This is a genomic window from Okeania hirsuta (assembly GCF_003838195.1).
Lineage (GTDB): Bacteria > Cyanobacteriota > Cyanobacteriia > Cyanobacteriales > Microcoleaceae > Okeania > Okeania hirsuta.
In genome coordinates this window covers 1-53,514 of sequence record NZ_RCBY01000025.1, presented here as the reverse complement: position 1 = coordinate 53,514, position 53,514 = coordinate 1, and the positions used below count along the sequence as shown (strand labels likewise).

Annotated in this window: 37 protein-coding genes and 3 pseudogenes; 18 read left to right on the top strand and 22 right to left on the bottom strand. The window is 36.4% G+C overall.

All coding sequences use genetic code 11. From position 1 onward, the window contains the following. On the bottom strand, positions 1-1,906 hold a 1,906-nt coding region (locus D5R40_RS06795), incomplete at its 3' end, for an NACHT domain-containing protein (protein WP_124154411.1). A 27-nt stretch (positions 1,907-1,933) separates the two neighbouring features. Further along, positions 1,934-2,404 (bottom strand): hypothetical protein, encoded by a 471-nt coding sequence (locus D5R40_RS06790; protein ID WP_124154410.1) that lies wholly within the window; start codon positions 2,402-2,404, stop codon positions 1,934-1,936. Between the two features lie 606 nt (positions 2,405-3,010). Here D5R40_RS06790 and D5R40_RS06785 point away from each other — a divergent pair. After that, a complete protein-coding gene (locus tag D5R40_RS06785; RefSeq protein WP_124142631.1) occupies positions 3,011-4,189 on the top strand; it encodes an LptF/LptG family permease in 1,179 nt (392 codons plus the stop codon). A gap of 379 nt (positions 4,190-4,568) precedes the next feature. On the opposite strand, the gene D5R40_RS06780 is transcribed toward D5R40_RS06785, so the two are convergent. Further along, on the bottom strand, positions 4,569-5,078 hold the full coding sequence (locus tag D5R40_RS06780; protein ID WP_124154409.1) for a hypothetical protein: 510 nt from the start codon (positions 5,076-5,078) through the stop codon (positions 4,569-4,571). 258 nt (positions 5,079-5,336) lie between these two features. Between D5R40_RS06780 and D5R40_RS06775 the strand changes: the two genes are divergently transcribed. Further along, a complete protein-coding gene (locus D5R40_RS06775) occupies positions 5,337-7,055 on the top strand; it encodes a hypothetical protein (protein WP_240041556.1) in 1,719 nt (572 codons plus the stop codon). Positions 7,056-8,122: 1,067 nt separating this feature from the next. Here D5R40_RS06775 and D5R40_RS06770 read toward each other — a convergent pair. After that, the gene (locus tag D5R40_RS06770; protein WP_124154407.1) at positions 8,123-9,259 is read right to left on the bottom strand and encodes a hypothetical protein; all 1,137 of its coding nucleotides are present in this window, start codon (positions 9,257-9,259) and stop codon (positions 8,123-8,125) included. 590 nt (positions 9,260-9,849) lie between these two features. Between D5R40_RS06770 and pgl the strand changes: the two genes are divergently transcribed. The 6 genes and pseudogenes from pgl (at position 9,850) to D5R40_RS06745 (ending at position 15,791) form a co-directional block, all read left to right on the top strand. Next, the gene (gene pgl, locus D5R40_RS06765; protein WP_124154406.1) at positions 9,850-10,647 is read left to right on the top strand and encodes a 6-phosphogluconolactonase; all 798 of its coding nucleotides are present in this window, start codon (positions 9,850-9,852) and stop codon (positions 10,645-10,647) included. Positions 10,648-11,214: 567 nt separating this feature from the next. Next, complete coding sequence (locus D5R40_RS06760) at positions 11,215-12,021, top strand: double zinc ribbon and FHA domain-containing protein (protein WP_124142636.1); 807 nt, start codon at positions 11,215-11,217, stop codon at positions 12,019-12,021. 500 nt (positions 12,022-12,521) lie between these two features. Further along, a complete protein-coding gene (locus D5R40_RS40825) occupies positions 12,522-12,650 on the top strand; it encodes a hypothetical protein (RefSeq protein WP_275670248.1) in 129 nt (42 codons plus the stop codon). 747 nt (positions 12,651-13,397) lie between these two features. Next, entirely contained in the window at positions 13,398-14,294 is an 897-nt protein-coding gene (locus D5R40_RS06755) for a PRC-barrel domain-containing protein (protein WP_124142637.1), read from the top strand. Positions 14,295-14,429: 135 nt separating this feature from the next. Continuing rightward, a pseudogene (locus tag D5R40_RS06750) lies at positions 14,430-15,396 on the top strand (IS5 family transposase). Between the two features lie 65 nt (positions 15,397-15,461). Further along, on the top strand, positions 15,462-15,791 hold the full coding sequence (locus tag D5R40_RS06745) for an FHA domain-containing protein (protein ID WP_124142638.1): 330 nt from the start codon (positions 15,462-15,464) through the stop codon (positions 15,789-15,791). 386 nt (positions 15,792-16,177) lie between these two features. Here D5R40_RS06745 and D5R40_RS06740 read toward each other — a convergent pair whose 3' ends face one another. Together D5R40_RS06740 and D5R40_RS06735 are read right to left on the bottom strand one after the other, a co-directional pair. After that, complete coding sequence (locus tag D5R40_RS06740) at positions 16,178-17,452, bottom strand: DNA cytosine methyltransferase (protein WP_124142639.1); 1,275 nt, start codon at positions 17,450-17,452, stop codon at positions 16,178-16,180. Positions 17,453-17,977: 525 nt separating this feature from the next. Next, positions 17,978-18,457 (bottom strand): hypothetical protein, encoded by a 480-nt coding sequence (locus D5R40_RS06735; protein ID WP_124142640.1) that lies wholly within the window; start codon positions 18,455-18,457, stop codon positions 17,978-17,980. Between D5R40_RS06735 and D5R40_RS06730 the strand changes: the two genes are divergently transcribed. Together D5R40_RS06730 and D5R40_RS34740 are read left to right on the top strand one after the other, a co-directional pair. After that, positions 18,452-18,559, top strand: coding sequence for a HEAT repeat domain-containing protein (locus D5R40_RS06730; protein WP_240038716.1), 108 nt, complete (start codon positions 18,452-18,454; stop codon positions 18,557-18,559). The genes D5R40_RS06735 and D5R40_RS06730 overlap by 6 nt on opposite strands. A 3-nt stretch (positions 18,560-18,562) precedes the next feature. Next, the gene (locus D5R40_RS34740; protein ID WP_161564282.1) at positions 18,563-18,730 is read left to right on the top strand and encodes a hypothetical protein; all 168 of its coding nucleotides are present in this window, start codon (positions 18,563-18,565) and stop codon (positions 18,728-18,730) included. A gap of 631 nt (positions 18,731-19,361) precedes the next feature. On the opposite strand, the gene D5R40_RS06725 is transcribed toward D5R40_RS34740, so the two are convergent. Beyond that, entirely contained in the window at positions 19,362-19,934 is a 573-nt protein-coding gene (locus D5R40_RS06725; protein WP_124142642.1) for a sugar O-acetyltransferase, read from the bottom strand. 461 nt (positions 19,935-20,395) lie between these two features. Between D5R40_RS06725 and D5R40_RS06720 the strand changes: the two genes are divergently transcribed. Then, on the top strand, positions 20,396-21,214 hold the full coding sequence (locus tag D5R40_RS06720; RefSeq protein ID WP_124142643.1) for an alpha/beta fold hydrolase: 819 nt from the start codon (positions 20,396-20,398) through the stop codon (positions 21,212-21,214). 458 nt (positions 21,215-21,672) lie between these two features. Here D5R40_RS06720 and D5R40_RS06715 read toward each other — a convergent pair whose 3' ends face one another. The 5 genes from D5R40_RS06715 to carA form a co-directional block, all read right to left on the bottom strand. Beyond that, a complete protein-coding gene (locus D5R40_RS06715; RefSeq protein ID WP_124142644.1) occupies positions 21,673-21,957 on the bottom strand; it encodes a DUF1816 domain-containing protein in 285 nt (94 codons plus the stop codon). 300 nt (positions 21,958-22,257) lie between these two features. Beyond that, the gene (gene rlmB / locus D5R40_RS06710; protein WP_124142645.1) at positions 22,258-23,121 is read right to left on the bottom strand and encodes a 23S rRNA (guanosine(2251)-2'-O)-methyltransferase RlmB; all 864 of its coding nucleotides are present in this window, start codon (positions 23,119-23,121) and stop codon (positions 22,258-22,260) included. A gap of 1,053 nt (positions 23,122-24,174) precedes the next feature. Next, positions 24,175-24,567, bottom strand: coding sequence for a Mini-ribonuclease 3 (locus tag D5R40_RS06705; RefSeq protein ID WP_192901016.1), 393 nt, complete (start codon positions 24,565-24,567; stop codon positions 24,175-24,177). Positions 24,568-24,826: 259 nt separating this feature from the next. Then, entirely contained in the window at positions 24,827-25,168 is a 342-nt protein-coding gene (locus D5R40_RS06700; protein ID WP_339379453.1) for an STAS domain-containing protein, read from the bottom strand. 195 nt (positions 25,169-25,363) lie between these two features. Then, a complete protein-coding gene (gene carA / locus D5R40_RS06695) occupies positions 25,364-26,524 on the bottom strand; it encodes a glutamine-hydrolyzing carbamoyl-phosphate synthase small subunit (protein ID WP_124142648.1) in 1,161 nt (386 codons plus the stop codon). A gap of 292 nt (positions 26,525-26,816) precedes the next feature. Between carA and D5R40_RS06690 the strand changes: the two genes are divergently transcribed. Continuing rightward, on the top strand, positions 26,817-27,458 hold the full coding sequence (locus D5R40_RS06690; protein ID WP_124142649.1) for a retropepsin-like aspartic protease family protein: 642 nt from the start codon (positions 26,817-26,819) through the stop codon (positions 27,456-27,458). 252 nt (positions 27,459-27,710) lie between these two features. Here the strand turns inward: D5R40_RS06690 and trpD are convergent, their stop codons facing one another. Next, positions 27,711-28,772, bottom strand: a complete 1,062-nt coding sequence (trpD, locus tag D5R40_RS06685; protein WP_124142660.1) for an anthranilate phosphoribosyltransferase — start codon at positions 28,770-28,772, stop codon at positions 27,711-27,713. A 348-nt stretch (positions 28,773-29,120) separates the two neighbouring features. Here trpD and D5R40_RS06680 point away from each other — a divergent pair, with 348 nt between their 5' ends. Then, the gene (locus D5R40_RS06680; protein WP_124154405.1) at positions 29,121-32,114 is read left to right on the top strand and encodes a PAS domain S-box protein; all 2,994 of its coding nucleotides are present in this window, start codon (positions 29,121-29,123) and stop codon (positions 32,112-32,114) included. A 556-nt stretch (positions 32,115-32,670) separates the two neighbouring features. Here the strand turns inward: D5R40_RS06680 and D5R40_RS39205 are convergent. The 6 genes and pseudogenes from D5R40_RS39205 to grpE all read right to left on the bottom strand — a co-directional run. After that, a pseudogene (locus tag D5R40_RS39205) lies at positions 32,671-32,848 on the bottom strand (IS1/IS1595 family N-terminal zinc-binding domain-containing protein); the annotation flags it as partial. A gap of 273 nt (positions 32,849-33,121) precedes the next feature. Further along, positions 33,122-34,243, bottom strand: a complete 1,122-nt coding sequence (gene rsgA / locus D5R40_RS06670) for a small ribosomal subunit biogenesis GTPase RsgA (RefSeq protein WP_124142651.1) — start codon at positions 34,241-34,243, stop codon at positions 33,122-33,124. Beyond that, a complete protein-coding gene (locus tag D5R40_RS06665) occupies positions 34,240-34,509 on the bottom strand; it encodes a sulfurtransferase TusA family protein (RefSeq protein WP_124142652.1) in 270 nt (89 codons plus the stop codon). The genes rsgA and D5R40_RS06665 overlap by 4 nt, the downstream gene beginning before the upstream one ends. Before the next feature lie 386 nt (positions 34,510-34,895). Then, positions 34,896-36,023 carry a molecular chaperone DnaJ gene (gene dnaJ / locus D5R40_RS06660; protein ID WP_124142653.1) on the bottom strand — a complete coding sequence of 376 codons (1,128 nt, stop codon included), beginning with the start codon at positions 36,021-36,023 and terminating at the stop codon, positions 34,896-34,898. A 927-nt stretch (positions 36,024-36,950) separates the two neighbouring features. Next, positions 36,951-38,969: a molecular chaperone DnaK gene (gene dnaK, locus D5R40_RS06655; RefSeq protein ID WP_124142654.1), complete on the bottom strand. Its 2,019-nt coding sequence runs from the start codon at positions 38,967-38,969 to the stop codon at positions 36,951-36,953. A 628-nt stretch (positions 38,970-39,597) separates the two neighbouring features. Continuing rightward, positions 39,598-40,314: a nucleotide exchange factor GrpE gene (gene grpE / locus D5R40_RS06650; RefSeq protein WP_124142655.1), complete on the bottom strand. Its 717-nt coding sequence runs from the start codon at positions 40,312-40,314 to the stop codon at positions 39,598-39,600. Between the two features lie 952 nt (positions 40,315-41,266). Here grpE and D5R40_RS06645 point away from each other — a divergent pair. The 5 genes from D5R40_RS06645 to D5R40_RS06625 all read left to right on the top strand — a co-directional run bounded on the left by D5R40_RS06645 (position 41,267) and on the right by D5R40_RS06625 (position 47,793). Then, on the top strand, positions 41,267-43,438 hold the full coding sequence (locus D5R40_RS06645) for a GspE/PulE family protein (protein WP_124142656.1): 2,172 nt from the start codon (positions 41,267-41,269) through the stop codon (positions 43,436-43,438). A gap of 60 nt (positions 43,439-43,498) precedes the next feature. Then, the gene (locus D5R40_RS06640) at positions 43,499-44,602 is read left to right on the top strand and encodes a type IV pilus twitching motility protein PilT (RefSeq protein ID WP_124142657.1); all 1,104 of its coding nucleotides are present in this window, start codon (positions 43,499-43,501) and stop codon (positions 44,600-44,602) included. Positions 44,603-45,021: 419 nt separating this feature from the next. Continuing rightward, entirely contained in the window at positions 45,022-46,155 is a 1,134-nt protein-coding gene (locus tag D5R40_RS06635; protein ID WP_124142658.1) for a type II secretion system F family protein, read from the top strand. A gap of 456 nt (positions 46,156-46,611) precedes the next feature. Beyond that, on the top strand, positions 46,612-47,202 hold the full coding sequence (locus D5R40_RS06630) for a hypothetical protein (protein ID WP_124142659.1): 591 nt from the start codon (positions 46,612-46,614) through the stop codon (positions 47,200-47,202). A 192-nt stretch (positions 47,203-47,394) separates the two neighbouring features. After that, positions 47,395-47,793: a catalase family protein gene (locus D5R40_RS06625; RefSeq protein ID WP_124147026.1), complete on the top strand. Its 399-nt coding sequence runs from the start codon at positions 47,395-47,397 to the stop codon at positions 47,791-47,793. Positions 47,794-47,875: 82 nt separating this feature from the next. Here D5R40_RS06625 and D5R40_RS06620 read toward each other — a convergent pair whose 3' ends face one another. From D5R40_RS06620 to D5R40_RS06610, 3 genes and pseudogenes are all read right to left on the bottom strand, one after another. Beyond that, positions 47,876-49,105: a bifunctional sterol desaturase/short chain dehydrogenase gene (locus tag D5R40_RS06620; protein WP_124147025.1), complete on the bottom strand. Its 1,230-nt coding sequence runs from the start codon at positions 49,103-49,105 to the stop codon at positions 47,876-47,878. A gap of 425 nt (positions 49,106-49,530) precedes the next feature. Further along, complete coding sequence (locus D5R40_RS06615; RefSeq protein WP_124154404.1) at positions 49,531-51,450, bottom strand: penicillin-binding protein 2; 1,920 nt, start codon at positions 51,448-51,450, stop codon at positions 49,531-49,533. 660 nt (positions 51,451-52,110) lie between these two features. Further along, positions 52,111-53,114 (bottom strand): annotated as a pseudogene (locus tag D5R40_RS06610) (IS5 family transposase). Between the last annotated feature and the right edge of the window lie 400 nt (positions 53,115-53,514).

Here is a 53,514-nt window from a genome sequence, read left to right as displayed (position 1 = left end):
ACAAATCCACCAAAGCATCAATGGCTTTCTGATTGCCCGTGCCAATTTTCCCTAAGCTTTCTGCTGCTTGCCCGCGAGTATCATCATCAACAGTAGACTCCAACAAATTCACCAAACCATTGATAGTATTTTTCCTTGGAGTCTCTAGTAAAACATTTCTAGATGCTACACCTATTTCATTGAAACGGTTATTACAATGCCAGTCAATTATTTTTTCAACTACTTCATTTGTTTGAGTGCAGTTGCTAAATTCACCAATTCCAGCAGCAGCAAGAAAATAAGCTTGATATTCATAAAAACCCCTAATTCTTATAAGTGGTCTTGGAATTTCACCAAATTTTTTGAAGGGGTTGATTTTTATTATTATGATAAATATTATGGTAAATATGTTTATTATCGTTATTAAAAAGTAGAGGCACCCATCCTTAAACTTAGTTAAAGCCTTAATAAACTCCTCTTTCTCTTCCTCCTTCACATCCTCTCGCCCTAACCACAACAAAATTACCTGCTTCCACTGCGGCTCAAAAATTCGATAACGTCTCCCCTTCACTGGCTTATTCTTGTGTTTGCGAGGCAAGAAAAAATCCCAATCGGCGATCGCCAAAGCAGCAAAATATTCCTCAAACGTGGCATGAAAAAAAGCATAAACCTTTTTCGTCGGTGACTCTGCCGCCACCCCCACATTATTCAGCCATCCAATTTGCAACGCCAGATAAAACAGAGAATTTTCATCATCAATATCCCCCAACCTCTCAACAATAAAATCCTCACGCAACCGAAAACGACTCCCACTAGAGTCAATATCATCCTTCGCCAACCTACCCAAAGCCAGATTTAACTCCCGTCGCTTACTTTCCTTCATTGGAAAAAGAACACACTTCCACCGATAAAACTGCTCCACAAACTGACCATACAATTCCGCTTTCGTCTCCGGCAAACTTCCTTCATATAACTGCCAATTCTGACACAACAGCGCCAACCGCAGAGGATTTTGCACCAAATCTCGCACCCGCACTTTTTCCTCCTTCCCCAATTCCACCTTTAAGCGATCGCCCTTACTATTCTCCCCCCTTACAAAGTCTTGCTCTTGCTCTTGCTCCCCCCTTTCAAAGGGGGGTTGGGGGGGATTAAAACGGGGTTGAGGGGAATTAAACCAATTATCAATAAACTGCTCTACCTGCTGAGGATAATCAAAATCCAACAACCGAAAAGTCTCAAATTCAGACAAATGATTCACATCTGCTTGCCAAACATTCAGACGACAAGTCAACACCACCCGCGCTTTACCCACCCACCCCAAAAGTTGACGAGAAATATTTTGCAAAGTCTGACTGCCAGAAGTAGCAATTTCATCCACCCCATCCAACAACAACCACACTCGCCCCCGCTCAAATTGTTCGGTAAAATTATTCCACACCTTCTCACCAGAGAAAGAAACAGCAGCAGACAGCCAAGAATTGAGCAAATAATCCTCAAAACTCCTCAAATTCCCACCTTGAGTCAAATCTGCCAAAGAAACCCACACAGGCAAACCCAATTCTTGCTCCAATATCCAATTCGCAATAGTTTGTAGCAGAGTAGTTTTTCCCGCCCCCGGTTCCCCAATTAAAGAAATTCTTTGACCTTGACTTTTACCTTGTTTTTGCTGTAAAATCTCTTTTAAGAAAGTATTGTGGGTAAATCTTTGCTTTTCCTCATATTGGGGTTCATAAAGTTTCGTTCCCTGTTCGGGAGATAACCCATCTTGTTCTCGTTTCTCAGGTTTTTTCCGTTCCACCAGTGCCAGGGGAACATAAATTTGTTCTCGGTGTTTTTTTGCCTCCTCATCATCGTGAAATAGGGAATTACTGGTTAGTTTATTATTCAGCATTTCCCGACAAATATCTTGCCATTCCTTGAGACTCAATTCTCTACCCTGTTCGGGCGAAGTCAGTCAATAAGTTGGACTATGAATAGTTACACTGCCACCTTGTTCAAAAATTATCCCACCTCTTTGAGCTATTTTTTCAGCAACCATTTCTGCATTAATTACTTTTGCTACTATGTTGGCATTCTTTTCATCTTCGGACTCCAGAGACTTTAACACTTCTCTAATTTCTTCCATAACCTCAGTCAACTTTGGATGAGGATTTTCTTCTACTGCCGCTGCCAACTCCTGTATTGTCCGAGCAACATCAGGATTTTCTGCTGCCTCCTGCATTTCCAAAACTGCCTGACCATAATCCAAAGGTTGCTCCGAAATTTGTTCAATAGCAGTTACAGTATCGGGAGATTCTTGTTTGAGATATTTCATCAACTTAGCACTTTTATCCCAGACCACCTGCCCAATATTTTCTCCTGTTTTTTCCAAAGCTTTTGTCCCCAATACAGCAACTAGCGCCATTACAATAGTAATAGGTTCCATAATTTTCAGCCTCTTAAAATTGGACTCAGATTAAGTTAGTTATTAGATAATATTCTAAGCTATTCTATTTAATCGGGGCAAACTGAAAAAATCAATTTAGAAATAGATGAAAGATATGAGTATTATGTCTTTTCCAAAAATTATAAATTCCATGAAAAAACTCTCATAGAGTTCATCAAAAAAATCTATAGCAACTTATAATAATGTTCTGAAAAATAATAAATAAAAACCATAACTTTAGATAATGCCACAGTACGATTTATATCATAATAAAGTTAAGAATGCCTTGAATATTTTCACCTTCTTAAATAGCATTTTTTCTGAAAATATCTTCTAATGATATTCAAATTATTTTGGTTACGGAAAACCATAGCAGGAACATCTTACTTCTCTGGTAGACTTTGCTTATTCTCCTCTACAATTAATCACAATTAATTTCCTCTTATCAGTTTTCTACTTCCTGAAATTTTGATTCAGATTACGTTAACCTTAAGTAATATTCTGAAAAATTCCCATTTCATTTTGTTTATAAGAATAGGTAATTCTAAATCCTAAATTCTAAATTCTAAATTCTAAATTGTAGACTTGACCTTAAATCTGAAATATATGGAGCGCAGTATCTCAAAGTCTTTATTCTTCCTACAAAGACTGGAACCAAAAATTTCAGTTATGGACCGCTACATCATCATAGAATTAATTGGGCCATTTCTCTTTGGTGTAGGATTATTTTCATCTATCGGGGTAACAGCGGGGGCAATGTTTGAATTGGTCCGGAAAGTAACAGAATCTGGACTACCTATTTCTATTGCCCTTCAAGTATTTTTCTTAAAAGTGCCAGAGTTTATTGGTTGGGCATTCCCTATGGCAATGGTACTATCGACTCTGATGGTTTACAGTCAGATGTCTAGTAATAGTGAGATAGTTGCTCTGCGTAGCTGTGGCATTAGCGTCTATCGAATGCTTATACCTGCGGTAATATTAGGTCTGACCGTAACTGGTTTAACTTTTGCCCTTAATGAAGTAATTGTACCTAATGCCAACTATCAAGCATCTCTGACTTTAGAGAGAACTTTAGACCGAGACGATCCTCCTTTTCGGGAAGAACATATTTTCTATCCAGAATTTGGCAAAGTTGAGCGGCCAGACGGAAGTAAGAAAGATACTTTGACTCGTTTATTCTATGCCGAAAAGTTTGATGGTAAATATATGAGGGGGGTGACTATTGTAGATCGTTCCCAATATGGGGTTGACCAAATTGTGTCTTCTGAGTCAGCAACTTGGAATCCAGCAGAAAATATTTGGGACTTGTTTAATGGGACTATTTATATTGTATCTCCAGATGGTTCTTACCGTAATATTGTTAAGTTTGACCATCAAGAATTAAAACTTTCTACGGCACCTTTAGATTTAGCAGGTAAAAGACGTACTTATCAACAGATGAATATTCCTCAATCTTATGAATATTTGGAGTTAATGCGACTGAGTGGAAATCATCGGAAAATTGTTAAAACTCAAGTCAGAATTCAACAAAAGTTTGCTGTACCTTTTGTTTGTTTGGTTCTGGGTTTAGTAGGGGCAGCTTTAGGAATTAGACCTCAGAGAAATGCGAATAGAGGTACTAGCTTTGGTATTAGTGTGATAATTATTTTTGCTTATTATTTACTTTCTTTTATTACAGGGGCAATGGGGCAAAAAGAGGTTTTGACTCCTTTTTTGGCTGGATGGTTACCCAATTTTATGGGTATTGGAGTGGCAATGTTACTTATAGCAAGAGCTTCACGTTAAGGAATTTAGAAGTCAGAAGTCAGAAGTCAGAAGTTGTTTTTGTAACAGGAATTTCTTAAGTCTGAAGTCATAACTTAGAAGTTCATTTATGACTTTATTTTTATTATTTTGGTCAAACCAGAAAAAATACAAAAGATTTAACTAATAACTGATTAAAAGGCAGGGTTTTAGACCCAATTATTTTGATAGTTCAAAACTAGGGTCTGCAAATCTTGAGTAATTGAAGATTAAGAGTAATTCAAGTAACATTTACCTATCTTATTATTCTTGGGTACGACTTTTGTTCATGTCATTTATTGATAGAAGTAGCACTGAAAGACTCTGCTCTGAAGACTATTATTTATATGAAATAGGTAATCTGAAATATTGTAGCTTTTTGCTAAGACCTGCAAAATATAGGTGGGTCTGGTAATATGTGAAGATTCACTGCCCCTCCCCAAGAATTTAATTTTCCTTTATTACAACCACCTGTTACTCCTTTTGCTTCTAATGCTAAAGTATGGGTTCCTTTTGCAATAAAACCTAGATCCTTTTTTACAGATTTATAATTATCTATCTGATATTCTTCACGTCCTTTAAGTCTGTTATCAACATAGAAATAGATTATAATCGGACCACAATGACCAGGAGGAACGATATATTCAGCGTATAATATTCCATCTTCCTTTACTTCTATTTGTTCTTCGCGACGAGGTGTACAAAGTTGACCATTGCTTGTACATTCTATTCTTTTATTCCCTAATTCCTGAAGCAATTTTATCTCTTTAGTAGCATTTGATTGACTACAGTATTGACCAATTGCTGCTATTAATGCAGCTATTATTACTGCAGTTCCACCAATAATAGCAACAATTATTTGTGTCCGAGGACCATCGTTGTTAGAAGTCATCTAAATTTCAACCTTAGTTGTAATAAGTAATTAAATTTTAGTTAGTTTAGCAAATAAATAAAGCCCAAGCCTAATTATAGCAATACTTTTTATTCAAAATTTACAATTATTCTAATTTTTAGAAGAAACTATTAATGCTAAACAACAATCGCCAATCATATCATTTCTTATAAAATCGCTAATCTATAATCAAATATGTCAAATCTTTTAATATCCAAATTAAAAATTAGTAAATTTTTATCGATTTTACATAAAAATTTGATAAATCGAAGCTGGATATTCTGGTTTGGTTTAAGTTTAGCTATTGTCTTAATTTATGGTTTTGAATCTCTCAAATTTTCCCTCAAAAGTGAATATTTTATTCAAGATGATGCTCGACAACATATATTTTGGATGCGTCGTTTTTTAAATGCAGAATTATTCCCTCAAGATTTCATTGCTGACTATTTTCAATCAGTAGCTCCATGGGGATATAAAACTTTTTATTCACTCATCACATCTTTAGGTATAGACCCCATTTTTTTAGGTAAATTATTACCTATATTTCTCGGATTAATTTCGACAATTTACTGTTTTGGAATAAGTTTACAAATTCTACCTATTCCTGCCGTAGGTTTTTTTAGTTCATTCATTTTAAATCAAACTTTATGGATGGAAGATGACTTAGTTTCTGCTACTCCCAGAGCATTTTTATATCCACTTTTTTTAGCATTCCTATATTACCTACTCCGAAATTCCTTCTTTCCTGTATTAGTAGTGATCGCTCTCCAAGCTATTTTTTATCCTCACACTGTTTTACTATCAGTAACTATCTTAACTATTCGACTATTTTCCTACGATAAAAAACGGTTAAAATTTACTTCAGTCCGATTAAATTATTACCTCTGGTTAGGAGCAATAATAACTGCTGCAATTATACTTCTACCATACAAGTTTTCTGCTACGGAATTCGGGTCAATTATTACTGCTGCGGAAGCTAAATTACAACCAATTTTTAATTATGATGATGGAAACTATGGCAGAGCATTCTTTTTTCACGAAAATCCTTTGATTTTTTGGCTAATAGGACCGAGGAGTGGCATATTATTTTTAGGGTTTTTACCTCCACTAGCGATCGCCTCATTATTCTTACCTTTTGTACTTGGAAAAAGTCAAAAATTTCCTCTGGCAAAACAGGTTTCTTTAAAGGTAGAAATATTAGTTCAAATTTTACTAGCATCTATGGGGTTATTTTTCCTCGCTCATGCTTTTTTGTTTCAGCTTCATTTTCCCAACAGATATATTTATCATAGTATGCGAGTAATGATACCAATAGCTACTGGTATTGCTTTAACAATATGGTTGGATAGTTATTTTAATCAAGTTATTTCTCAGCTAGAAAATGGCTTAACTTTTCCACAACAAATATATCTCGGTTGCACAATTTTATTATTAGCGATATTAAGCATTATTCCTTTTTCTCAAGATCTAACTATAGATAACCAATTCTACGTTAAAGGCAAAGAAATAGAATTATATGAATATTTACTAGCACAACCGAAAGATATATTAATTGCGTCTATATCTAAAGAATCAGATAATATTCCTACTTTTGCCCAACGTTCTACTTTAGTCGCCCAGGAATATAGTTTGCCTTACCATACAGAATATTATGCTCAGTTTAGTCAAAGAGCAAAAGATTTAATTCAGGCTCAATATACTTCTAATCTAGAAGAGGTTAATAATTTTATTCAGAAGTATGGAATAGATTTTTGGTTGCTCGATAAAACAGCTTATAACCCTAGATATGTAGCTGATAAAGAATTAATTCGTCAATATGATTTAGGAGAGACAATTATTTATCAACTAGAGCAAAATATGATTCCTGCTTTATCCGTTACTATTGAACATTGCACTGTTTTAACAAGTAAGAGAATAGTTTTATTGCCAACATCATGTATTCAAAATGAGTTGATGAAATTTACTCAAATTAAGTAAGCAGTCAGCTATCAGCTATCAGCTATCAGCTATTAGTTTATTGTCTGATTAAGGAGAATTCAAAGTTATACCAATTTGATAAATTTTTGCTACAAATAGCTAGGATATTTTTTAGGAGTCAGTCCTCAGGAGTCAGTCCTTAGGAGTCAGAATGAATGGCTTTAATACCAGTTTTTAGGTCTGAATTTATCTTTTTAGTCCAAGAGACATCTCCTATAAAATATTTTAATTGCCCCTATTATTCGTAATATTCTTTTTTCAAATTGGTATTACAGCATATTTCAAGTATATGAAGTACAGATATTAATATTAAATGAATGCAAGTGCGGGCAAGATGCCAGCGAGAGGTGTACCTCACGCTTGGTGGAATCCGCTGTATGTTTGCGCAGCATTCCACAGGAAATGCTGAATGCAAGTGCGGGCAAGATGCCAGCGAGAGGTGTACCTCACGCTTGGTGGAATCCGCTGTATGTTTGCGCAGCATTCCACAGGAAATGCTGAATGCTAATAGCTGAATGCTTACTTTATACCAAGCTTTATATCAACGAAAGTATTATACCAATTCCCATACATTCATACTATACTTTCGATGCGACTTCAGTTATTAAGTAATAATAATGATTCAGTAATGTTTGTAAGGATTATCGGCATTAATCCAAAATATCTTATGCCTTTTAACTCTACTCCCTACTCCCAAGGAGATGTCGTAAAACTTTTGAGAAATGGTGTTAGGTCAAATTTTCTCATCTACAACCCACCATCTATTTCCTCATATTCAAAACCAAATATAAGGGTAGCAATAATAATTATTAAAATCCTCAAACTTGATGATTGTAATTATCCTAAATTACAGCGCTTTTCAAATTGATGAACTATAGCAATGTGCGCTGGCATATTTACAAATTACAGGAACTGTCGAATAGATAAAAGTCTTATATTATCGGTTTTTTCTTCCCTCTGTTGCCTGTTGCCTGCGCACAGCGCTATACCTCTTCACACATCAAACCTTGTAGTTCCATGGAACTTCCCTACTGTGGTCTACCCAAATCAAAACCGCTGTAACCATTTTAATTATTGTTAAAAGGATTATTCCAACGTTCGCCATATCCACGATTAAAACTATTATTACGTCTGGAAAAAGGGTTATTAGAAGGATTTGATGGTAAGTTTTGATTTACCTGATTAGGATTAACTCCATAGTTATATTGCTGTTGCTGATTTTGCGGATATCCTTGATTACTATAATAGTTAGAAACTCTTCCGTTATTAATCCCATTTACTCCATTTTGATTATTAGCTAAACCATTAGGTACTGTTGGTAATGGCGGTAAATTTGGATTAGCAGGTTGCCGTTGAAGAGAATAGTTAGATCCTGGTGAATTGCTGGGGTTATTGTTTTGATTTGCCGTTCCCGATCTATCTGTATAATAAGGTTTTGGTTGATTAATATTTATGGGTGGTAAAGGTGAATTAAAATTATTGTTTTGTGGAGATTGATAACTGTTGGATGTTGAAATTCCAGGAAAAGGAGAAGGTCTAATATCTCTAGGTTTTATCTCAGTAGGATAAAGGTTAAAATTATTTGTTTGAGACTGAGAATTTGAAGATGCTTGGGATTGATTTTTAGAGCGCTGGTAATCATCCAAAGCATTCTGTAATGCATTTGCAGGTTTTTCCTTTTTTTCTTCCCGATCGCTTTCGTCTAATATATTGAGACTACGTAACAGAGGAGATGTTAATAATTGAGAGTTGTCTAATTTATTTTGAGGAGGAAGATTATTGGTTGTTGTTTGAGGTTGAAGGTTCGTTAAATTTTCTTGAAGTTTTTTAGAGTTTTTTGGTGGTTCCGATTCATTTTTGCTTTCTCCTTTTAACCTGTTTAGTAAAATTTTCTCAGGAATTACTGAGGAATTAAATTGAAGATTTTCATAATTTTTTAAATCCTCTACTAAAACTGAAGAACTGTCAATATCACTAATAATAGAAATTTCTTCAGGAGATAAATTGTCAATTATAATATTTCCGCTTGTTACTGAATAATCATCTTCAACAGTTAACCATTCTGGATGGACTGTTAATTCCCAAACAAATAATAGCACTAAAGAAGCTACAGCAATTGGCCCCCAAACTAAAGGTTTTGTCAGATGACGAAATCTGCCTCGGAAGTAGCGTATGGAATTGGGTAATTTTTTGGGATTAGACATAGGTTTTGTTTTTTTATTAATTGTTTTTTCTCTAACATTAATCTGCTTTCTCGTTATAACTAGAAAATTTTATTTTTTGAGACATACACTAAAATTTTTTCAGATATAGCGCTGTGCGCAGGCAACAGGCAACAGGCAACAGGCAACAGCTCATCTGGGGGAATAAATTGCCTATAATATAAGATTTTAGCTATTGGACATCTCCTGCAATTTGTAAATATACCAGCGCTCATTGCTATATTAGGAAATTTTTTAGGCCAGCATAATATTTGTAGCCAATAATAACTTTTGTTTCATTGTTTAGTAATCGAACTCAAAATCTGAAAAAGTTGCATCAGATGAGCAACAATAAACACACATACTATGATTTATAGCTCAAGAACTTTTTTTCAACTGTTAATTACTAAACTGCCTACCACCTAAATTTTCCCATTATAAATACCTTGAGCAAATACTAATATTATTTGAGGTAACGAGATAAACTGACTTCTAAATCAAAATCGCTGTAGCATGAATTTGATGCCCAGATTCATCAAAAAATTTTTATATTTCTGGGTAAGCATATTCTAGCACAACACAAATCAGCTCAAATGAACAAACAGGTTAAATTACTACAAAGTAAAGAAGAGTTAATCGAGCAAGCTTTAGAAATTTGCTTGGCTAAAATGCAAGAGGCCATTTCACAGCGAGGCCAATGTACTATAGCTTTAGCAGGTGGTAATACTCCAAAACCCCTTTATGAGTCCATAGCAACTCAAAATCTACCTTGGGATAAAATTCATGTCTTCTGGGGGGACGAACGCTATGTAGCTCCTGACCACCAAGATAGTAACCAAAAAATGGCTAGGCAAGCTTGGTTAGACCGAGTGCCCATACCACCGACAAATATTCATGCTATGCCTACAGGAGCTGGAGATCCAGAAGTTGATGCCTCCAGCCATGATGCTCATTTGCGAGAATTTTTTCAGGTCTCACCAGGAGATTTTCCTAGTTTTGATTTGATTTTACTGGGAATGGGTGGTGATGCCCATACAGCTTCCTTATTTCCCCATACAGATGCTTTGCAAATTAGCGATCGCCTCATTACGGTAGGGAATATGGGAATGGGTGGTGATGCCCATACAGCTTCCTTATTTCCCCATACAGATGCTTTGCAAATTAGCGATCGCCTCATTACGGTAGGGAATAAAGATGGCCAACCGCGATTAACTTTTACAATTCCACTAATTAATCAAGCTCGTTGTGTAATATTTCTAGTTGCTGGTGCAGATAAACAAGTTGCATTGGATCGAGTATTTGCAGAAAATGGGGATGAAATGAAATATCCTAGTCGCCTGATTCAACCAAAAGGGGAACTACATTGGTTACTAACTGGTGTTAATGTTTAAGCAGTGAAAAGTAATATCATGTCCGGTTGAACAGTGATAAATAAATAACTACGGAGGAGTCAGGAGAGAAGAAAGGAGAAGGAAGAGGAAGAACTGGAGTTGAAGGAGAAAGTTTTTTTATAACTAATTATCCGGACATGATATAAATTCATCCTATCCTAAAATTTCAATCCTTCATTGGTTAAGTGTTAGGTTGAGGCAAGGAAAGTAATAGAATACTTCATATATTTCTACTACAAACCTAACTATCTAAAGCTTAATACTTGTATAGCAGTCGAAGGAAAGGGCGCGGACAAATTAAAAGTTTAAAAGTCAGACAAAGTAAGATTTTTCACTCCTTCGGTCCTTCCAACTTCGGCTCTTACTTCTTTCTTCCCTCCTGACTCCTGAGGAGGTCCTCCTGACTCCTAAGTAATTAAAATTGATATTATACATGCTCTTCACCAACACCCAAATTAGCTATACAATACAATAGAATTAGGATTACTATAGAATCTGAAAGTTAAATATAATTATGATTCTTATGTCGGTGTTTCGATCGTCTGGCCGATAACGAGGAGTAGATCAATGATTGTCTGTCCGAATTGCAATCATCAGAATCCTGATGGAGCAACACAATGTGAAGCTTGCTACACTCCCTTACCTGTAACTACGAATTGTCCTAACTGTGGGGCAACAGTTCAAGTTGATGCTGCCTTTTGTGGTCAATGTGGCTTTGATTTGAAAGCTAGTACTGGTATGGAGGAAGGTCAAGTTTTATCTCAAACCGATCCAGCAGTAATGCCAACTATAGTATCACCAGTATCTGGTACGAATGCAGGTATGCCTTCAGAAGATATACCTGACTTACATCCACCAGATCCATTAGTGACTTTAGAACCTATAGTAGTGTCTGCTACACCAAACTTAGAAAAATCTAGCAACATTAATACTCCAGTTCCTACTGAGGAACCTCCACAAACTATTAATCCTATTAGTAACCCTGTAGTAACTTCTCCATCTCCTACTGGAAAAACACCAATTCCGGCCAAGACTCAGTTACAAAAACAGTCTGCCAAGTTAATTCATATTAGAACAGATACAGATATTGAATTACCAGTTAATTTATCTGTAATTCACATAGGTAAGCCTAACGACCGAGTACCACCAGATATTGATATTTCGGGATTTCCTGACTCTGAGGTGGTTTCTCGTAGTCATGCTGATATTAGAATAGAGGGAGATAGTTATTATATTGAAGATATAGGTAGTTCTAATGGTACTTATGTCAATAATACTTCTTTGACAAGAGGAAATCGACATAAATTGAGGCCAGGAGATCGAATATCTTTGGGCAAAGGAGATTTAGTTTCATTCCTATTTCAAATTTCTTAGCTCAGTTTTTAGATTTTAGGGTCATTAAAATCCTCAGCTCAAGGTCTTCCTCTGGTTAGGAAGACATGAAGCTAAGTAACTTAAAATTGTAATTATCAAAAATTGTTTAAGATGTTGTACTGGTCTGTCAACTTTGAAATCATGTATAGATTTTTGTCAATGTGATTTTTAGGTAATGTTTTTTGGGTAATGTGACCCCTCAAAACTATCTTGACAGACCACTACTAAAATTTCCAATAGCAAAAGTGATTAGGCTAACACTGCTACATCCACTTCAGTATATGCTAGGCTGATTTTGGACTTTGGGAAATATACATATAATTAAAATTGGGCATTATTTCAAATAATAATGTAGTTCTTTATAGTTCCATAGTTTTTCGTTATCATATTTAATTAAGGCATAATCATTATAATGGGGAAATTATTAATTTATTTATCAGTGTGTTATATAGGTTAACTATCAATCGATTCTGAAGGTTATTATAGTAAGTTTATTGATCGTGAATTTTACTGGCTCCAAAGCAAAAATTGATATATCTATTGACAAACAATTAGAAGTATCTAGTATTAAACAAAGGGAAAATTATCGTCAACTAAATGATTTAGACAAACTATATTTATCTCTCTAATGTAAACAAAAAAAAATCTTTGGGGATAAAAAAGATGAATAGTTTGATTAATAAATAATCTTATTTTTGTGATTACTGTTTCTAGATAATTTTACCTGATTTATGATTGATTTGAGTAATAAATTCAGATTAAGTTTGGTGATTGAGTTTTATTGACTAGTTCTAGACAATAAAATTCGGTAACCTTGCTTTTGTTTGATCGTAATAGGTACAAAAATACTTTAAATGTTGCATATAATTTTAATCAAAAGTATAAGTAATTCTCTTTGAATAATACTAAATTTGTTTTACTTATATTAGTTCTAGTTATAGAAGGAAAAAGTAAGAAAAGGTAAGGGAGATTTGCAACAAATGTTTATTCAAATTACATAACTCTATGTTATTAAAAATAATATGGTATGACACTATTAATATATAGCAATTATAAATTATTAATGATAATTTTATTGCTTCGGTGTTTCACATTCCCTATTTCCTGTGCCTTAAAAGTCTAAGATATCTCACAACTCAAATAAGATTACTATAGTAATTAATTTATATTTTTGACCACAAATAATCTCATTTATTTTTTACTTCTAACAGCTCAATTATCCGGGGTAAATCCCTCATAAACAAGCCTTAAATAGCGTAAAATCCTTCCCTAACTGCTAGTCTACTCCCATTTATTGAGGGGTTAAATTTATTTCTTAATTTCCTTCTTAAATTGTTCAATAAATTTATCAAAATTATGTTTTAGGAGTAAAATTTATGAATAAAATACCAGAAGTAATGAAACATAGTCAACTGTTGAAGAGGTTTGTCCTTGACAAAAAAACGGTTGAAGACCAGGGTAGAATAGAACAATTGTGCCTGAATACTCAATCTCATCAAGTCATAGGTTTTATATGTAAGTCTGGTATTTTTGGTAAACAGAAAAAAGTTTTTGCTTGGAAACAAATTGAGACTATTGGCACTGATGCTACTCTAGTTAATGGAGACTCAGCACAAGAGAGTTTAGATAAATTCAATAATACTGTAAATATAATTGGAAATGAAGTATGGACTAATACAGGAGAGAAGGTAGGGTTAATTGTAGAATACCTTCTCAACATTAAAACAGGTGCAGTAGTTAATTATTTGTTTAAATCTAATGGGTGGCGAGGTGTTTTAAATAGTATTTATTTATTACCACCAGAAGCAGTTTCCAGTGCTGGTAATAAACGGGTAATAGTAGTCAATAGTTCTATAGAAAATCCTCAATGTTATACTGAAGGAGTTACTCAAAAAATAGGTCTGGTTCAAGATTTTTTACAAGAAGATTTAGTGAAAACTAGAGAACATATTAATGTAGCAAAACGTGAAGCAAAAAAATTACTTGTAGGTTTTCAAGAAACTGCTAAAGTTGTTAAAGAGCAAGCTCAAGAAAAAGCACAAGTAGTTACAGAGCAAGCTAAACAAAAAGTAGAAGAATTTCAAAGTAAGTCTACAGAAAAAAAGTCCAGAAAAAGTAAGCAAACTTCAAATGATTTTTCTACCAAAATTCAAGAAGTTACAGCAGAAGCTAAGGAAAAAATTGATGGGGTAAAGTCACAATGGAGAAAAAACTCTAATATTTCAAAAGATGATCGAGAAAACATTATAGATGATTTACAAATACATCAATAATTTTAGTATAGTTAAATAAATTAGTATCAGTGATTACCGAAGAATTAATAATTAAATAAGGCTTTGTTGCATAAAGATAGCAAATAGGGTAAAAATATGCAGTGCGTAGCACAACAAACCTAGACCAACATAGAAATGAGTAAGTCCAAGTCCAAGTACCGACTCAGCAACTGGTCTGAATATGATGCTTCCCTAAAACAGAGAGGAAGTCTCACATTTTGGCGCTGATGATGAAGTAATAGAGCAGTGGGTAAACCAACAAAAAAATGGACGTAGGGGAGCATCAAATACCTATAGTGACACAGCCATTGAATTTATGGTGACTATACAATCATTGTTTAGTTTGGCCGGACGACAGACTGAAGGTGTTGTAGAATCTATATTTCAATTGATGAACTTAGATTTACCAGTACCAGACCATAGCACTATATCCCGTCGCTTACAAAAACTGAATGTTCAACTGCCAGTTATACCAACTCATGAAGCTATTCATCTAGTAGTGGATTCTACGGGAGTTAAAGTCTATGGTGAAGGGGAATGGAAAACCAGGATTCATGGTGTAGGTAAACGCAGGACATGGCGTAAATTACATCTAGGAGTAAATGAGGCCACAGGGGAAATTGTCAGCGGGGTAGTGACTACCAATGATGTAAGTGATGATCAAGTATTTTCTGACCTATTAGATAGAGTAAATGTGGAAATAGCCCAAGTATCAGGAGACGGAGCCTATGATAAGTATAAGTGTTACGAGAAAGCTAGGCAACGAGGAGCAAAGACAACGATTCCACCAAGGAAAAATGCGGTAATAGGTCAACATGGCAACTGTAAATGCGCACCTCATCCCAGAGATGAAAACCTCAGAAGAATAAGAATTGTAGGACGCAAGAAATGGAAACGTGAAAGTGGCTACCATCGATGCTCCCTATCAGTTTGCGCAGCATTCCGAAGGAAAACCACGATGTTTAGGCTCAAAGTGATATTTGGAGGGAAGTTGCGGCGACGAAAATTTGATGCTCAGGCAGTGGAGTTATTCATACAATGTGCCATGCTTAACCGTATGATTCAAATAGGTAAACCCAAAAGCTACAAAGTTGAAATCTAGTTTACTCCACTCAGGGGAGTTGTCGCGATCGCCACTTTCATGCAACAAAGCCATTAAATAATTAAATAATTCAGAATGATGTAATAATTTATAGTGCAGTAGTTTCTCGCCATCATGCAGAATTATGGAAAAATTCATCTGGTTGGATGATGGTCAATTTTGGTGCTAATGGTACTTATGTAAATGATGAGCCAATCATTCAGACATCAGTGGTAGACAATATGATTATTCGGCTGGGCATTTCAGGGCCAAAGTTGCAAATTCATACTAAACAATTAGCTTCTAAGTTTGCAAAACAAATGAATAAGTTATCTAGTAAAGAAATAGATATATTTAATGTTTTTGATAATAACGAATTGACAAATGAGGATTTTACACAAACACATATTAATTAATTTGTAGTGATAGAAGTTAATTACACAACTGTGCAAAAAATACTTAAAAATTACCTTCTTTGGTTAGGACAATAAATTTGAGTGAAAAGGGAGCAGAGAGTAGGGGAGTAAGGGATACCTGGAGTGGAAAAAACTGTGAGTAGGAAAGAAACCGAAATATATCCTCTCTCTTGTGTAGATTGGATATGGCGCAGGTCTCCTCGCCATCCCACCCTACGGGAAGCTCCGAAGATCCACCGTTTTTTTTAATTGGAGCTGAGTCGATCGCAGCTAAAATCATTAGATAATTTGTCCCAAGTTTAATCAATACTATTACGGTTACAAGACTGCCGGAATATGAAAATAAATAAATTCTGAGTTTATTTGTTAATTTAATTAATATAATATCAACTAATTATTTTTTTTCTACTTCTTGGCGCAATAGTATGTCGATCTACCTGATATTTTTTAGCGGCCATAGACATATTAAACTCTAAATTTTCCCATTTTTCTAACTTGATTTTTTTTCCTCTAGGTTGAAGTGGTTTAATATTTAAAACATGAATAATTTCTTGAGCTACTGCCTTTGCTAATAGGGGTGGCACTGAATTTCCAACTTGTCTAAAACCATGCCATTTTGTTACATGAAATCTAAACCAATCAGGATATGAATGTAATCTTGCTGCTTCCCTAACTGTGATACATCTGGGTGTAAATGGGTGTATTGGTCTTGGAGAAGTATATGCCCCTTTACTACTTGGTGTTCCAGCTCTGAGTGTGTTACAAATACCATCAGGATTAAGTCTATAAAAGTGGCTTACTGATTCAATTTTTCCTGGTGCTGTAGCATTAAATCTTTCTCTTGATTTTTCTGTATGTCTTGTGCGTAAACTAGAGGTTAATATTGTTTGATCGTATTCACGTTTATAAGAATAGTCATTATTAAAACGTTCAATATTACGCAATTTTATAGCATACTTGCTTGGTTTACCATAATCATTTTCTACTTTTATCCAATCTCTTTCTAATAGTTCTGGATAATTTTCTACTTCTGGCAAATCTCCGATTGCATCCTTAACAGTGATCAAGTTTTCTGATTTTTTATCGGTAGAAATATTTGTAATTGCTAGAGGATAATTTGGTAAGATTAAACCTTTTTTACATCCCATTAAAAATAATCTTTCCCTATTTTGCGGTATACCATAATTGACAGCATTTAAAATTTGGTAAGGTTGCTGAACTTGATAACCATTTTTAGATAATTTGTCAATGACTTCCTCAAGAAAAAAATTTTGCTTTCCTACTGTTAATCCTTTGACATTTTCTATGACAAAATATTTAGGTTTTAACTCTAAAACTAATCGAACAAAATGAGATATAAGTGTATTGCGTGGGTCATCTAAGGTACGTTTTCCCATCAGAGAAAAACCTTGGCAAGGAGGACCACCAAAAATTACATCAATTTCTTTATTTTTAATATCTGATAACTGTCTAATGTCATCTCCAGTAATATCAACTATGCTACGACATAATATTGGCCAAAAAGGAAAATTGAATTGATGAGTGGCACAGTGAATGGGGTCTAATTCTACAGAAACAAGTATATCAAATCCTGCTTGTTCAAAGCCCAGAGTCATACCTCCTGCACCTGCAAATAAATCTATACCTATTGGTCGTTGCATATTACACCTCTACATTTACAGAGTATTTGGTGGTTTATGAAGTACGGTAGGGAGCAGGGAGTCGGTAGTAGGTAGTAGGAAAGAAAGAATATAGTTTTTCCAATCCTGAGTATTTTGTTAAAAATTACTTTCATTATTTGGACTCTAAACTACTTTGCCACATTTACATGGAATCTGCTGTATTTATATATATCTTTAATTTTGAGAGAAGATAATACCAATTTGGAAAAAGAATATTACGAATTAATTTGGGCAATTAAAAGACTTTATAGGAGATATCCATTGGACTAAAAAGATAAATTCCGACCTAATAAATGGTATCAAAGCTATTTATTCTAACTCCTAACTCCTGACTCGGTGACTTCCCCTCCTGGGAGGGGTTAGGGGTGGGTTTACTCCTAAGAAATAACCTATTTATTTGTAGCAAATATTTATCACGCTTGGTATAACAGGTAAAAGTAAAAATGCTTTTAGACTATCAGAGTTCTCATAGAGGTGATACTTAAGAATAAACTACTATATCTTTCAAATACCTAACTTATATTCTCTGAAGTTTTCATAAGGATTGCCATTTACTCTTAAAACAGCTATAGGTTGGTTATTTTCATTTTTAACAATATAGTACCATTGGAATTCTGTGCGGTCATTGATTACTTTTAACAGTTCTGGCTTTCCTTGAAAAGCTGATGGAATCGCTTTTTCGTATTCTTTGGCCACAAATAAACATTCTAATTTTCTTTTGTCTTTTTCATGATAAATTGTCTGTGATGAATACCTCCAAATAATTGTATCATCTGTTTTATCTGACAGATATAAAGTCATCCTATTGACAAATGATAATTTCTGTACATTTTTAATTAAATTATTGAGGGTTTTTGGCACATTATTTTTAGGGGAAGCTATGATTTGACTGATTTGTTGTACAAATTTAGTTTGTAAATTTTGTATTTGTTCAGCAGCTATTCTTTTAAATACTTGAGTAAAGCAACTAATGCTTTGGTGCAATTGCTCGGGTCTACTTCCGATCCTAATATTCGTAGGGAAGCAGCAGAAAGTTTAGGGAAAATTAGCATGGGCAATGAGAAAGTAATTAATGCTTTCCTGTAATTGTTGGAGTCTACTTCTAATCATCATGCTCGTAGGGAAGCAGCAAAACTCTTAGGGAAAATTGACCCTGGCAATAAGAAGGCGATTAATGCTTTGCTACAGTTGTTGGTGTCTACTACAGAAAATTCTACTCCCAGGGAAGCAGTAGAACTCTTAGAGAAAAAGGGATAATTTTTCGGTGGTGGTGCATTTTCATTGGTTGTACATTGTCATTATTTTTGTTACAAGAACAGTGGGAGCATCTTGCTCCCATGCCAGACATCTATTGTTCTTTTAACCATTACGCGACCAAGATTACCCATTCATTTTTCTACCTTTTTCCCCTATTGTATTTCTGAATCTCCGGAGTTATGAGATCAACTCCGGTAGCATCCGTATTGTAAAGGTAAGGAAGAAGGAAGATGGAAAAAGGCTTTATTTATCTAGAACAGAAGACTTAAAAGTCTGAAAAAACTGAAATTTTCTGTAAATATTCACGCTTGGGTTTACATAAATGATACCAGCGGACATGATATGACTCGGTCTTCCTGACTTCAGCAGCTAAAAGCACATACTGCGTGCAAAGATACCAAATGGATTCTATATTATGATGGGTGGAGTAATTCATTAAGTTTTCAGGCATTGCTGAGGGGCGGGATGAATATAAGTGGGGTGGGTATCATGCCTGCGGTGAAAATATCAGGAACGGGCAAGATGCCCATTCCACAAAACTATTAAAATCATCCCGTATTTATGCAACGCCAGTTTTCAAAATAGAGTTAATCACGATAAATACTGTGTATACTTCAAAACTCTTTGTTATTCATTCAATTTCTTTAATTACGCGACAGGGGTTCCCCACTGCAACAACATTTTCAGGAATATCTTTCGTTACCACGCTTCCCGCCCCAATAACTGTATTTTTTCCAACCTTTAAACCAGGAAGAATGATACAACCCCCTCCTATCCAAACATTATCCCCTATTTCAATAGGATAAGCCATTTCTTTACCTGCAATTCTTTCTGTCACATTTATTGGATGAGTAGCAGTATAAATTTGTACATTAGGACTTAACTTTACATTACTACCAATTTTCACAATATTGCAGTCAAGAATAACACAACCAAAGTTGGCATAAAAATTATCTCCAATTTGGATATTATACCCGTAGTCACATTTAAAAGGAGATTCTATCCAACAATCTCGATCGGTTTGGAATAAATCTCTGATAATTTTGACCCTTTCTTCTTGACTGCCATCTGGAATATTATTCAATTTTTGACATAAACTTTTAGCTCTTTGTCTATCTTTTAGTAAGTCTTTATCAAAGCCATTATAATATTGCCCGTTTAGCATCTTTTGCTTTTCTGTAATTTGATTTTGGTTTGACTCCATAACAGAAATTAATACTTAGGATTGAACAAGGAAGATGGAAGATGGAAGATGGAAGATGGAAAAAGTTGATGGGGACTCCAACCCAAACTAATTGTAAACACCGCGAGTGGCGGCGGGGTATTAAACCCAAAAGATAAAAATAAAAAGGGTTTAGTAAATTTTTTATCTGAATTATCGTTATTAGGATCAGGACTTACGCAAATTGACTTTTAAACCACCATTTGTAGGGGCGAATGATATTCACCCTCGCTATATGTAGAGTCTCTGCGTAAGTCCTGAGGATGTAATTTACAGCATATTTCATATTAGTGAGGTACACCAGTCGCGGGCAAGATGCCCGCACTACAAAGACTTTACCATTTATATTTGTACCTCATCTACCTGCAATCTGCTGTAATTATATTAACTAGACTTGAAAGCAAGGTAAGGTATATAAAGAAAATTTTACAGAAAAAAAAATCATGGTCTCATCATTACCACTACATTTTCAACTCAAAGGAGAAGGTTTTCCCATTCTTTGCCTCCACGGACATCCAGGTTCAGGCCAATGTATGTCTGTCTTTACCAACTCCCTCTGCCAAAACTTTCAAACTATTGCTCCTGACTTAAGAGGTTATGGCAAAAGTTATACGAAAAAAGACTTTGAGATTACTCAACATTTAGTAGATTTAGAAATACTGCTAGACCAACTTCAAATCCCCAAATATTTTATATTAGGATGGTCGTTAGGTGGAATTATAGCAATGGAGTTAGCTCTAAAAAACCCAGAGAAAGTTGCAGGTCTGATTTTAATAGGTACCGCAGCACGACCTAGAGGTAATCATCCACCTATTACTTGGCAGGATAATCTTTATACTGGTTTAGCGGGGATCATAAATTGGTTGATGCCTGGATGGCAATGGAATATTGATACTTTTGGCAAGCGATCACTATTTAGATATCTCATTCAACAACACACTCCTGCCAGCTATAAATATTTAGCAAAAGAAGCCGTTTCTGCCTATTTACAAACTTCTAAATTTGCCACTAGAGCATTAAATCAAGCTTTAAGAAGTGACTATAACAGATTGAGCGCTCTGCCACAAATTCAATGTCCTTGCTTAGTATTAGCTGGGGCAAGCGATTGCCATATTACTCCTGAGTCCAGTCAAGAAACAGCTCTACATCTCAATCATGCACATTGGCAATGCTATCCTAACACCGCTCATCTTTTTCCTTGGGAAATTTCTCAGCAAGTGCTAACAGATATTAAAAAATGGATACAGCTTCAGCAAAAATAATCAAAAATATTATACCAAATTCAAAAAAGGTAGTTACATCTTAACTTGTAATTTATTGCTACAATTAAAAATTGTATATATCCATCAAATGTCAAAATCAAGTATCTTTTCCTCTTTTTTATCCAGTTTTTTCCCTGTTGCCTGTTACCAGTGTCGAGACTGTAGCAATATTTTATGAAATTGGTATTAGAAATTCTTGTAAAAGTCAATTAAAAGTCAAAATTAAGAAAAGTTGATAATTTCCTAATTATAATTTATTGGCATTGCTGAAAACAGATATCAAGACTTAAATTAAAGTAAATCAAGAGTAATTAATAAGCTTTACTATTTTTCTATCTAGTATCAAGCAATTAGTAGTTTATTTAGTATCTTTGACTCTTATCGACTACTAACTTCAAAGTTATACTATTACTCAGCAACACCATTTATCTTCAAATTTTATAATTTCCTGAAAAGGATTAAGTTTGGGGACTAAAAGCAGGATTTATTACTGTTTCATTACTACTATTTTCTAATTCATCATAAATAGTTAACTCCACAGGTTTAGACTGCTCAATAAACACCTGAATACCCTGAGCACTTTCGTCTTTTAAATCTTCTATATAGCCAGCTTCAGCAGCTTTTGCTTCTTCAAATGTAAAAAAAGGTCCAAAATAATAAGTGCAACAAGGGTTAGTAGTAAAAATTTTAACCCACCAAGCCAGACCAGAAAAGTTTAATAAGTTTGCCAATGTTTCTTTCATACTATGTTAATAATTTTTGTATTAGTAGTTGCTTTTGAAGTTACTGATTCTCACATCTGCCAATGTTTGCAACTTTATGAGCAAAAATTCTAAACAAACTATCAGGAAAAATTTGAATCGATAACTAAACTATACAAATTACAAAGAGTGTTCATTATAGTCAACCGGGAGTTTCAAAATCTATTTCGCTGGTCAGAGCCATGTAGCTGATAGAAGACTGTTTAACCCATGTTAAGCTATACTTCTCCTCTCTATTTTTGTTATACTACGCAACTTCTATTTTTTCAATTATATTTTTCACTACATACGCAAACTTTTTGACCAGCGTTGTCTATAGATCTCATAAAGGGCTATACCAGTTGCTACTGATACATTGAGACTAGGTGTATTTCCTGACATTGGTATAGATACTAAGGCATCACAATTTTTTTGGATCAGAAGGCTTAAACCCTCTGCTTCACTACCAATAACTAGAACAATAGCTCCTGTAAACTTTACAGTATGAATAAGATCCCCATTGTCAGCTACAGTACCATATATCCAGAATCCCTCTTTTTTCAATTCTTCCAAAGCACGACTCAGATTAATAACTCTGGCTACCGGAAAATTTTCCAAAGCTCCTGCAGCAACTTTTGTTACAGTCGAGGTTATTCCTACTGCTCGTCTTTGTGGAATAACTAAACCTTGTATTCCCAGAGCTTCTGCCGTCCGAATAATAGCTCCTAAATTATGGGGATCGTTGAGACCATCAGCTACTAACAATATAGGTTGCTCGGTTTTAGATTTAGCTTGAGAAATTAGTTCGTCAAGCTCTTTGTACTCGTAAGGGGATATTTGAGCAGCAATACCCTGATGATTTTTTCTATGGGTAATTTGATCTAGGCGTCTATCATCTACTTCATCTATGATCGTACCTCTGGCTTTAGCCTCATTGAGCAATGTATGAAACCTGGGATCGTATCTCAGTGGCGAAATAACCCAGATGCGGTTTAAGGAACGCTCACTTTTGAGGGCTGCTTGTACAGTATGTCGTCCATAGATTAGATCGTCATCTTCCCTTGTGGCCTCTAAATTATCATTGCTTGACTGCCTACTTTTGAGTTTAATTGATTTCTGTTTTTGGGGTTTGTCTTGATAGTTAAATTTTGAAGGTTTTATAGGCATAGCTCATATCAAATCTAATTTTATTCTTAATACAGGCGGCATAGGCCATAAGGCCCCAGGTAATATAAATACCTATGCAAAATTAATTTAACATTTGTAAGTAGATACCAGGGAGTAGGGAGTAATATCATGTGCCCCCTCCGGGGGAGCTACGAATTGCGGATAATTACTTATAATTTCTGATAATTACTTATAGTAAAGTTTTTGTTTGTAGTTTTGTTCTAGCCCTTGCAATACTTATATTATTGCTCAAGCAAAACTACGAGCCTAATTAGGGTTTGCGCTCAAAAGTATTTTAGTAGGGGTAGGAGACAGGAGACAACCCACCCCTCGCCCCTCCCAGGAGGGGAGAAATGGATCGGGAGCGAGGAAGTAGGAGCGGGCGTTTTGTCCCAAGATTGTTCTGCCCAACTATGCGCCTAAAATACGCTCCATGCATGAGCGTGAAGAGCTGAAACAGGCGCACTTTTTTCGTTCCCAAAAAGGCACTTGTCTTTATATGTCAATGCTTTTATATTTAATCAGCAGAGCAATAATTATAAGTGTTCTACCGAACATAATATAAAAACTACTCTAAAGGCTAATTTTAAAAGTAATGGTATTTACAAATTACTTAAGTTTTCGAGCGAAAATCACTATTTGTTGTACATTAACCGGATAGGGAACAGAAAATATATCTTAATACCAAATTTTACGCAAGAGCAGGGAGTAGGGGAGTGGGAGAGATGAGAAGACGGGAAGTGAGAAAGAAACCAAAATACATCCTCTCTCTTGGTCGATTGGATATGTCGAGGAGACCCGCTCTTGACAGAGAGAGTCGCTCCGCTTTACATGTTGCGGAGCAAAACGCCATCCCTCGAACGCTTTCTTTTAATTAGAGCTGAGGTAATAACAGCTGACATCATTAGGTAATTTGTCCTAAGTTCAATCAATACCATTACCGTTGCAGGACTACCAAAATTTGAAAAAGAGTAGGGAAAGAGTATATTTAGGTAGGATTTGGGTTTCTGTTTTTACCCCTTTTAAATTAACCTTTTTAATTCTTTCTATTCTTTAATCTAATTTTATATAGCCTAGTAATTGATTTAATCGTTGAGGATCTGTTAAATATAAGTAACCAATTAAAGCTTCTAAACTGGTAGCCTGTTGATAAACTTCTGGGTCTAATCTTTTTGGTTTCCCAAAAGCAGCGTTGCGTCCTCGCTTGAGAATATCTAACTCTAAACTAGTAAGATGAGGTTTTAAATTATGTAAATGATGAGCTTGACTTTCTGCTCTAACTTGCGCTACCACCAGTTGATGATAAGACCGCGATCTTTTAGCTGGTATTAAGTAGTAGCTCCGAACATACAATTCATAAATAGCATCCCCCAGATATGCCCAAGCTGAGGGTGTAGTTTTTTGAATTTCTGTTGGTGTTAGTGCCACAAGGTTTAATTGTTGCAAACCGATCGTTCTCCTTGTTAGACCAGCTTTTCTACTCGATAAAATATTAATTGTCCTTCTTCTAATATCCCCGTAGAAAAATTTTTGCTTAACTTAAGTTTTAATTTCTATTTAACAAGACAGGCCAAATTTTGTTTTCACAATCTTTCTAGTTTTTTCCATCTCAATCAGGCTTGACCAACTCCCGTCTCGCCCTTTGATTTTTGACGGGAGATAGCATCTATAGCTATATTAAACAGTCGGTCATTGCCTGGCCTTGTCAAGAGATCTTGACATTCTCTATAGCTTCATCTAATGAAGAGCGTAAAGACAAAAATTTCTCTAAACGAACCAATTTAACAGTTTGATTGACACGGGCATTGGAAACTATTTGCAACGTACCTTCTTCATATTGTTTGGTATGCTTTACCAGTTGTACGAGTGCTCCTAACCCAGAGCTATCAACAAAGTCTATTTTGGACAAATCCAAAATAATGTTTTTTGGCCCTTGATCGATTTTTGTCTTCAGCGTTTTGTTAAAAGTACCTTCTGAAAAGGCATCTAGTAACCCTGTTAGGCGGAATAGCTGGTAGTTATTCCTCTCTTCATGAGTGCATCTCAGGCTAACAGTCAGGGCTAATGGCTTAGGCTCAGGAATAACACCCTCCTAGCTTGATTTTGCATAAGTCGAATGTCAATTATACTTTTTTATGTAAAATTTGTCTACTCCTAAAGATAACTTATTTTGAAAGACAAATGATGCAAAAAAAAATTGTACAATTTAAGTAAGGAATACACAAAATTTGCAGGCAAAATCCTACTTTGATTTCGAGGCTTTAGCTCTGCGCTCATCTTGCATTACCTGGACAAAACGTTCAAACAAGTAATCAGCATCGTGGGGACCAGGGCTGGCTTCAGGGTGGTATTGTACTGAGAACAAAGGTAAAGATTTATGTCGTAAACCGGCAACAGTTTGGTCATTCAAGTTAAGATGTGTAATTTCTACCTCAGTAGCTAAAGAATCTGGATGAATCGCAAATCCATGATTTTGACTTGTAATCTCCACTTTTTGCTGTAAACCTGCTGGCTGATTGAGACCACGGTGGCCAAACTTTAATTTAAAAGTGTCGGCTCCTAAAGCAAGACCGAGGACTTGGTGTCCCATACAAATACCAAAAACAGGTTTAGATGATTTAAGTAACTCTTTAGTAGTCTCAATACCTTCGTTAACAGCAGCGGGGTCTCCTGGGCCGTTGGACAGGAAAATACCATCTGGGTTGTGCTTGAGAATTTCTTCTGGTGGCGTATTAGCAGGAACAACTACAACTCGACAACCATAGCTAGCTAAACGTCGTAGGATATTTTTTTTCACTCCAAAGTCAATGGCCACTACTGTATACTTTTCTCCACTGTAACCAGAAACAGAAGGATTAAACTCCCAAGCTGCATTAGTGGGTTCAGACCATTGATAAACTTCTTTAGTTGTTACTCCCTGAACTAAATTCAATCCTGCCATACTAGGGGCAGACTGAACTTTTTGTAGCAATTCAGTTGGGTCTAGAATTTCTGTAGAAATTGCCCCATTCATTGCTCCTAAAGTCCGAATTTTTTTGGTCAAAGCACGGGTATCAATACCATAAATTCCAGGAATTTTATGTTCTTGAAGATACTCTAACAAAGATTGAGTTGAGCGCCAGTTACTAGGACGTGGACAAATATTACGAGCGATCGCACCTTTGATTTGTGGTTGATTGGACTCTTCATCTTCAGGATTAACTCCTGTATTTCCCAATTCTGGGTAGGTAAAAGTAACAATTTGCCCACGATAACTTGGGTCTGTGAGAACTTCCTGATAACCAGTCATTCCTGTGTTAAATACCACTTCTCCAATGGTAGTTCCTGGAGCGCCAAAAGATAAGCCACGGTAAGAAGTTCCATCTGCTAGTACCAGAAGAGCAGGTTGAGGTGAGATTGACATTTTAATTCCTCTCAATTAATTAGTATTTAATTTAACTAGCTATCAGCTTTTAACAGCTTGGGTTAAAATCCCATTCTAAACATTAAAAAAATGATCCTAATGATTCTGCTGACTGCTTCTTTAAATATTAGGTCAGAATATTTACTTAGGTCATTGAGAATATATTAGGTTTACGAAAAATGTAGTAGTCACAAGTACAGATTACATTCATCAATTAAATAAGATAAAATTAGCTTAAAGTTTAAAACTTAACAATAAACAAATAATTGAAATTCTTAAAAAGTAATTAATTATGATGGAAAATTCTTCACTCTACAATTCTACTGATAGAAATCTAATTAAGCACAAACAACAGGTGAAAACGATCTTTTGGCAAATACCATCAATATTAGTGACTACATTAATTTGTACTGCAGCGATCGCTCAAGAATATCCAGGATGTTTTATGCTTGATGAAGCAGGAAATAGGAAGGACTTAACAATATCAGTTTGTCGTCTGTTTCCAGAAGAATTACCAGAGGAGGTATCAACTTCAACTACAACAGCAGGGTTATATGAAATACCAATTGTTAAACGTACAGATGGTGCAGAAGGTATTCCTATTGTTGAAGTTATTTTTAATGGGGATCAGAAATACGAAATGCTTTTAGATACTGGAGCTAGTAAAACCATTATTACTCAGGAAATGGCAGACTCTTTGAAAGTAGTACCTTATGGTCGGGGAACTGTAAAAGTTGCTGATGGTAGAGAAGTAGAAGTACAAGCAGGAATAGTTGGTTCTATTTCTGCGGGAGGTTTAGAGTTCAAACAATTTACTGTTGTTATCGCACCTCCTGAAGCAGAGATACCACTGCTGGGACAAGACTTTTTTGGTAGTTATGATATGACAGTTAAAGAAAAATTAGTAGAGTTACGGGTACGTTCTAGTAGTTAGAAGCATCATATTTATAAAAAATTTTATGTGAAGCTCATAGAATAAGGAGTCAGGATTTAGGAGAAAATCATGGTCGTCAATTAAGAGTCAATAACTAGGAGTAAATAATTAAGTATATCTGGGCGTTGGTGATGGGGGCTATGATTTTTTTTAAGTGTAGAAACCTGGTTTGTGGCTGGTAAATATTAGTATGGTAAGTATTTAAAATCAACCCGGTTTCTACGCTTTTCGGATGGAGAAGTTTTTGCAGATTTATAAGAATTTAACTAACTGCTCTAATTTCAACCAAGCTGCTCCACTCTCGAGAATATCTTTAGCTTTAGCAATACCTTCTGCATGAGCTTCTAGTGGTACAACACCTGCTACCTGTAGTGCCAGAGAACTATTCAAAGCGACTACATCTGTCTGTGCAGAAGTCCCCTTACCTTGGAGAACATTCTGTAAAATTTCAGCATTTTTTTCTACCTCCCCACCCTGTAAGGCACTTATGGGAGCCAAATTTAATCCTAAATCTTGGGGGTTAACGGTTGTCATTCGTACCTCTCCATTAGATAAAATAGCTAAGTCGGTAATATCGCCCAAACCAGCTTCATCTAGTTTTTCTCTACCGTGGAGAACGATCGCCGATTTTAACTCCAATATTCCTAAAGCTTGAGCTATAGTTTCTACTAAGTTAGAATTAAATACTCCGATGACTTGACCTTGAGGACGCAAAGGGTTAACTAAAGGACCTAAAAGATTAAATACAGTTCGTACTTTTAAAGTACGACGTAGAGGAACTACAGATTTCATTGCGGGATGCCAACCTGGTGCAAACAAGAAAGTTACTCCCACCTCAGATACTGCGGATATTACTTTTTCCGTGGGAGCGCTCAAACGTATTCCCAATGCTTCCAATACATCAGCAGAACCAACTTTACCAGAAGCAGAACGGTTTCCATGTTTAGCTACTGGCACTCCGGCCGCAGCTACGACAAAGGCAACCGCAGTAGAAATATTGAATGTTGAAGCTCCGTCTCCACCAGTACCGCAAGTATCAATAACTGGATATTTGGAGTTGGTGATGGGAGTAGAGCGATCGCCATCTTCTTTTGTTAAGGATAAAGACTGTAATACTTTTGCCATACCTGCTAATTCTTCTGCAGATACACCTTTAGCTTGCAGGGCAGCTAAAATTGCTCCTGATAGAACAGGTGGAATTTCTTCTTGCAGCCATCCTTGCATTAAATTCGATGCTTGAGATGAAGATAAAGATTGGCCATCAAGTAACTGCTGTAATAAACTCGGCCATTCATTAGTAGAAGAGTTAATCATTGATATACCTTGTTGGTTTTGAGCAATAGAACCAGTCATATCTAAAAGTAAATATACATTTTTCCACTATCTAATTATCTTATGTTTATCTTGTATATGTATCTTTGAAAAGAATATTTTCCACAATCAAGCATAAGTCTACAAAAAAAAGTCAAAAGTCAAATACATTTATTTCCAACTTTCTCTACAGTAATTTTATTTTTAAGATAATGGTCGCATATTTAAGCCAAAAAGTTATAAATATGTCAAGATATATAATAACTAAAAGGGTACATTAATTCAATAATAAACTTCTTCAGTAGGTAAAAATAGTTACATACAATTATCAATCTGGAACGGGAAATTTGAATGATTAATCTTCAGAAAAGCCAAGAGACATTACAGCAAATGGAAGATAAATATCACAGTATATTTGAGAATAAAGTTGTAGGAATTTACCAAACAACACTTGAAGGAACCTACATTAGTGCTAATGCTACACTAGCTCGCATCTATGGTTATGACTCTTCTACAGAAATGATTGCTGCATTGGCAGATATTAAAAATCAACTTTATGTAGATTCTCAGCGACGTGACGAATTTGTTGATATTTTACGAGAAAAAGGAGAAGTTTCCGAATTTGAATCCCAGATTTATCGCAGAGATGGTACAATAATTTGGATTGCTGAAAATGCCTGGGTAGTTCGTGATCGCCAGAAAAATTTTTTATATTATGAAGGATTTGTTGAAGATATTACCAGACGTAAACAGACAGAAGTTGCTTTGCAAGAAAACGAAGAAAGACAAAGATTATTAATAGAAAGTGTTCAAGATTATGCCTTATTTATGTTGGATGCTGACGGATATATAGTTAGCTGGAATTCTGGAGCAGAGCGTATTTATAAATATCAATCCGAGCAAGTTATTGGTAGACATTTATCGACTTTTTATACTCAAAAAGATATTAAAAATCACCTACCAGAGAAAGAATTAAAAATTGCTCAAGAAAAAGGTAAATTTGTGAGAGAAAATATCTGTTTGAGGCAAGATAAAACGCAATTATGGACTAGTGTAATTACCACAGCTTTGTATGATAATAACGAACAATTACGGGGTTTTTCTCAAGTAACAAGAGATATTACTGAAAGTAAACAAGCTAGAGCTATCCAAACAGGATTAATTGCTACTATACAAGCTTCAGAAAAAAAGTTTCGCGATTTATATGAATCTACTCAAGATGCGGTTTTATTCATAAATGAACTAGGCTTTATTGATTGTAACTCTGCTGCCTTAAAATTATTTTGCTGTAGTAATAAATCAGATTTGTGTGGAAAACTTCCTTGGCAATTCAGCCCTCTAAAACAGCCTGGAAAAGAAAATTCAAGTACGAAATTTCAACGTTATTTAGAAATAGCATTACACAGAGGCATAAGTCGTTTTAATTGGCGATATAAACGTTTAGATGGTTCTGAATTTCCGGCAGAAGTTTTCTTAACTTCTATGAAGTTTGATGGTAGAGATGGTTGGCAAGCAGTAGTTTTAGATATTAGCAATCGGGTGTTAAAAGAAAAAACACTAAAGCAGGCAAATGAGGAGTTAGAAAAGCGGGTAGAAAAACGAACAATTGAACTACAGGAAGTAGTTGAGCGATTACAGAAAGAGATATCTGAACGTCAACAAGTAGAAGCAAAGTTACGATTATCGGAGGAAAAGTTCTCAAAAGCATTTCGTTGTAGTCCCAACCCGATCAGTATTACTACTTTTGAGAATGGGCGGTTTATCGAAGTAAATGATGGTTTTTTGAAGATAATGGGTTATTGCCGTGAAGAAATAATCGGTTTGACTGCACAAGAGTTGAAAATATGGGTATATCCAGAAGCAAGAACTGAATTTATACAGAACTTACAACAGCAAGGAGTTGTGAAAAATCAGGAATACGAGTTCAGAGTTAAATCTGGTGCAATTAGAGTATGGTTGTTGTCTGCAGAGATTATTGATATTGGTAATGAACTTTGTTTGTTAACAGTTATTACAGATATTACTGAACGCAAACATGCAGAAAAAGCTTTATATGAAAGTCAAAGAAAATTAGCTACTTTAGTGAGTAATTTGCCAGGCATGGCCTATCGTTTTTGCAACGATCTACATCGAAGTGTGGAATTTGTAAGTGAAGGTTGCTATTCATTAACTGGTTACCGAGTCAAAGATTTTTTTGGTTCACAGAAAATATTTTTATCACAATTAATTCATCGAGAAGATCGACAACGTTTATGGAATGCTATACGGTTTGCTGTACAGGAAAATAAGCATTATCAAGTAGTTTATCGAATTACTACTAAAACTGGAAAAATTAAATGGGTTTGGGAACAGGGAATAGGAGTATTTTCGGAGTCAGGAAAATTAATAGCTTTAGAAGGTTTTATTACAGATATTACTGAGAGTAAAAATGCAGAAGCAGCACTAAAGCAATCTCGAAATGAGTTAAGAAAACAAAAGCGAAAATTAGAAAATACTTTGCAAGAACTGAATGAAGCGGAGACGACTTTAACTAATAGTGAAAAGATGTCTAGCTTGGGTGAATTAATAGCAGGAATTGCTCACGAAATTAAGAATCCTATAACTTCTGTTTATGGAAATATAGTCCATTTGAATCATTATGTTCAAGACATGATGAATTTACTAAATCTTTATGAAGAATATTGTTCCGATCCACCAGATTACATTAAACAAGAATTTGAGGAGATAGATCTAGATTTTATGAGGCATGATTTGCCCAAGGTAATATCAGCAATGCAAATAGGGACAGAAAGAATTAGTGATATTGTGAGTTCTCTGCGTAATTTCTCTCGTAAAGATGACGTGAAAAAAACTCTGATGAGTTTTCATGATGGTATTAATGGTACTTTAGTAATTCTCCAAAATCGTTTTAAAGGGCGTGGAAAAAAACCTGAAATTAAAGTTCATAAGGAGTATGGAGAATTGCCTTTAGTAGAATGTTATGTTGGTATGATAAATCAGGTATTTATGAATTTAATTGGTAATGCTATTGATGCTTTAGAAGAGGCTTTTGAAAATGATAATTGCCAAGATAAAACTCCTACTATTAAAATTAAAACAGAAGCTATATCAGACAAAGTTATAGTGAAGATTATAGATAATGGTTTAGGTATGGATGAGGAAGTTAAGAAGCATTTATTTGAGCGATTTTTTACTACTAAACCGGCAGGGAAAGGTACTGGTTTAGGTTTGTCTATTAGTTATCAAATTATTGTGGAAAAACACAAGGGAAAGTTGAGTTGTATTTCTACCCCTGATGAGGGAGCAGAGTTTGTCATGGAAATTCCGATTACACAGCCAGTATAATGTTTTGGTCAAAAGTGAAGTAATTTTTGATGATATTATACAATTTTGAAAAAAAATTCTATAGTTATGCAAGATTTCAATGATTAAGTAATTATTAGGATTCAATAATGTTTTGAGCGATTATTAGCCAGTGATTGTATATTATTCAGCGTTGGTAATTGATGGGATGATTTATATTTTGGGGTAGCGCTCTGTAACCCACCTCAGTTAATCATTGGGGGATTGCCCCTACAAATTTCATCCTGTAATTTACCAACGCCGAAATACGGCGTTGGTAAATGAAGGTATGATGAGGAAAGAATGCGTGCGCTAAACAGTTAGAAGTTTTTGAGTGAATGGTACAGGAATATCTCTGAATTTAAGAAGCGTGAATTAATAATTTCACTCTCATCTCCCAGCATAATTTCAGACTTAGAGTAATATCATGTCCGGTTGAACAGTTAAATAAACGACGAAGGAGTCAGGAGTCAGGATTCAGGATTCAGGAGGGAAGAAAGAAGAAGTAAAGAGAAACTTTTTTTTATAACTAATTATCCGGACATGATATAACCTACAAACCCATACCATTAACGTACATAGTTAGATATTCATGTTTTAGCTCATCTTTTGGAGCTTCTTTGTGTTTGATAACAGTCTAAAAACTGTCTTCGACAATCAACACAGATGTAATTCTGTTTTCCTTTGTTTTTTCCATTTTTGTTAACGTGAGTTGATTGGCATTCAGGACATTGCATTCAAGTTCACCTATAAGGTTTTGGAAAACATTATACCCTAATTTACCAACGCCATTAATTATAATACTGTAGGTTGGGTTAAGCGATATAGCTGCCGCTAGGCTCCGCCAACGCGCAACCCAACAAAAATATATTGATGTGGGATTTTATTCCTGAGATTGATGCTGGGTTTATTCTACACATAAACTGCGCTAACATTCCTCATATTGATGTGAGATTGAATTCCTAAGATTGATGTTGCGTTTCCCAAGTTCAACCCAACCTACAAAGCTACTAAAATTCATCGAATTCTTCGCACAAATCTTGTAACTGCTGATGCTGTAATCTTCTCGAAGAACGGCGATACTTTTTACTAACTAACTTCGGTTCCAACTTTTGTTCGCCACCTGACTTTATTTTTGCCTTCCAGTTTGACTCAACATCAGGTTTTTGTTGCAAAGCTTCTTGATGCGCGATCGCCTCCTCCAAAAACATCAAATAATATTCATACCTATCCCAATCACCCCTGACTACACAGTTAGGTTCATCCCGATGCAAACAGTCACTAAATTGACAACTTCCTGCTGTTAAATACTGTCGCACTTCTGGAAACAAATACCCTAACTCCAAAGGTTCGCACTCTAACTGTGGTTGATTAAAACCAGGCGTATCTGCCAATAAACCCCCAGTCGGTAGCTCAAATAATTCAACGTGACGAGTAGTATGTCGTCCCCGTGACAACTTTCCTGATACTGCAGCTACTCTTAAATTAACATGAGGAATCAAATAGTTAATTAAACTTGACTTCCCAACTCCAGAAGGACCAGAAATTACGGTAATTTTATTTTTCAGTTTTTCCCACAGAGAAACCGAATTATCTTTTGCTATCCCCAAACCTGCATATGTTTCCACACTAATAAAGAATGGATTGTAACCCCACTGAGAAATTTTATTGCGCCATTTCTTTATTTGCTCTGGTGTGACAAGATCGCACTTATTCAAACATAAACATACCTCTAAACCTGTTGACTCTGCCTTTACTAAAAATCTTGTTAAAGCAATAGGGTCTAAATCTGGTTCTGCCATAGCAAACACTAACATTACCTGGTTTGCATTAGCTACAGGAGGACGGTCTAGTTCTGTTGTTCTTGGCAAAACCTCAGCAACAGCTCCTCGTCCACCTGCCCAGTCAGGATCTTCTATCACCACGCGATCGCCGACCATTACTTTCTGGCCTATTTTCTTCAATCGCGATCTGCGGGTACACAGGAGTTGGGTAAAATTTTCTGTTGTTTTTTTTACCAAATCATTTTTTGTATCGAGCTTAACTTGGTAAAAATTTGCTTGGACTGCTACAACTGTCCCTACCAAATCCTTATTTGCTTCTAAGATATCACCCTCTTCTGAACAACTCATGCAACCGTTTCCGGACGACGTACCTTCAGGATAAAATATTCAGAGCGATCGCTTATTTCTTCTATTTGATAACCTTCTATCATCAAACTATCAGGTACTTGCTCTATTGGTTCTCCTTGGTCTAGCCAAACTTCCAAAATTTCTCCAGGCATCATTTTTTCTAGGTGTAGTTTTGTCTTGACAAAATTAATTGGACAGGGAGTACCTCGCAAATCTATTTGGGCATCTGGTATTTTTTGCTGCTGAACTTGAGGTTGAGAATCCATAATTTAATATTGTCTCTCCAATCTTTTAATTTTTAATAGTATAGTTGCAATCAATTATTATCAGGAAAGACAGAGGGCAAGAGGCAGAAGGGAATTCTAACCGAATAATTAAGGTAAAAATCCTCTCCTTTAAAGGAGAAATGAGAAAAAATTTTCCTTTGAGTCAATCCTCTTCTTTTCAAGGAGAGGTAATTGTTAATTATTAATTATTAATTATTAATTATTAATTGTTGAATCCTGTCCTCTGGCAGTGACCGAAGGGAACAAGGGTATAAAACCCCACGGTCTACACGGTGTCTACAATTGGTTGAGGTATAAAACCCTAACCAATTGTTCCTTCTGCCCTCTGCTATCTGCCTTCTGCCTTTGTTTATTCCCTTTCTTGATCATTTTTGGTGAAATAAGTTTCCTAAAAACCCTTCTATGCCACCTTTTCCTATACGATCGCCCTTAATGCTTGCCAGTTTTTCCAGCAACTCACGTTCTTCTGTAGTAATTTTTGTGGGAATATCTATTACTATTGTAATGAGATGGTCACCACGGCTTACCGGATTACCCAATTTCGGTACTCCTTTATCTTCTAAAGTTAGAACAGTATTTGGTTGAGTACCTGCTGGAATTATTAATTCTGCTTTGCCATCAACTGTATTTATCTCCAGACTACAGCCCAAAATTGCTTGTAAATAACTAATTTTTATTTCAGATAGAATATTAATTCCATCTCTTCTAAACTCTGAGTCTTTTTTGACCCCCAAGAAAACATACAAGTCTCCAGGTGGTCCACCCATCTTACCTGCATCTCCTTCTTTAGATACTCGTAACTGAGTACCATTGTCTACCCCTCCTGGGATAGTAATCTTTATTTTTTTTGTAACCTCATTTTGCCCACGTCCACCACAGGTTGGGCACTTTTCTTCTATTATTTGCCCAGTACCATTACAGGAAGGACAAACCGAAACTTGAGTAAAACTACCGAAAGGAGTCCTTGTTGCCCGGCGTACTTGACCACTTCCCCCACAAGTAGAACAAGTTTTGGGTTTTGTACCTGGTTTGGCACCCGAACCGTTGCAAGTTTCACAGACCTCTAAATGTTTGATGGTTAGTTCTTTATCCCCACCAAATACAGCTTCGTGGAAATCCAGATTCAGGTCTATGCGTAGGTCATCACCTCTAACTGGACCTGTACGCCTACGCCCTTGTGTCCCCATTCCTCCAGAAAATCCACTGAAAAAGCTTTCAAATATATCAGCGAAACTGTCTGAAAAATCTGTGGAGAAACCTTGCGCTCCTGCTCCTGATACTCCTGCTTCCCCAAAGCGGTCGTAACGAGCTTTTATTTCTGGGTCTGAGAGAACTTCGTAAGCACGATTTATTTCTTTAAAGCGTTCTTCTGCTCCTGGCTCTTTGTTCACGTCTGGGTGGTACTTACGAGCCAAGCGACGGTAAGCACGCTTTAGTTCCTCTTTGTCTGCTGTACGAGAAACACCTAGAATTTCATAATAATCGCTGGCCATAGAGCTGATTGCCTAGAATTAGTGTTAATATGTGTATTGTTTAACTCAGTACTTACGCAAAGGCACTACATAAGGGGTATTGCTCAGTTACACTCGTGCTAACACACCCTACCAATAGCGTTCATGGGTAAGTCCTATAACTTTTATCTTTGAAGTACCCAACACCAAAGCTGTCGCTAGATAGTGTCAGATATGCTGCTTCAACCGCCAATGCCTCCATGGTCTGAAAACTTTCTTGGTCTTACACAGGGTCCACAGGCTAAATTTTTATTTATTTATATGCTTGGTTTTCACCTTGACAGCTATAGTTCGCTGCAAGTACTAATTTATTATATCTAAAATTTCACTCGCATCCCCATACAACTCCAAGTAAATTACCAATTTAACGGCCATTCTATTACAATAGCGCGGGACTTTTTGCGACCAAAGGTTAAAAATATCGGGCGATCATATTATCCGGTCTTAAATTTACCAATATATTTATGCACATTCTACCACTCTAACATAGACTTTTTTGTTAATAAAAATCTTACTCCACCTAGTTACTACATTATATTTTCAGTGACTGGTTTAATACCTCACTGCCAAACTATGCTTTACCCATCCACATCTTTCTTAACATTTCTCAAATATCAGGGATAAGTGGGTATTAAGTTTATATCATAGATGGTGCTAAAAGTCAAGCTCTCTACTCTCCTCAAATATCGAGACCATTAAAACTTTCTATATTGTAAAGAATTATATCGGTAATGGTAAGCCACCAACGAGGGTGGTTACAATAGTGGATTGATAGCGGTAGGGCATACCGTAATTAAAATGCTTGGGGAGACGTACTTATGGGGATCAATCAGAGTAATTTGGTTAATCTAGTTAAGTGTCTTTGAGCCAAGAATCGCCCCTTATAATCTTCGATTTAACGGGCGAGTGTCAAAGGAATGGATTTTTTCCAAATTCACTTTCAGGTTCTTCAGTTGATTCTTCAGCCTTAACTGAAGTTGCCTCATTTTTAGTTGGGTTACTATCAATTGGTGTATTAGTTTCTTGCTCTAAAGTTTCTTCTTCTGAAGTTTCTGAATCTAGAGGAAGCTGAGTAATCTTCTCTTTTTCTAGTGAATCTATCTTTTCACCGCCACTTCGGTCGTATAAAGTTTCACCTAAAGCAAAAAGCTTTTGCCTGAATTCTTCAATGTGCTGATTTAACTGGTCATAATTATTTTCAGTTCTTGAGTTAATGAGAACTTGCTTGAAATGTTCATAGCTTTCTTCAAGTTCTGTTGCTAACTGTTCATCAATAAAATCACCATGTTCTTTGATAGTTGCTTCGTAATTGTATAGAAGAGTATCTGCCTGATTTCTCAATTCTGCTAATTTTTGTTGTTGAATATCTTGTTGCGCATAAATTTCTGCTTCTTGTTGCATTCGTTTAATTTCTGCTTCATTCAAACCACCTGTATTACTAATTTCAATACTTTGTTCTCTACCCGTTCCTATATCTAAGGCCTTAACTTTCAGAATTCCATTAGCATCAATATCAAAGTTAACTTCTATTTGAGGTATACCTCTAGGAGCTGGAGGAATTCCTTTGAGTAAAAACTTACCTAAACTTTTATTATCTTTAACCATTGCCCGATCCCCTTGAAGGACATGAATTTCTACAGAAGTTTGTCCATCCACGGCAGTAGAATACATCTGAGAGCGACTGGTAGGAATTGTAGTATTCCTTTCTATTACCTTGGTATATATTCCCCCTAAAGTTTCTAACCCCAGGGATAAAGGAATCACATCTAATAGCAAAAGGTCTTTAACTTCACCACCTAAAATACCAGCTTGAATTGCTGCTCCCGATGCCACAGCTTCATCGGGATTAACGGAAGTATCAGGAGTTTGAATGTTAAAATAATTACTTATTGCTGCCTGAACTGCTGGTATTCTAGTAGACCCTCCCACCAGAATAATTTTGTCTATCTTTTCTGGTGTTATACCAGCATCTTTCAGAGCTTGTTCTACTGGTTTAATCGTACTTTTAGTAAGATTTTGTATTAATTTTTCAAATTGAGCACGAGTTAATTGGGTCTCCAAGTGTTTTGGCCCTGTTTCGTCAGCAGTGATAAATGGTAAATTTATATTGGTAATCTGGGCAGAAGATAGTTCTATTTTTGCCTTTTCTGCTGCCTCTCGGAGTCTTTGTAGCGCCATTCTATCTGCCGATAAGTCTGTGCCTTCCCGGTCTATAAACTCTTCTACCAACCAACGGACTAAATAATTATCAAAATCATCTCCTCCTAGATGGTTGTTACCGGAAGTTGCCTTAACTTCAAATACGCCATCTCCTAACTGTAAAATCGAAACATCAAAAGTCCCACCACCAAGGTCAAATACCAAAATGGTCTGGTCTTGGTCTTGCTTATCTAAGCCATAAGATAAAGAAGCAGCAGTTGGTTCATTGATAATTCGCAGCACTTCCAGACCAGCAATTGTTCCTGCATCTTTAGTTGCTTGTCTTTGTGCATCTGTAAAGTAAGCGGGTACTGTGATTACTGCTTGAGTAACAGATTCTCCTAAATATTTTTCAGCATCCTGCTTCATTTTTTGCAGAATCATTGCTGAAATTTCTTGAGCTGTATAATTCTTGCCTCGTATCTGGATATTTACAGTATCATCTTTACCCTTAATACAGGTATATGGAACTCGGGAGCGCTCTTCTTCTGTATCGTCCCATCTTCTGCCAATAAACCTTTTGATACTGTAAACTGTATTTACTGCATTGTTTACTGATTGTCTCTTTGCTAGTTGGCCAATTAAGCGTTCGTTCCCTTTCGCAAATCCCACAATACTTGGTGTTGTACGCCCACCTTCTGAGTTGGAAATTACAATTGGTTTGCCCCCTTCTAAGACGGCCACACAACTATTAGTTGTCCCTAAATCAATGCCAATGACTTTTCCCATAGTGCTTCGGCGTTCTTAAATAGTCAAAAATATTTTGAGTTTTTTTAGTAAAGTTGTATTCAGAACAAATCAAGTAATCTCGGTAAGATTTTAGATTGAAATTTTTACACTTGTATTTTCTTTTAGCTAATTTTGAATAGTGTGAATACAACTTACTAAGTGTGGTGATTAAACAAAAATATGGAAGTGTTTTAACATATCCAGGGGTTGAAACACCCTGGATTTTGTGGTTTGGCTACCGCATAGAGGGATAAACCCGCTTATGGTTGAAACCTGTCAACAGACTCCTAGACTCCTCGGCATAGATCAAAATCTAGCTGTGAGGTTACTTTTTTTTTTAGCTTTGAGAGTGGTTTTACTCAAAATGCTGGAGCAATAAATCGCTGCTTTAGCTGCCTTCTTACTTTTCGGTGTCAAATGCGGAGCTAACAGCTTTCCTAGGAAATATCATTCCCGTCTCCTATCTACCGGAGTTTAACTCCAAACAGCTAAAGGTCATGGCGACAAACCTTATTCTTAATCGCATTCAACAATTATACCAGACGTTGAAACCGGGATTTCTCCAGCGTGTAGTTATTCTACCAGGGGATAAATCTTCTGGGAACTTTCGGACTGCCATTTTTTACCTTTAACCTTCTGGATCAGTTTGAGTTTCTTCTGTAGATTCTACAGGTTCTGGAGCTGTGGCTACTTTTACCATGGCGTGTCGGAGGACACGATCTCCGAGAGTATATCCCCGCACTAACTCTTCTGTCACAGTTCCTTCTGGATATTCTGTTGTTGCTTCTCGCATTACTGCCTCATGTAGATTTGGGTCAAACTCTTGACCTTCTGGACGCATAGGAGAAACTCCCAGTCGTTTCAGAGTTTCTACCATTTGCTTATAGACAGTTTGATAGCTCTTGTGGATATTCATTTCTCCATCATTAGCTGGTTTAATCTGAGAACGAGCACGGTCAAAATTGTCAATTACTGGTAATAATTCGATGATTGTGGAGCACTTGACTTGTACATCCAGTTCTTCTTTTTCTTTTTGTGTACGTTTACGGAAGTTCTCAAAGTCTGCGGCTAGTCTTTTGTATTGAATATCTTTCTCTTCTAGCTGAACTTTGGTAGTTTCTACCTGAGTTTGCAGAGATTCATTTGCCTCTTTTAAAAGGACTATATTCTGTGACATTTGCTCGAAGTTTTGTTGGTCTGTATTTACAGAACCATTATCTTCAGATACTTCCTCAATATTTTCAAGTTTTTGAGATGAGTCTAATTCTGCGTTTGCCTCAACCACTTCCATATTTTCATGTATTTCTTGATTTGTTGTTTCTGCTGATGGTATCTCTCCTACCATTTAATTTTCTCCTGGATACTGACGGTTGTTACTGCTTTTAATTTTGCTTTTTTCCTCTGATTTATTCAGAATAAAAAGCACTATGGAAACACTGATTTTTAACTGGGCTATATAATTATTACCACCTTTAAACTTATTAGTTATCAGGTTTTTAGCGCCAAGCTTATAAGCTTAATATTAGCAAGTATAGTGGTTTATAGAAATTATAGGGTACTTAATTTTTTAGCAAAATACCTAACCAATTTCTTTACTAAAAAATTGCTAATATTACTAATTAAGTCTATGTCACAAATAAAATTATGGTTATCACTCTTAAAAAAACTTACTTATACTAAAGACAAAGACTCTTTTACAGATTTTAAACTAGAAAAGGTTAAGGTTGTTGAACTGGTCAACCATTAACATTAGTCTATTATATAATAGTTAGGATATTCTTTAAAATTAACATAGATTGCAATACTATCTCAGTCACTCTGAAGTAGTTCCTGAGACCTCAACAATAAATAATAGGCTTTCCTAGTTCTATGGCCTGATGTTTTTCGTAAACATTGTGTCCCTGGAGATTTCTTGACTCTAGTTTTAGATTATACCGAATTATTTTATATTAACCAAAACATTTTTCTGGTCGATATTTTTACTGGCTATAGCTGATTGTAGCTGCTATATCAAACAAAAGAGAAAGTATTTCTATGCTATGTGAATTAAATTGCTAGGGTTTTTACAGTAACATGGTAATTACTGGCCTTAATTCTAATTTAGGAGTTTTGTATAATTGTAGACTATCCCTAGATTAACTTAACTAAAGCTATTCAAATACTCACCAGAAATAATATTAAACCAGGAAACAGGAAATACTTAATCAGTAAACTAAGTTAACGACTTGTTAAGCTGGTGTAAATTTCATCAAAAACTTAGGGAATACTTAGATTCAGGAGAATTTAATTTATCAGCCATGGCCCAAACCTCTTCACGGAATTCACGCACCGCTATAGTTGCCCTTAGCAATCTTTCTCCTTTTGGGAATAAACTGGTTCAAGCAGGCTATGTCAACATTGAACAATTCCAAAAATGTCAAGTTGAAAGCCGTAAAACCGGTAAATCTTTGACAGATCTGCTCCAAGCTCTAACAGGACAAGCTTTACCTCCAGAATTACTGAGGCATTACAAAAAGCAGCAGCTATTTGAACTAATGATTTTCTATGGTGTAGCTGCCTTTGACCCAGAAATAACTCAAATTCCACCACAACAAGTATGTTATCTCATTGACACAGTAATTCCGATAGAAACTTGTCGTCGTAACCGAATTATACCACTATTTAGCCACGAAACTCATTTGGCAAATCAGTTAGTCCGAGCTGGCAAAATAGATAAAAACCAAATGTTAAAAGTTTTGACTCAAAGAATTGGTTCACAAGGTACATTCGTTGAGGAATTAGAGAAGTTTGCTGGAGATTCACTGCCGTCAAATTTGCTGAATGAACATGAAAAACAGCAACCCTTTGTGATGGTAGCAATGGCCGACCCTGATAACCTCCAAGCTTTAGATGAACTGAAAAATAAAATTCTCAGACATCGTGGATTAACTTTACAGCGTCTGGTCATTACTCCAGAAGATTATCAACACCTAATTAACTACTACTTAGACGAGCAAACGAAAAAGGACGCTGTTGCTGCGAAAAAGGCAGAAGAAAAAGAGTTAGAGCTGGAGTCAGGATTTTTTGAGACTCAGCAATTAGAAGAAGCTGAAGATGAGAATGCGGTAGAGGACATAGCACAAAGCATCTCTGAAGCTGAAGATGCTCCTGTGATTAAGGCTGTTAATGTAATTTTAGTGAAAGCTCTGACTGAGGGAGTATCAGATATTCATGTGGAACCCCAAGAGGAATTTATCAGAATTCGGATGCGTAAAGATGGGGTATTGCAAGAATATTTTCGGTTTCCGAAAAAAGTTATCCCAGCTATTACTTCCCGCTTCAAAATTATTGCTAACTTAGACATTGCTGAACGACGGCAAGCTCAAGATGGTCGTATTCGTAAAGTATTTAAGGGACGTACTATTGACTTTAGGGTAAATAGTTTACCTAGTCGCTATGGTGAAAAGATTGTTTTACGGATTTTGGACAGCTCTAGTACCCAACTAGGGTTGGATAAGTTAATTACAGACCAGGATACTTTGGCTTTAGTGAGGGAAACTGCTAGTCGTCCATTTGGATTAATTCTGGTAACGGGGCCAACAGGTTCTGGTAAGTCTACTTCTCTATATTCTGTCTTGGCAGAACGAAACGATCCGGGTATTAATATAAGTACTGCAGAAGACCCCATTGAATATGCTTTACCTGGGATTACTCAGTGTCAAGTGATTCGAGAAAAAGACTTAACTTTTGCTAATATCCTCCGGGCATTTCTACGACAAGACCCTGATGTCCTACTGGTGGGTGAAACACGGGATAAGGAAACAGCAAAAACGGCTATTGAGGCGGCATTAACTGGACACTTAGTTTTAACAACCCTACATACTAATGATGCAGCAGGGGCGATCGCTCGACTTGATGAGATGGGAGTTGAATCTTTTATGGTCTCTGCTGCTTTGTTAGGTGTTTTGGCACAACGTCTAATGCGTAGGGTTTGTAGTGAATGTCGAATTCCCTATGCTCCTGAACCTAAGGAGTTGACTCGCTATGGTTTAGTTCCTTCTCAGGAGCAGGATTATACTTTCTACAGAGCAAATACTATACCAGTTGAAGACCGCAGGGTATTGGCAGAAAGGGACGAACTTTGTAAAAAATGTGGTGGTCTAGGTTACAAAGGTCGTGTAGGTGTTTATGAATTTATGAAGTCTACAGAGCGACTACAAACTCTAATTACTCAAAGAGCACCTACAGAGCAAATTAAGGAAGTAGCAGTTGAAGAAGGAATGACTACTTTATTGCAGTATAGCTTGGATTTGGTGCGACAAGGTTATACCACTTTTGAAGAGGTAGAGCGGGTAACATTTACTGACTCTGGTCTGGAGGCAGAAATGAAGCGCCAAGCTAAACAGAATCTAGTTTGTAAGTCTTGTAATGCTGAATTAGAGGCAGAATGGCGATATTGTCCATATTGTATGACACCCCGCTTTGAGTAGTTGAGGAGTAATTAACTTTTTAAGTATAGCAAATGCAACGTTTTTCGGGAGATTGAAATTATGTCTTTTATGATTGAAGATGTGTTGGAGTCCCTTGTAGAGCAGGGCGGTTCAGATATACATATCCAAGCTCGCGCTCCTATTTTTTTTAGAATTACTGGCCAACTTATGCCTCAGCCACAGTTTGGAGAAAATCTTGACCCACTGGAAGTGCAAAATCTGATTTTCCAAATGCTCAACAATATGCAGCGTAAGCATTTGGAGCAAAATTGGGAACTTGACAGTGCTTATGGTGTTAAGGGGTTGGCTCGTTTCCGTTTAAATGTTTATCGGGAGAGAGGTAGTTGGGCAGCTTGTATGCGTGCTTTGGCTTCTCAAATTCCTAATATTGATAAGCTTGGATTCCCGATGATTTTACGGGAGATGACTGAGCGACCAAGGGGACTTTTTCTAGTGACAGGGCAGACTGGATCTGGAAAAACAACTACTACGGCGGCTTTGCTAGATTTGATTAACCGTACCCGTTCTGAACATATTCTCACTGTTGAAGACCCTATAGAATATGTTTTTCCTAACGTTAAGAGTTTGTTTCATCAACGGCAAAAGGGAGAAGATACAAAAAGTTTTTCTAATGCTCTGAAAGGGGCACTTCGTCAAGATCCGGATATTATTCTGGTGGGAGAAATGCGAGACCTGGAAACTATTGCTTTGGCTAGTACCGCAGCAGAAACAGGTCACTTGGTATTTGGGACTTTACACACTAATTCTGCTTCTAGTACGGTAGACCGGATGTTAGATGTTTTTCCTCCAGAACAACAACCTCAAATTAGGTCGCAGTTGGCTAATTCTATTGTTTGTATTTGTAGTCAAAACTTGGTGAAAAAAGTTGGTGGGGGTCTCTGTGTTGCTCAGGAAATTTTGATTAATACTCCGGCGATCGCTAACTTAATTCGGGAATCTAAAAATGCTCAACTTTATTCTCAAATTCAGATGGGTAAAAAGTTGGGTATGCAGACTATGGAAATGTCTCTTGCCGATTTATATAAAGAAGGAAAGGCTACTTGGGCTAATGTGATGGCTAAAGCGGTAAAGCCAGATGAGTTAGAAGCTTTGATTGGTCCAGAACCTAAAGTGAAGGGAGAAAAAACTAAGGCTCGTCGTTAGATATTATTGGGCGATCGGTTGTCGGTAGTAGAGGAGTGAGGAGTATTAGAAGAACTTCATACAATCTTCCTTTCTCCATTCTACTGAGTAAAGTACTTTTGACAATCGTATGAAAAACAAACTTCTTGAGAGGTGGTAGGTGATAGTTAACGAAGTCAGAAGTCAGAAGTTAACCCACCCCTAACCCCTCCCAGGAGGGGAAGTAGGGGATTTGAGTAAGCCTCCGAAAACATTTCGCCTTAAAAGGCAGGGTTGCGCGACCCAATTATTTTGATCAAAGAGGTTTTTTCGCTTAAGGTCTGATTTGGAAACAGAGTAAAGCTAATGATAATTAAAAACTTTTTCAAAAGCAATTTAAAATCACGCCACCTAAGCAAATAGTTGTTTATTAAAGATTAAAAAAATGAGGAAAATAAACTATGACTAGCAATTTAGCCAGGAAAAAATCTAAAGGTGGATTAGAGGAACAATTAAAAGCATTTGAAGAAAAATTAAACGTCGCCCTTGCTACGATTACTGTTAAGGACTTAGCTGTTTTTGCACGTCAATTTGCTGCGATGTTTAATGCAGGTGTGCCGATGGTCAGGTGTCTTAAAGTATTACAAGAACAAAGCTCTAATTATAAGATTAAATATGCTCTAAAAATGATTAGTGCAGAGGTAGAAGAAGGCACTGAATTGTCAGAAGCAATGAGGAAACATCCTGCTTGTTTTGATGAATTATTTCTGAGTATGGTGGCTGCTGGAGAGGTGGGTGGTGTCCTTGATGAAGTGCTTGAGCGTTTGGCAGTAATGTTGGAGAAAAATGCTAAGACTTTGAGTGAAATTAAGTCTGCTATGTCTTATCCAAAAACTGTTATGTTTATTGCTTTGGCAGTATTTTTTGGTATGACGACTTTTCTATTACCAACCTTTGCCAAAATTTTTGAAGAAATTGGTACTGAGTTGCCTGCTTTTACTGTTTTTATGTTAGGTATTAGTGCTTTTTGTAGAACTTGGCCTCCTATTCCTCAAGTAACGGCAATAGGCACAATTATTTTTATTTACGTTGTTTATACAATGGTTTATAAAACAGACCAAGGTAGGCTATTTTTTGACAAAATATTTCTGAAACTTCCTATTTTTGGAGATATTATTGAAAAGTCGGCAGTGGCTCGTTTTTGTATGATTTTTGGTACTTTGACTCGCTCCGGTGTACCAATGTTGAAGTCTCTAGAAATTGTGAGAAATGTGGCAGGAAATGCGGCGATCGCTGAGTCTGTTGAGTATGCAAGGCAAGAAATTCAAAGTGGGGGAATGATTAGTTTAGCTCTGCAAGAAAAGAAAGTTTTTCCTTCTTTAGCAGTTCAAATGATGGCTATTGGAGAGGAAACTGGTGAGTTGGATGCGATGTTGATGAAGGTGGGAGCTTTTTATGAACAAGAAGTTGAGGAAGCCGTAAAATCTTTGACAAGTATGTTGGAACCTTTAATGATTGTTGTTATTGGTGCGATGGTTGGTGCGATTTTGCTTTCTATGTATTTACCTATGTTTAAGGTATTTGAAGATTTGTAGAGTGAATTGAAGAAGGAAGAAGGAAGAAGGAAGAAGGAAAAGTATTACGTTGTCTGAGTTTTAAACTTTTGAACTGTCCTAACCTTTCCTTTGACTGCTATAAGGGATTTGCAACTTAATAAAGTACCAATTATTGGTGTAGAAAAAGGCTCGTGGCTGTCATTGCGAGGCGATGATATTAAACTCAACCTCAATCGGGAATAGTTAAGCTAGCCGAAGCAATCTCTACTCTATAGATTAGCTGGTAGTCTATTTTTTTGCTAGTCCCTAACAAGTTGTATTCCCTGTTCCTATCCAAATTTTATATAGCAAAGAACGAGTTGGTTAGGACTTATGCTGATGATAAACCTTAGACAGGAAAATTTTTTTCCTATTGTTCCCTACTCCCTACTCCCTATTCCCTATTTGAAATAGTAGAAAATTATAAGTTAAATATAAGAAAAAATTAAAATTATTATGGTTATAAAAAAATCAGATTACGAAGCACTACTAGCAGAATATAGTAATTCACAAGCAACAATTGCACTACTTAAACAACATAGACCATACTTAGAAATGCTTCCCAGTATGCGTCGTCCAGAAGATAGTTTAATTGTGATTCCTCTACCTATTATTAGTTTACGAAAACATGGTAATGAGTCAGGAAAAACTGTTAATTTGCCTTGCGATCTAGGAATTTTTATGTGCGACCCTGAGTGGAAGGTTAAGACAGGAGCAGAAATTTTTATTTTTATTTATAGACCCCAGGAAGACTTTTCCGATCTACTTAGTCGTTGGCGACAAACTCAGATTTTATTAGATAAGGAATATGAATGGGTAATGCCTCAAGGTTATAAACACATTTATTCTCAAGAAGCTGAGGAAATTTATCCTTTATTTGTTTTATTTTCAGAGACTCCAGAAAGGATTAAAAGAGGATTGATAGGAGCATCTTTACCTTTCGTTGTACAGCCAACTTTTGATTCGATAGAAATGGAAGTTGAGGAGTCGAATATTGAAATACAGACAATGTTATCTCAGATGGATGATGGGATTAATGATGGTTAAGAAAAACAGAGATTAGTGTCGCTACCCGGAAGTTAAAAGTCATGCATTTAAAAGTCAATCATTTTTGATCTGTAATTGTTTTAGGATTTTGTAACTGGTTAGTTATTTCTGCCATCCTGCACTAGGTTAGCGTAAGCATTCAGCTATTAGCTGTCAGCTCTCAGTAAAAAAAGCGGGTCTTAATAAATTTGGTTGCAAAATCGCCTTCCTGATGAGACCAGACCTATTGATTATCTCCGCAAGGAATATGTTGAGAAACTTTCCCAAAAACCTATTATCTATCATCTCCAATTACGCTTGCATGAAGATATTCAAGGGGATAAAACTAAGATTTTTACCCAAGAAGTAGAATGGAGTGAAGAAACTTCCCCTTGGTTGGATTTAGCAACGATAACCATAGGTCGGTCGCTTTCTTTTGAAGAAACGGAGAAACTATCTTTTGATATCGGTAGGCAACCGGATTCTTTGGGTGCAGTGGAGGCGTTTGATGCTCACGATCCTAATTCTGTGAATGCTGCTCGTCTTAGGATTTATGGTTTATCTCTTGCAGTAAGGAGTTTTTTATACAGAAAAAGCGGCAAGTTTGAGTAGGGTTCGCTTATGGAAGTCTTTTGGTCAGAGGAGGAGTCAGGAGACAACCCACCCCCTACCAAAATACTTTATTCAGCAAACCCTATTTAGAAGTAAATAATTTAAAGTAAGTAGAAACTAAAAATTCTTTGATAGGAATTGCTACAAAAGTCAAAGGATTAATTGTGACAATAATTGTTCTAACATCTGCTTTTGCTAATTTTACTATCTGTTTTGCCACCCAATCAGCAGACATTATTCCAATGGGATTAAGATTACTTTTAAACGGACCTAATATTAATTTCCGAATGACACAGGGAGCATCTAATTTTCTTAAAGTAACTAAATCTCCAAGGGTTCTTTTTGTGAGTTCATATAGAGGACTAAAAGCTGGAGAAACTTCTGCTTCTGATGTGTTAACCCAGACTTCTTTACAGGCAATATCAGAATTTGTTCTCACAGTTTTGAGGAAGATTTCTAACATTCGCCAACTAGAAAAAGTATTAATTTCATAAGATTTAGCGATCGCTTCTGCTGTCTTTTCTCCATGTACGTTAATGCCATGATTTAATACTAAAATATCTACTTTTTTAAATAAATCTGCTAAATTATTTTCTTGACTTACTTGCCAATTTATGGTACTTACTTTTAAGTCTTTACCATCTATATTTATAGTAATAGTTTGATTCCCAGAGGTAAGAGCAATTACTTTTGCCCCTGCTTTGTGAAGATGTAGGAGAAGCGATCGCCCTAAACTGCCAGAAGCACCTGTAACAGCAATAGTTTTACCTTTGAGAGAAAGAGCTGTACCCATAAGTTTATCTACCAGACTCAGAGTACCGCAAAAATAAGCATTTTGATTATCGAAGTGGTGTCGCCAATGATAAGAACGGTTAACAAACCAATAAGTGGGAGGCTCTGAGAATGCACCAGGAAGATGATTGAGGTCTGTAAGTTGGTCAGCATGAGGAATACCAATACCACGAGCGATCGCCGGAAGCAAGAAACTTAAAGTATAAACAGAACCTGCTAAAGTAGCCCAATGATAAGAAGGTATCCAAACAAAAGTTAGTGCCCAGAGTAACAGACTAAAAGTCAACATTACCAGAGATTCTGGGACATCGTGATACCAAGTAGCTTTTTGATAAACCTCTGTACTGACAGGAGTCAAGTCTGGGCGGAAAACACGATGATGCCAACCGTGCCATTTATACAAAGGAGACCAAATATGAGAAACCACATGATAAGTATCTCGCACCAGTTCCACAAATAATATAGAACCCAGGATCCAACAAATGTTGGCTATCCAAGGGTTGACCAGATAAAACTCCATAAACCTCACTATCAAATATGTTATATAAATATACTTTAAATTAACATTAGAAGTATTGCTTTTCTGATAGGAAGTCTTAAAGTTATATCATGTCCGGTTGAATACTTATAAAAAGCGACGGAGGATTCAGGAGTCAGGAGTCAGAAGTCAGCAGAGAAGGAAGAATGAAGAATTTTTTTTCATAAAAAAAGCACTACGTCTTTTGGTTAAAACAATAATTTAGTTATAAGGGAACAGGGAACAGGGAGAAATAATTGATAATTTTTTGATTTTTGATTATCACGCCTATGTCTATTTAGCCGGACATAATACTATAGGAGTCTAAGGAAAGAGGACGGACAGATCAAAAGCTGAAAACTCAGACAAGGTAAAATTTTTCCCTCTTCCTTCTTCCCTCTTCCCTCTTCCTTCTTCCTTCTGCTATACTATTTTCCTTTATTAGCAAAATAAGTATCAAAAATAGCTTTAGCAATTGGTGTCGCACCTACCGAACCGTAACCACCCTCCTCAACTGCAATTGCTACAGCGATTTCAGGATTATAAGCAGGTGCAAACCCAATATACATCGCATTATCTGCCTGCCCAGGAAGTTCCACCGTGCCAGTCTTTCCTCCAGATAATGGAATAGTACCATCATTCAAACTCCGACCAGTACCCTTCCTCACCACATCAATTAATCCTTCGCGCACTGTATTAATAGTTGAAGGTTTTAGACCAGTTTTAATTGATTTAGTAGCTGCAGTGCCAGTTTGAGATGCCAATAAATGAGGCTTTACTCGATACCCACCATTAGCGATCGTGCTGACCATCACTGATGATTCTAAAGGAGTTACCAACACCAAACCTTGACCTATACCCATAGTCACAATATCAGCAATATGCCAAGGTTTGGTGTTGGTAACTCCTTTAGAATCATTAGCGATCGTGCTGACCATCACTGATGATTCTAAAGGAGTTACCAACACCAAACCTTGACCTATACCCATAGTCACAATATCAGCAATATGCCAAGGTTCTCCATAAATCTCTTCTTTTTCTTTAGGAGTGGGAATTTGACCATGATTACCATCTATCCCCAATAGTTTTAAGTCAATACTGCCACCAATACCTAACTCTCGCCCCCACTTAGAAATTACTTCCGGGCCAATATTCACAGCCATTTGATAGAAAAATGTATTGCTACTGTAAGCTAAAGCATCCCTAAAACCAATTAACCCATAACCTCCACTATGTTCGTTAAAAGTGATGCCACCAATAGTGACAGCATTATAAGTTCTCACTCTAGAGTTAGGAGAATACTTACCAGACTGGAGTGCTGCAACAGAAGCAACTGTTTTGAAAGTACTTCCTGGCGGATAACCCTGGAGCGCACGATTCAAAAAGGGCTTACTTGCACCTTGCAGACGTTGCCATTCTGAGGTTGTCATCTTACCAGTAAATAGACTAGGGTCAAATGTAGGTCTGCTTGCCATTGCTAAGATTTCCCCTGTTTTGGGATTGATGGCAACTGCCACACCCCGACGGTTTCCTAGTGCTTTTTCTGCTGCTTTTTGAATATCGATATCTAAGGTTAATTTGACTGATTTGCCTGATGTCGGATTTTTGGCTCCCAGTTCCTGGATTTTGTTACCTTTAGCGTCAACTTCAATCAAACGATTACCCCAAACTCCCTCCAATTTAGAGTTTGCGGAACTTTCTATCCCCATTTTACCAACAATCATTCCCATTGGGTATTTGGGGTTAGATATCAATTCTTCTTTGGTTGCTTCGCCAGTATATCCAATCAGATGAGCTGCTAAACTGCCATTAGGATAGTAGCGAATATTTTCAGTACGCACTTCTAGTCCTCGTGTTTCACCAGTTTTTTCTGCTAATGCTATGAAGGTAGTGGGATCGAGATTAGAAAAGATTCTAACTCCTAGGGGTGAATCATAGCCAACTTCTTCTAATTTGTTGATAATATCGCTAGCGGAAATGTCTAAAATTGAACTTAATTCGGTTGCAAGTTCTGACCACTCTGCAGCTGAGTATTCTTGAGGCCACAAATATACGGAGCGAGACAGCTTATTACCCGCTAAGATTTTACCTTTGCGGTCATAAATTGTACCACGACTCGCTGCCACTGGAACTAGACGAATGCGGTTGTTTTCTGCACGTTCCCGGTTATACTTTCCCTGAACTAATTGTAGTTGTACTACACGATAAGCATTGATGCCAATTAAGCTAGTGATCAGTAGCATCATTGTGAATGCTTGCACCAAGCGACTACGTTTCGATACAATTTGTTGCCCAGCACTTCTGGCAAGGTGAGGAGATTTAGAATATAAACCAATATCTTGAGTCATTATAATTGCATAAGTGTTTCATCTTGTTGATTTTTCTTTACACCCTGCTTTTTGTCCGGAATATTAACCACTTTTAGTAGTAGATGTAGTAGTAGATGTACCTTTAAAAAATTGTGATTAATTATTTGTTCAATTATATCTTTTCGGGTTATAGTTAATTGTATATTTCACTACATTTTACCATGAGTTAAAAATGAATAGTTATAGCAGTAGCCATTACTACATTTGACATATCAAAAGCTTAAAACTCAGACAACGCAACATTTTCCTTACTTATTTCTTCCTTCTGCTATACAAAAAAGTTAGAGGAAACACAGCAGAAGGAATCAAAGATATTTTTACTCTGCTAAAGAGTTGAGAGTAACTATGGCTCTTGGAGGAGAAAGCAATATGAGATTTGGATAGCATTAGTATTAGGCTTTGTTGCATGAAAGTTGCGATTCGCTCCGCGATCCGTTCCGGAATCACAAATTATATCATGTCCGGTAGCATCGGTCTTGTATAGCAAAGGTAAGGAAGAAGGAAGAAGGAAGAAGAAAGAGGGAAGAGGAAAGAAGGCTACCCTCGCAAGAAAAAACCATCATTTCCTGTAGATATTCACCCTTGGGTTTACACAAACGATATAAACGGACATGATATTACTCCCACAAGAGGGGGAGACTAGATGTCTACTTGATAACTTTCGAGCTTACCATTATGTATCATGGGGTTAAGTATAGTGCATTGAATGAATAACTCCACCGCTTGGTTGTTAAATAATCCTCTTCTCAACTTTCCTCCAAATAGAGCTTTGAGTCTAAACATTGTAGTTTCTGAAGCGAGAACGCCTGTGCTAGCCACTTTCACCTTTCCACTTCTTTCGCCCACAGATACCAATGCGTCTAAGGTTTTTATCTCTAGGATGGGGAGTACCTCTACAGTTGCCATGCTGCCAAATCACCGCATTTTTTCGTGGCGGAATTGTGATTTTAGCTCCTTTGTGACTAGCTTTTTCATAGCACTTGCACTTGTCGTATGCTCCATCGCCCGAAACTTTTACTATTTCATCTTCAACTCCATCAAGCAAGTCAGAGAATACTTGGTCATCACTAACATCGTTGGTTGTTACTACAGCAGCAATTATTTCTCCTGTCGCTTTCCTTCGGAATGCTGCGCAAACATTTACCCCTAGATGTAGTTTACGCAATTTTACAGGTTTGCCTACACCGTCAATCCTGGTCTTCCATTCCCCTTCACCATATACTTTGACTCTCGTAGAATCTACTACGCTCGTGAGTCCCTTCTGCCTTTGGTATCACTGGTATAGTAATGTTTAACTTCCTGATCAGACGAGATACAGTGCTATGGTCTGGTACAGGTAAGTCTAGTTCCATCAAACTAAATATAGATTCGACAAATCCTTCTGTTTGTCGTCCTGCTAATCCAAACAAGCTACTCACAGAGACCATTAATTCAATAGCTACATTACTATAACTATTCGATGCTCCCCTAGGTCTTGTTTTCTGTTGGTTTACCCACTGCTCTATTACTTCAGGACTGAGCCAAAATGTCAGACTCCCTCTGTGCTTTAGGGAAGGATCATATTCAGACCAGTTGCTTACCCGGTACTTGGAATTAGACTTGGAGTTACTCAGATCTACTTCGGTGTAGGTTTTGCGTGTCATGCACTGCTATTTTTACCCTATTTCCTTCCTTTGTGCAACAAAGCCTCAGTATTATTAAATATTGAGGAAGAAGAGTCAATATTTTCAGGGCTTTCGGAACGGAAAGTCCTTACTAATAATAATAAAAGAAACTATATCATTCCGATTAAACAGAATTTGATATAAGACTCTACAAAAAAGTCATTCTCTTCTCCAGTTTGATTATTTTTCCCCGTTCTTTGTTATATCTTTCACTCCTTGCTATTATCAATTTTTTTCCTCTTCTAGAAACCCTTGTAACTTACTATACACGGAGTAATATCAAATCCGGTTGAATACTTATTATATCATGTCCGGTAGCATTGGTCTTGTATAGCAAAGGTAAGGAAGAAGGAAGAAGGAAGAAGGAAGAAGAAAGAGG

Bases quoted from the DNA above. Each gene is read 5' to 3' on its own strand.
- D5R40_RS06780 (WP_124154409.1), bottom strand. From the start codon at position 5,078: ATGACTTCTAACAACGATGGTCCTCGGACACAAATAATTGTTGCTATT.
- trpD (WP_124142660.1), bottom strand. From the start codon at position 28,772: ATGATTAACTCTTCTACTAATGAATGGCCGAGTTTATTACAGCAGTTA.
- D5R40_RS06630 (WP_124142659.1), top strand. From the start codon at position 46,612: ATGGTTATAAAAAAATCAGATTACGAAGCACTACTAGCAGAATATAGT.
- D5R40_RS06740 (WP_124142639.1), bottom strand. From the start codon at position 17,452: ATGCAACGACCAATAGGTATAGATTTATTTGCAGGTGCAGGAGGTATG.
- carA (WP_124142648.1), bottom strand. From the start codon at position 26,524: ATGTCAATCTCACCTCAACCTGCTCTTCTGGTACTAGCAGATGGAACT.
- pgl (WP_124154406.1), top strand. From the start codon at position 9,850: ATGAACAAACAGGTTAAATTACTACAAAGTAAAGAAGAGTTAATCGAG.
- dnaJ (WP_124142653.1), bottom strand. From the start codon at position 36,023: ATGGCCAGCGATTATTATGAAATTCTAGGTGTTTCTCGTACAGCAGAC.
- D5R40_RS06645 (WP_124142656.1), top strand. From the start codon at position 41,267: ATGGCCCAAACCTCTTCACGGAATTCACGCACCGCTATAGTTGCCCTT.
- D5R40_RS06690 (WP_124142649.1), top strand. From the start codon at position 26,817: ATGATGGAAAATTCTTCACTCTACAATTCTACTGATAGAAATCTAATT.
- D5R40_RS06760 (WP_124142636.1), top strand. From the start codon at position 11,215: ATGATTGTCTGTCCGAATTGCAATCATCAGAATCCTGATGGAGCAACA.
- D5R40_RS06615 (WP_124154404.1), bottom strand. From the start codon at position 51,450: ATGACTCAAGATATTGGTTTATATTCTAAATCTCCTCACCTTGCCAGA.
- D5R40_RS06620 (WP_124147025.1), bottom strand. From the start codon at position 49,105: ATGGAGTTTTATCTGGTCAACCCTTGGATAGCCAACATTTGTTGGATC.
- rsgA (WP_124142651.1), bottom strand. From the start codon at position 34,243: ATGAGTTGTTCAGAAGAGGGTGATATCTTAGAAGCAAATAAGGATTTG.
- D5R40_RS06785 (WP_124142631.1), top strand. From the start codon at position 3,011: ATGGAGCGCAGTATCTCAAAGTCTTTATTCTTCCTACAAAGACTGGAA.
- D5R40_RS06640 (WP_124142657.1), top strand. From the start codon at position 43,499: ATGTCTTTTATGATTGAAGATGTGTTGGAGTCCCTTGTAGAGCAGGGC.
- D5R40_RS06770 (WP_124154407.1), bottom strand. From the start codon at position 9,259: ATGTCTAATCCCAAAAAATTACCCAATTCCATACGCTACTTCCGAGGC.
- D5R40_RS06720 (WP_124142643.1), top strand. From the start codon at position 20,396: ATGGTCTCATCATTACCACTACATTTTCAACTCAAAGGAGAAGGTTTT.
- grpE (WP_124142655.1), bottom strand. From the start codon at position 40,314: ATGGTAGGAGAGATACCATCAGCAGAAACAACAAATCAAGAAATACAT.
- D5R40_RS06715 (WP_124142644.1), bottom strand. From the start codon at position 21,957: ATGAAAGAAACATTGGCAAACTTATTAAACTTTTCTGGTCTGGCTTGG.
- D5R40_RS06635 (WP_124142658.1), top strand. From the start codon at position 45,022: ATGACTAGCAATTTAGCCAGGAAAAAATCTAAAGGTGGATTAGAGGAA.
- D5R40_RS06680 (WP_124154405.1), top strand. From the start codon at position 29,121: ATGATTAATCTTCAGAAAAGCCAAGAGACATTACAGCAAATGGAAGAT.
- D5R40_RS06790 (WP_124154410.1), bottom strand. From the start codon at position 2,404: ATGGAACCTATTACTATTGTAATGGCGCTAGTTGCTGTATTGGGGACA.
- rlmB (WP_124142645.1), bottom strand. From the start codon at position 23,121: ATGCCTATAAAACCTTCAAAATTTAACTATCAAGACAAACCCCAAAAA.
- dnaK (WP_124142654.1), bottom strand. From the start codon at position 38,969: ATGGGAAAAGTCATTGGCATTGATTTAGGGACAACTAATAGTTGTGTG.
- D5R40_RS06755 (WP_124142637.1), top strand. From the start codon at position 13,398: ATGAATAAAATACCAGAAGTAATGAAACATAGTCAACTGTTGAAGAGG.
- D5R40_RS06725 (WP_124142642.1), bottom strand. From the start codon at position 19,934: ATGGAGTCAAACCAAAATCAAATTACAGAAAAGCAAAAGATGCTAAAC.
- D5R40_RS06665 (WP_124142652.1), bottom strand. From the start codon at position 34,509: ATGGATTCTCAACCTCAAGTTCAGCAGCAAAAAATACCAGATGCCCAA.